General features: G+C 37.5%; 63 protein-coding genes, 2 pseudogenes and 1 riboswitch. Of the genes and pseudogenes, 9 read left to right on the plus strand and 56 right to left on the minus strand.

Annotation, left to right across the window (positions count from 1 at the left end):
• Positions 1 to 74: 74 nt before the first annotated feature.
• The 22 genes from spo0A to spoIIIAA all read right to left on the minus strand — a co-directional run bounded on the left by spo0A (position 75) and on the right by spoIIIAA (position 19,650).
• Complete coding sequence (gene spo0A, locus ABES03_RS04995) at positions 75 to 866, minus strand: sporulation transcription factor Spo0A (protein WP_413308947.1); 792 nt, start codon at positions 864 to 866, stop codon at positions 75 to 77.
• 322 nt (positions 867 to 1,188) lie between these two features.
• The gene (gene spoIVB, locus ABES03_RS05000; RefSeq protein WP_430115685.1) at positions 1,189 to 2,478 is read right to left on the minus strand and encodes a SpoIVB peptidase; all 1,290 of its coding nucleotides are present in this window, start codon (positions 2,476 to 2,478) and stop codon (positions 1,189 to 1,191) included.
• Between the two features lie 124 nt (positions 2,479 to 2,602).
• Positions 2,603 to 4,291 (minus strand): DNA repair protein RecN, encoded by a 1,689-nt coding sequence (gene recN, locus ABES03_RS05005; RefSeq protein ID WP_430115687.1) that lies wholly within the window; start codon positions 4,289 to 4,291, stop codon positions 2,603 to 2,605.
• Positions 4,292 to 4,306: 15 nt separating this feature from the next.
• Positions 4,307 to 4,756 carry a transcriptional regulator AhrC/ArgR gene (ahrC, locus tag ABES03_RS05010; protein ID WP_307286860.1) on the minus strand — a complete coding sequence of 150 codons (450 nt, stop codon included), beginning with the start codon at positions 4,754 to 4,756 and terminating at the stop codon, positions 4,307 to 4,309.
• Positions 4,757 to 4,902: 146 nt separating this feature from the next.
• A complete protein-coding gene (locus ABES03_RS05015) occupies positions 4,903 to 5,742 on the minus strand; it encodes a TlyA family RNA methyltransferase (RefSeq protein ID WP_430115688.1) in 840 nt (279 codons plus the stop codon).
• A 3-nt stretch (positions 5,743 to 5,745) separates the two neighbouring features.
• On the minus strand, positions 5,746 to 7,641 hold the full coding sequence (gene dxs, locus ABES03_RS05020) for a 1-deoxy-D-xylulose-5-phosphate synthase (protein ID WP_430115690.1): 1,896 nt from the start codon (positions 7,639 to 7,641) through the stop codon (positions 5,746 to 5,748).
• 180 nt (positions 7,642 to 7,821) lie between these two features.
• Entirely contained in the window at positions 7,822 to 8,715 is an 894-nt protein-coding gene (locus ABES03_RS05025) for a polyprenyl synthetase family protein (RefSeq protein ID WP_430115691.1), read from the minus strand.
• A gap of 3 nt (positions 8,716 to 8,718) precedes the next feature.
• Positions 8,719 to 8,952: an exodeoxyribonuclease VII small subunit gene (locus ABES03_RS05030; RefSeq protein WP_430115693.1), complete on the minus strand. Its 234-nt coding sequence runs from the start codon at positions 8,950 to 8,952 to the stop codon at positions 8,719 to 8,721.
• The gene (xseA, locus tag ABES03_RS05035) at positions 8,942 to 10,300 is read right to left on the minus strand and encodes an exodeoxyribonuclease VII large subunit (RefSeq protein ID WP_430115695.1); all 1,359 of its coding nucleotides are present in this window, start codon (positions 10,298 to 10,300) and stop codon (positions 8,942 to 8,944) included. The genes ABES03_RS05030 and xseA overlap by 11 nt, the downstream gene beginning before the upstream one ends.
• Before the next feature lie 122 nt (positions 10,301 to 10,422).
• Positions 10,423 to 11,283 carry a bifunctional methylenetetrahydrofolate dehydrogenase/methenyltetrahydrofolate cyclohydrolase FolD gene (folD, locus tag ABES03_RS05040; protein WP_430115696.1) on the minus strand — a complete coding sequence of 287 codons (861 nt, stop codon included), beginning with the start codon at positions 11,281 to 11,283 and terminating at the stop codon, positions 10,423 to 10,425.
• 37 nt (positions 11,284 to 11,320) lie between these two features.
• A complete protein-coding gene (gene nusB, locus ABES03_RS05045; protein WP_430115698.1) occupies positions 11,321 to 11,719 on the minus strand; it encodes a transcription antitermination factor NusB in 399 nt (132 codons plus the stop codon).
• Positions 11,720 to 11,936: 217 nt separating this feature from the next.
• The gene (locus tag ABES03_RS05050; protein WP_430115699.1) at positions 11,937 to 12,344 is read right to left on the minus strand and encodes an Asp23/Gls24 family envelope stress response protein; all 408 of its coding nucleotides are present in this window, start codon (positions 12,342 to 12,344) and stop codon (positions 11,937 to 11,939) included.
• Positions 12,345 to 12,362: 18 nt separating this feature from the next.
• The gene (gene accC, locus ABES03_RS05055) at positions 12,363 to 13,718 is read right to left on the minus strand and encodes an acetyl-CoA carboxylase biotin carboxylase subunit (RefSeq protein WP_430115701.1); all 1,356 of its coding nucleotides are present in this window, start codon (positions 13,716 to 13,718) and stop codon (positions 12,363 to 12,365) included.
• Between the two features lie 14 nt (positions 13,719 to 13,732).
• Complete coding sequence (gene accB, locus ABES03_RS05060; protein ID WP_430115702.1) at positions 13,733 to 14,236, minus strand: acetyl-CoA carboxylase biotin carboxyl carrier protein; 504 nt, start codon at positions 14,234 to 14,236, stop codon at positions 13,733 to 13,735.
• A gap of 259 nt (positions 14,237 to 14,495) precedes the next feature.
• Complete coding sequence (locus ABES03_RS05065; protein ID WP_430115703.1) at positions 14,496 to 15,056, minus strand: SpoIIIAH-like family protein; 561 nt, start codon at positions 15,054 to 15,056, stop codon at positions 14,496 to 14,498.
• Between the two features lie 14 nt (positions 15,057 to 15,070).
• Positions 15,071 to 15,721, minus strand: coding sequence for a stage III sporulation protein AG (spoIIIAG, locus tag ABES03_RS05070; protein ID WP_430115705.1), 651 nt, complete (start codon positions 15,719 to 15,721; stop codon positions 15,071 to 15,073).
• On the minus strand, positions 15,714 to 16,343 hold the full coding sequence (spoIIIAF, locus tag ABES03_RS05075; protein ID WP_430115708.1) for a stage III sporulation protein AF: 630 nt from the start codon (positions 16,341 to 16,343) through the stop codon (positions 15,714 to 15,716). Before spoIIIAF ends, spoIIIAG begins: the two co-directional genes overlap by 8 nt.
• A gap of 17 nt (positions 16,344 to 16,360) precedes the next feature.
• Positions 16,361 to 17,560 (minus strand): stage III sporulation protein AE, encoded by a 1,200-nt coding sequence (gene spoIIIAE, locus ABES03_RS05080; protein ID WP_430115710.1) that lies wholly within the window; start codon positions 17,558 to 17,560, stop codon positions 16,361 to 16,363.
• Between the two features lie 29 nt (positions 17,561 to 17,589).
• Positions 17,590 to 17,979: a stage III sporulation protein AD gene (spoIIIAD, locus tag ABES03_RS05085; RefSeq protein WP_309867770.1), complete on the minus strand. Its 390-nt coding sequence runs from the start codon at positions 17,977 to 17,979 to the stop codon at positions 17,590 to 17,592.
• Between the two features lie 16 nt (positions 17,980 to 17,995).
• A complete protein-coding gene (spoIIIAC, locus tag ABES03_RS05090; protein WP_007084610.1) occupies positions 17,996 to 18,199 on the minus strand; it encodes a stage III sporulation protein AC in 204 nt (67 codons plus the stop codon).
• A gap of 11 nt (positions 18,200 to 18,210) precedes the next feature.
• The gene (spoIIIAB, locus tag ABES03_RS05095) at positions 18,211 to 18,726 is read right to left on the minus strand and encodes a stage III sporulation protein SpoIIIAB (RefSeq protein WP_430115712.1); all 516 of its coding nucleotides are present in this window, start codon (positions 18,724 to 18,726) and stop codon (positions 18,211 to 18,213) included.
• On the minus strand, positions 18,727 to 19,650 hold the full coding sequence (spoIIIAA, locus tag ABES03_RS05100; RefSeq protein ID WP_430115714.1) for a stage III sporulation protein AA: 924 nt from the start codon (positions 19,648 to 19,650) through the stop codon (positions 18,727 to 18,729). It lies immediately after the preceding gene.
• Positions 19,651 to 19,864: 214 nt separating this feature from the next.
• Between spoIIIAA and ABES03_RS05105 the strand changes: the two genes are divergently transcribed.
• The gene (locus tag ABES03_RS05105; RefSeq protein WP_430115716.1) at positions 19,865 to 20,533 is read left to right on the plus strand and encodes an SIMPL domain-containing protein; all 669 of its coding nucleotides are present in this window, start codon (positions 19,865 to 19,867) and stop codon (positions 20,531 to 20,533) included.
• A gap of 42 nt (positions 20,534 to 20,575) precedes the next feature.
• Here the strand turns inward: ABES03_RS05105 and ABES03_RS05110 are convergent, their stop codons facing one another.
• From ABES03_RS05110 to ABES03_RS05160, 11 genes are read right to left on the minus strand one after another with little or no spacing between them, the layout of a single operon-like run.
• Positions 20,576 to 21,085 carry a TlpA family protein disulfide reductase gene (locus ABES03_RS05110; RefSeq protein ID WP_430115717.1) on the minus strand — a complete coding sequence of 170 codons (510 nt, stop codon included), beginning with the start codon at positions 21,083 to 21,085 and terminating at the stop codon, positions 20,576 to 20,578.
• A 24-nt stretch (positions 21,086 to 21,109) separates the two neighbouring features.
• Positions 21,110 to 21,241 (minus strand): CcmD family protein, encoded by a 132-nt coding sequence (locus ABES03_RS05115; RefSeq protein WP_430115718.1) that lies wholly within the window; start codon positions 21,239 to 21,241, stop codon positions 21,110 to 21,112.
• Between the two features lie 12 nt (positions 21,242 to 21,253).
• Positions 21,254 to 22,018, minus strand: coding sequence for a cytochrome c biogenesis protein (locus tag ABES03_RS05120; protein ID WP_430115720.1), 765 nt, complete (start codon positions 22,016 to 22,018; stop codon positions 21,254 to 21,256).
• Positions 22,019 to 22,699: a heme exporter protein CcmB gene (locus tag ABES03_RS05125; RefSeq protein WP_430115722.1), complete on the minus strand. Its 681-nt coding sequence runs from the start codon at positions 22,697 to 22,699 to the stop codon at positions 22,019 to 22,021. It lies immediately after the preceding gene.
• Positions 22,696 to 23,400, minus strand: coding sequence for an ABC transporter ATP-binding protein (locus tag ABES03_RS05130; RefSeq protein WP_430115723.1), 705 nt, complete (start codon positions 23,398 to 23,400; stop codon positions 22,696 to 22,698). Before ABES03_RS05130 ends, ABES03_RS05125 begins: the two co-directional genes overlap by 4 nt.
• Before the next feature lie 24 nt (positions 23,401 to 23,424).
• Positions 23,425 to 24,420 (minus strand): hypothetical protein, encoded by a 996-nt coding sequence (locus ABES03_RS05135; protein ID WP_430115724.1) that lies wholly within the window; start codon positions 24,418 to 24,420, stop codon positions 23,425 to 23,427.
• Positions 24,417 to 24,791 (minus strand): hypothetical protein, encoded by a 375-nt coding sequence (locus ABES03_RS05140; RefSeq protein WP_430115727.1) that lies wholly within the window; start codon positions 24,789 to 24,791, stop codon positions 24,417 to 24,419. Before ABES03_RS05140 ends, ABES03_RS05135 begins: the two co-directional genes overlap by 4 nt.
• A gap of 12 nt (positions 24,792 to 24,803) precedes the next feature.
• A complete protein-coding gene (locus ABES03_RS05145) occupies positions 24,804 to 25,310 on the minus strand; it encodes a cytochrome c-type biogenesis protein (RefSeq protein ID WP_430115729.1) in 507 nt (168 codons plus the stop codon).
• Between the two features lies 1 nt (position 25,311).
• Positions 25,312 to 27,294, minus strand: coding sequence for a heme lyase CcmF/NrfE family subunit (locus ABES03_RS05150; protein WP_430115731.1), 1,983 nt, complete (start codon positions 27,292 to 27,294; stop codon positions 25,312 to 25,314).
• A 25-nt stretch (positions 27,295 to 27,319) separates the two neighbouring features.
• Entirely contained in the window at positions 27,320 to 27,772 is a 453-nt protein-coding gene (locus ABES03_RS05155; RefSeq protein WP_430115733.1) for a cytochrome c maturation protein CcmE, read from the minus strand.
• Positions 27,773 to 27,786: 14 nt separating this feature from the next.
• Positions 27,787 to 28,836, minus strand: coding sequence for a hypothetical protein (locus ABES03_RS05160; protein WP_430115736.1), 1,050 nt, complete (start codon positions 28,834 to 28,836; stop codon positions 27,787 to 27,789).
• 408 nt (positions 28,837 to 29,244) lie between these two features.
• Here ABES03_RS05160 and ABES03_RS05165 point away from each other — a divergent pair, with 408 nt between their 5' ends.
• Positions 29,245 to 29,613 carry a rhodanese-like domain-containing protein gene (locus ABES03_RS05165; RefSeq protein ID WP_430115738.1) on the plus strand — a complete coding sequence of 123 codons (369 nt, stop codon included), beginning with the start codon at positions 29,245 to 29,247 and terminating at the stop codon, positions 29,611 to 29,613.
• Between the two features lie 54 nt (positions 29,614 to 29,667).
• Here ABES03_RS05165 and ABES03_RS05170 read toward each other — a convergent pair whose 3' ends face one another.
• From ABES03_RS05170 to ABES03_RS05195, 6 genes are all read right to left on the minus strand, one after another.
• The gene (locus ABES03_RS05170; RefSeq protein ID WP_430115740.1) at positions 29,668 to 30,321 is read right to left on the minus strand and encodes a c-type cytochrome; all 654 of its coding nucleotides are present in this window, start codon (positions 30,319 to 30,321) and stop codon (positions 29,668 to 29,670) included.
• 10 nt (positions 30,322 to 30,331) lie between these two features.
• Positions 30,332 to 30,778, minus strand: a complete 447-nt coding sequence (locus tag ABES03_RS05175; protein ID WP_430115743.1) for a PCYCGC motif-containing (lipo)protein — start codon at positions 30,776 to 30,778, stop codon at positions 30,332 to 30,334.
• A 164-nt stretch (positions 30,779 to 30,942) separates the two neighbouring features.
• The gene (locus tag ABES03_RS05180; protein WP_430115745.1) at positions 30,943 to 31,440 is read right to left on the minus strand and encodes a DUF6803 family protein; all 498 of its coding nucleotides are present in this window, start codon (positions 31,438 to 31,440) and stop codon (positions 30,943 to 30,945) included.
• Positions 31,441 to 31,620: 180 nt separating this feature from the next.
• Positions 31,621 to 32,178, minus strand: a complete 558-nt coding sequence (gene efp, locus ABES03_RS05185) for an elongation factor P (RefSeq protein WP_309860715.1) — start codon at positions 32,176 to 32,178, stop codon at positions 31,621 to 31,623.
• 21 nt (positions 32,179 to 32,199) lie between these two features.
• Positions 32,200 to 33,261, minus strand: a complete 1,062-nt coding sequence (locus tag ABES03_RS05190; protein WP_430115747.1) for a M24 family metallopeptidase — start codon at positions 33,259 to 33,261, stop codon at positions 32,200 to 32,202.
• Between the two features lie 75 nt (positions 33,262 to 33,336).
• Positions 33,337 to 33,834 (minus strand): YqhR family membrane protein, encoded by a 498-nt coding sequence (locus ABES03_RS05195; RefSeq protein ID WP_430115750.1) that lies wholly within the window; start codon positions 33,832 to 33,834, stop codon positions 33,337 to 33,339.
• A 282-nt stretch (positions 33,835 to 34,116) separates the two neighbouring features.
• Here ABES03_RS05195 and ABES03_RS05200 point away from each other — a divergent pair, with 282 nt between their 5' ends.
• Positions 34,117 to 35,061, plus strand: coding sequence for a DUF1385 domain-containing protein (locus tag ABES03_RS05200; protein WP_430115753.1), 945 nt, complete (start codon positions 34,117 to 34,119; stop codon positions 35,059 to 35,061).
• A gap of 58 nt (positions 35,062 to 35,119) precedes the next feature.
• Entirely contained in the window at positions 35,120 to 35,512 is a 393-nt protein-coding gene (locus ABES03_RS05205; protein WP_430115756.1) for an SA1362 family protein, read from the plus strand.
• Between the two features lie 23 nt (positions 35,513 to 35,535).
• Here ABES03_RS05205 and ABES03_RS05210 read toward each other — a convergent pair whose 3' ends face one another.
• From ABES03_RS05210 to ABES03_RS05235, 6 genes and pseudogenes are all read right to left on the minus strand, one after another.
• Entirely contained in the window at positions 35,536 to 36,420 is an 885-nt protein-coding gene (locus ABES03_RS05210; RefSeq protein ID WP_430115758.1) for a patatin-like phospholipase family protein, read from the minus strand.
• Between the two features lie 88 nt (positions 36,421 to 36,508).
• The gene (gene splB, locus ABES03_RS05215; RefSeq protein ID WP_430115761.1) at positions 36,509 to 37,534 is read right to left on the minus strand and encodes a spore photoproduct lyase; all 1,026 of its coding nucleotides are present in this window, start codon (positions 37,532 to 37,534) and stop codon (positions 36,509 to 36,511) included.
• A 148-nt stretch (positions 37,535 to 37,682) separates the two neighbouring features.
• Positions 37,683 to 38,132: a C40 family peptidase gene (locus tag ABES03_RS05220; protein ID WP_430115764.1), complete on the minus strand. Its 450-nt coding sequence runs from the start codon at positions 38,130 to 38,132 to the stop codon at positions 37,683 to 37,685.
• 166 nt (positions 38,133 to 38,298) lie between these two features.
• Positions 38,299 to 40,038 (minus strand): annotated as a pseudogene (locus ABES03_RS05225) (vitamin B12-dependent ribonucleotide reductase); the annotation flags it as partial.
• Between the two features lie 702 nt (positions 40,039 to 40,740).
• A pseudogene (locus ABES03_RS05230) lies at positions 40,741 to 41,529 on the minus strand (ribonucleotide reductase N-terminal alpha domain-containing protein); the annotation flags it as partial.
• Between the two features lie 344 nt (positions 41,530 to 41,873).
• Positions 41,874 to 42,710 carry a lipoate--protein ligase family protein gene (locus ABES03_RS05235; protein WP_430115766.1) on the minus strand — a complete coding sequence of 279 codons (837 nt, stop codon included), beginning with the start codon at positions 42,708 to 42,710 and terminating at the stop codon, positions 41,874 to 41,876.
• A gap of 191 nt (positions 42,711 to 42,901) precedes the next feature.
• Between ABES03_RS05235 and ABES03_RS05240 the strand changes: the two genes are divergently transcribed.
• On the plus strand, positions 42,902 to 43,285 hold the full coding sequence (locus ABES03_RS05240) for a rhodanese-like domain-containing protein (protein ID WP_309860690.1): 384 nt from the start codon (positions 42,902 to 42,904) through the stop codon (positions 43,283 to 43,285).
• A 96-nt stretch (positions 43,286 to 43,381) separates the two neighbouring features.
• Here the strand turns inward: ABES03_RS05240 and gcvPB are convergent, their stop codons facing one another.
• From gcvPB to gcvT, 3 genes are read right to left on the minus strand one after another with little or no spacing between them, the layout of a single operon-like run.
• Positions 43,382 to 44,842: an aminomethyl-transferring glycine dehydrogenase subunit GcvPB gene (gene gcvPB, locus ABES03_RS05245; protein ID WP_430115768.1), complete on the minus strand. Its 1,461-nt coding sequence runs from the start codon at positions 44,840 to 44,842 to the stop codon at positions 43,382 to 43,384.
• Positions 44,835 to 46,181 carry an aminomethyl-transferring glycine dehydrogenase subunit GcvPA gene (gcvPA, locus tag ABES03_RS05250; protein ID WP_430115771.1) on the minus strand — a complete coding sequence of 449 codons (1,347 nt, stop codon included), beginning with the start codon at positions 46,179 to 46,181 and terminating at the stop codon, positions 44,835 to 44,837. Before gcvPA ends, gcvPB begins: the two co-directional genes overlap by 8 nt.
• A gap of 18 nt (positions 46,182 to 46,199) precedes the next feature.
• Entirely contained in the window at positions 46,200 to 47,303 is a 1,104-nt protein-coding gene (gene gcvT / locus ABES03_RS05255; RefSeq protein WP_430115774.1) for a glycine cleavage system aminomethyltransferase GcvT, read from the minus strand.
• Positions 47,304 to 47,453: 150 nt separating this feature from the next.
• Positions 47,454 to 47,543, minus strand: a riboswitch (glycine riboswitch).
• A gap of 156 nt (positions 47,544 to 47,699) precedes the next feature.
• On the opposite strand from gcvT, the gene ABES03_RS05260 reads away from it, so the two are divergent.
• Together ABES03_RS05260 and ABES03_RS05265 are read left to right on the plus strand one after the other, a co-directional pair.
• Entirely contained in the window at positions 47,700 to 49,388 is a 1,689-nt protein-coding gene (locus ABES03_RS05260; RefSeq protein ID WP_430115777.1) for a DEAD/DEAH box helicase, read from the plus strand.
• Positions 49,366 to 50,157, plus strand: a complete 792-nt coding sequence (locus ABES03_RS05265; protein WP_430115779.1) for a YqhG family protein — start codon at positions 49,366 to 49,368, stop codon at positions 50,155 to 50,157. Before ABES03_RS05260 ends, ABES03_RS05265 begins: the two co-directional genes overlap by 23 nt.
• A 56-nt stretch (positions 50,158 to 50,213) precedes the next feature.
• Here ABES03_RS05265 and ABES03_RS05270 read toward each other — a convergent pair whose 3' ends face one another.
• From ABES03_RS05270 to comGA, 8 genes are all read right to left on the minus strand, one after another.
• Positions 50,214 to 50,399, minus strand: a complete 186-nt coding sequence (locus tag ABES03_RS05270; RefSeq protein WP_430115781.1) for a YqzE family protein — start codon at positions 50,397 to 50,399, stop codon at positions 50,214 to 50,216.
• Positions 50,400 to 50,557: 158 nt separating this feature from the next.
• Entirely contained in the window at positions 50,558 to 50,860 is a 303-nt protein-coding gene (locus tag ABES03_RS05275; protein WP_430115782.1) for a competence type IV pilus minor pilin ComGG, read from the minus strand.
• On the minus strand, positions 50,857 to 51,297 hold the full coding sequence (comGF, locus tag ABES03_RS05280) for a competence type IV pilus minor pilin ComGF (RefSeq protein ID WP_430115784.1): 441 nt from the start codon (positions 51,295 to 51,297) through the stop codon (positions 50,857 to 50,859). The genes ABES03_RS05275 and comGF overlap by 4 nt, the downstream gene beginning before the upstream one ends.
• Positions 51,281 to 51,619, minus strand: a complete 339-nt coding sequence (locus tag ABES03_RS05285; protein ID WP_430115786.1) for a hypothetical protein — start codon at positions 51,617 to 51,619, stop codon at positions 51,281 to 51,283. The genes comGF and ABES03_RS05285 overlap by 17 nt, the downstream gene beginning before the upstream one ends.
• A complete protein-coding gene (comGD, locus tag ABES03_RS05290; RefSeq protein ID WP_430115789.1) occupies positions 51,603 to 52,043 on the minus strand; it encodes a competence type IV pilus minor pilin ComGD in 441 nt (146 codons plus the stop codon). The genes ABES03_RS05285 and comGD overlap by 17 nt, the downstream gene beginning before the upstream one ends.
• Positions 52,043 to 52,351, minus strand: a complete 309-nt coding sequence (gene comGC, locus ABES03_RS05295; RefSeq protein WP_430115790.1) for a competence type IV pilus major pilin ComGC — start codon at positions 52,349 to 52,351, stop codon at positions 52,043 to 52,045. The genes comGD and comGC overlap by 1 nt, the downstream gene beginning before the upstream one ends.
• A 17-nt stretch (positions 52,352 to 52,368) precedes the next feature.
• Positions 52,369 to 53,400 carry a competence type IV pilus assembly protein ComGB gene (comGB, locus tag ABES03_RS05300; RefSeq protein ID WP_430115792.1) on the minus strand — a complete coding sequence of 344 codons (1,032 nt, stop codon included), beginning with the start codon at positions 53,398 to 53,400 and terminating at the stop codon, positions 52,369 to 52,371.
• A complete protein-coding gene (gene comGA / locus ABES03_RS05305; RefSeq protein WP_430115794.1) occupies positions 53,387 to 54,472 on the minus strand; it encodes a competence type IV pilus ATPase ComGA in 1,086 nt (361 codons plus the stop codon). Before comGA ends, comGB begins: the two co-directional genes overlap by 14 nt.
• Before the next feature lie 225 nt (positions 54,473 to 54,697).
• Here comGA and ABES03_RS05310 point away from each other — a divergent pair, with 225 nt between their 5' ends.
• Entirely contained in the window at positions 54,698 to 55,396 is a 699-nt protein-coding gene (locus tag ABES03_RS05310) for a helix-turn-helix transcriptional regulator (protein WP_430115795.1), read from the plus strand.
• Positions 55,397 to 55,479: 83 nt separating this feature from the next.
• Entirely contained in the window at positions 55,480 to 55,722 is a 243-nt protein-coding gene (locus ABES03_RS05315; protein ID WP_413308801.1) for a DUF2626 domain-containing protein, read from the plus strand.
• Positions 55,723 to 55,816 lie beyond the last annotated feature (94 nt).

Raw genomic sequence — 55,816 nt, forward strand, 5'->3', positions numbered from 1 at the left:
CCATAATAAAAGACCAATGAACAATCATTGGTCTTTTATTATGGTTGGGCCTAGGTAAGTTATTCCTCACCCTTTCAAGAAGCCTTATGCTCCAAACGAAGTTTATCTGCCACCATGGCAATAAATTCACTATTGGTCGGCTTTGCCTTTGACATACTGACTGTGTAGCCGAACAATGAAGAAATGGAGTCGATATTACCGCGGCTCCACGCTACTTCAATGGCATGGCGAATGGCACGCTCAACACGGCTTGCTGTTGTGTTATATTTTTTTGCGATGTCTGGATACAATACTTTCGTAATTGACCCTAATAACTCGATATCGTTATATACCATGGAAATTGCTTCCCGCAGATATAAATATCCTTTAATATGAGCTGGTACTCCAATTTCATGAATAATACTAGTAATACTTGCATCTAAATTCTTTGGCTTTTGCTCAGAATGAGAGCGGTAACTTGTTGATGGCATTTTTCGGGTAAATGCACTTGCATTACCACTAACCTGGCGAATATGGCTGCCTAAGTTCTCCATATCAAATGGTTTTAAAATAAAATAGGACGCTCCCAGTTCAACTGCTTTTTTTGTTACATCCTCTTGGCCAAAGGCAGTCAGCATGATTACATTTGGAAGTGCTCCTTTTTTTAGTTCACGCAGGCGCTCAAGCACAGCTAACCCATCAAGATGCGGCATAATTATATCCAAAACAAGAACATCAGGATCCGCAGAAGCTAACATTTCCAGGCATTCTTGTCCATTATGAGCGATCCCTTCAACTTCCATATCATCTTGGGACGAAATGTAGTCCTCTAATAAACCAACTAATTCCCTATTATCATCAACGACACAAACTTTGATTTTCTTCAATTCCAGTTCCTCCCTCAATCTGTTCAATTCTCTATCTCATTTTTCTTAATGTCTGTAGTCTCTTAATTCTATTCTAAATTACAAATTCGACAATGCAACAAAAATTCCTCTCATTTTTTTAATATTTCTTAAAATAGTGATAAAATCTTATCTTTTCTCTGTTTTTCTCACCTTTTCGACTAAATTCGCATCTTTCCCAATAAATTACAGGTTTTTGTCGAAAAATTTCTAAACAAAAGAAGAAGCAAAATAGGATTACCTATTTCGCTCTAGAAGGGACACTAATATATAATCGCGGAAGAACTGCGATTATTTTTCTATTTTAACTTGCTTTATTCTTTGGTGTTTCGTATATATTAATTCCAGCTTCATTTAGCATCCATTCAATATGAACACCATATCCAGAGGTAGGATCATTCACAAAGACATGTGTGACGGCACCAATAAGCTTTCCATCTTGAATAATCGGACTTCCACTCATTCCTTGAACGATTCCTCCGGTTTTTTCAAGAAGCTTAGGGTCTGTAACTTTTATCACCATGCCCTTAGTAGCTGGAAACTTTTGCGGAATTGTACTAACTATCTCTATGTTAAATTCTTCTACTCGGTCATCGTTGACCACTGTTAAGATTTTTGCAGGTCCTTCTTTAACCTGGTGGGATAATGCTATTGGTAGCGGTTTATCCATGATTCCATTTTTTAAATCTTTATTTAGTTCACCAAAAATACCAAAGGGACTGTTTTTTTGGATATTTCCTACAATTTCACGGTCAGAAGAAAAACGTGCAAGTTTTTCACCTGGATCTCCATTACTTCCCTTTTCAATGGAGGTAACAGTAGAACGGACAATTTGTCCATCTTCAACGACAATTGGCTTTTTTGTATCCATGTCTGAGATGACATGCCCTAGGGCACCATATTTTTTAGATTGTGGATGAACAAATGTCATGGTCCCAATTCCTGCTGCTGAATCCCTGATATATAAACCAAGCTTATACGTGTTTTCTCCTTTATCCTTTAAAGGAGTAAGTTTTGTTGTAAATTTTCCACTCTCTCTACTAATTACCATATCAAGAGCTTTTCCATCTTGTCCGGCTGTTTGGACAAATGGTGCGACATCTGTCATTTTTTCAATTTTGTTCCCATTTATTTCTGTGATAATGTCTCCAATTTTAATTCCAGCAATTTCACCAGGTGATTTTTTGCCATTTGCTGTATTTATTAAATGGTGTCCGACCACTAAGACACCTACTGTATTTAGCTTTACACCAATTGATTGACCACCTGGAATGACGCGAAAGTCCTTTAAAACATGTACATCGACCTTTTTTATTGGGATACCAGCAAATTCTAGAAGCATTTCGTTTTTCCCTTTTTCCGTTGCCTTTACCGATACTGCATGTTTTTCCTGATCAAGTGTGATAGTTGAGTTGTGAGATTGTATAGCGGCTGATACCGGGGCAGCCTTTTTAAATGTGTAATCTTGGCCTTCAAAAACTGTAATGGTTTTTGGTATTGCAAGGTATTGCTGTATAGGCTGAAAAAAGATAAGGCTAATTAATGAAACAAGGAGAATTCCACCAATAATCTTTCTAATTATGTCTAACTTCAAATTTTTCACTCTCCTCGCTTCTTTTCACTACTTTGAAGAAATGGCTACATCTTTAATTTTGCCTCCTTGACAAGCATTTATAACTCGGTTCAACATAAAAAAGCTACCCTTATTGGATAGCTTTTCAAGTTTTTTTATTTTCACCTGCTAAGAATAATAATTCTTCTGCGTGTTTCTTCGTAAGATCGGTAATTTCTGCTCCAGAAATCATTCTTCCTATTTCTTTAATCTTCTCTTCAACATCCAACGGTGTTACATAAGTTTTTGTTCTTCCCCCAGTAATAACCTTTGAAATAAACAAATGGGTATCTGCCATGGCAGCTACTTGAGGTAAATGGGAAATACATAAAACCTGTGAACCAGATGCTACCTTATAAATCTTTTCTGCAATGGACTGGGCTACTCTTCCGCTGACACCAGTATCTACCTCATCAAAGATAATAGAAGTAACTCCTTGGTGTTGAGAAAAAATGCTCTTGAGAGCCAACATAATCCTTGATAATTCTCCCCCTGAAGCAACCTTTGACAAAGGCTTCAGTGGCTCACCAGGATTAGTCGAAATATAAAATTCCACATGGTCAACACCCGTTTTAGAGAAATGCTCTAAATCCGTTTCAAACCGCATTTCAAATATAGTCTTAGCCATGTATAATTCTTTCAATTCCTTATGAATGAGCTTGGTAAGTTTTTCTGCCCACTTATGACGGATTTGAGATAACTGCTTAGCCTCTAGAATCAGGTCTTTTTTGATGGAAGCTAATTCTTTTTCTAATTCTGATATATGAGTTTCTTTGTTCTGTAAGGTTTCAATTTCTTCTTCAATCTTTGCTGCATATTCAACAATATCACTAATCGTTTTACCATATTTACGTTTTAGCTGGTTAATTTCATTTAGTCGGTCCTCAATTTCATTTAACCTTTGGGGATCATATTCTAATCCATCCAGTTCATTTCGTAAAGTTCTCGCTGCATCTTCCAGCTGGTAAAAGCTATTCGAAACAGCTTCAAATATATCTTTATACGTTGAGTCAAGCGCCGCAGCATCTTCTAGAGATCCCATGACCATACTGAGCCAGTCTAGCCCTCTTTGCTCACCGTGCAAGGCGGTATAACTCGATTGAATGGCCTCAAACGTCCTTTCAAAGTTCCCTAACTTTCTTCTTTCTTCTGAAAGCTCTTCATCTTCATGAAGCTTTAGATTGGCTTTTTGTATTTCGTCTAATTGAAATTGAATCAAATCCAAACGATGTGCTGTTTTTTGATCATTTTCACTTAATGACTTTAGCTTTTGTAGTGTGTGCTCGTACCTACGAAAGACATCCAGATATTCTACATGTGATTCTGCGATTTCCTGAGAACCAAATTGATCGAGCAGTGATAAATGTCTTGTTTCATCCATTAACTCTTGATGTTCATGTTGCCCATGAATATCAACAAGAGTAGAACCTATTTCGCGTAGGGTTGATATTGTAACAAGCTTTCCATTGATTCGACAAACACTTTTTCCGGTTCGTGATATGTCACGCCGTAAAACTACCATGCCTTCTTCAATATCTATACCAAATTCTAACGATTTCATAATAATTGGATGATTTGGATCATCCAGTTGAAAAAGCCCTTCAATTTCAGCCTTCTCCTCACCATGACGCACAAATTCTGCAGACCCTCTGCCGCCAACCAGTAAATGGATGGCATCAATAATTATAGATTTTCCTGCGCCTGTCTCTCCTGTTAATACAGTTAATCCCTTTTCAAAGGAAATCGAAAGGGACTCGATTATCGCAAAATTTTTTATTGATAGTTCTGCTAACAACGAACTCTCCCCCAATTAAAGCATGTCAAGGAACCGATTAGTAATTACTTCTGTATCTTCTGGTGTTCGACAAATAATTAACATTGTATCGTCACCACATATCGTTCCTAATATTTCTTCCCAATCCAGATTGTCAATAAGGGCACCAATTGCCATCGCATTACCTGGCAAACATTTCATAACGAGTAAATGCCCCGCAGAATCGATCCTTACAAAAGCATCAATTAAAGATCTTTTTAATTTTTGCAATGGATTAAAACGCTGATCCGCTGGAAGGCTGTATTTATAACGCCCATCAATCAATGGAACTTTTACTAAATGAAGTTCTTTAATATCACGTGAAACGGTGGCTTGTGTCACATTGTATCCAGCATTTTTAAGCTCATCAACCAAATCATCCTGAGTCTCAATATCATTGCTGGCAATAATTTCCCTAATTTTAATATGACGTTGACCTTTATTCATTCTTTCACCCCATAGTCTTTAAAAACATTAGAGTATTTTGTACAAAAATGTTGTATATATTTCATATGTTAGCCCATTTTCCTAAAGTTGTACATGAAAATTCTTTATAAAAATGCATTCATATACATAAAAGGATAAGCAAGTGCCTATCCTTCTGACGTCTGTTTTGTTTTAAATTCTAGATGAGCTTGTTTTACTATTTCCATTGGGCCGAATGGGAGATTGCTATCACCAAGTTCCCGCTCACCTTCCCATTTTAAATGTAGTAAGAATTCAATATTCCCATCGCCGCCTGTAATTGGGGAATAGGAGAGATTAGCTACCATATACCCCTGGCCAACGGAAAATTGAATAATCTTTTCAATGACTTGTAAATGAACCTTCTCGTCACGAACAATTCCTTTTTTACCAACCTGGTCACGGCCTGCTTCAAATTGAGGTTTAATAAGCGCAATAATATCACTACCAGGGATCAGTAGTGTTTTTAATACTGGCAAAATTAGAGTTAACGAAATAAAAGACACATCAATGGAAGCAAAATTCGGCATTTCCCCAGCGAGATCTGAGGGTGTTACATAACGAAAGTTTGTCCGTTCCATAACCACAACACGTTCATCCTGTCTAAGCTTCCAAGCAAGCTGGTTGTAGCCCACGTCAAGTGCATATGACATTTTTGCCCCATTTTGTAAAGCACAATCTGTAAAACCGCCAGTAGAAGCACCGATATCAAGCAGAACCTTTCCTGTTACACTTACATCGAATACTTTTAATGCCTTTTCAAGTTTCAACCCGCCTCGACTGACATAGGGAAGCATATTTCCTTTAATATTTAGCGGAATGTCAACCTTCACTTTTTCACCAGGTTTATCCAATCGCTCTTCATTTGTGTATACAAGCCCTGCCATAATCGCTCTTTTTGCTTTTTCTCGCGTCTCAATCAAACCTCGCTCTACGAGTAACACATCTAATCGTTCTTTATTTTTCATTTTTTATGCCCTTTGCTGTTTTTTCCTTGCCATTGTGGACACTTTTTTGACCACTTCTTCAGTCGTTAATCCTATTTCTTCTAATAGTGACCCTACATCCCCATGTTCAATAAATTGGTCTGGAATACCGATTCGGTCTATTAATGCCTGAGCATAGCCATGGTCATGCGCAAATTCAAGAACAGAGCTTCCAAATCCGCCTTGTAATACCGCTTCTTCCACAGTAAGGAGAGGGATATTTTTTTCTAACAAACCTAATAGCATCTTATCATCTAGAGGTTTAATGAACCGAGCATTTATGACCTTTACAAAGATCCCTCGTTTTTCAAGAATCATAGCCGCTTCCATCGCCATTGGAATCGTTGTTCCAAAGGTTAGAATAGCTGCATCTTCCCCTTCTTTTAAAACCTCCCAAGTGCCTATTGGAATCTTTTTAAATTCCTCATCCATCGGTACTCCTACACCATTTCCACGTGGAAATCTCATTGCAATAGGGCCATCATCATAATTTAACGCTGTATATACCATATGTTGACCTTCGTTTTCGTCCTTTGGCATCATTAAAACGATATTAGGAACATGCCTTAAAAAGGCGATATCAAATACACCTTGGTGTGTTTCACCATCTGCGCCTACTAAACCTGCCCGGTCTATTCCAATAAATACGTTCAAGTTTTGACGGCATATATCATGTACGACCTGGTCGTACGCACGCTGTAAGAAAGTAGAATAAATAGCTAGAAAAGGCTTCATATTTTGCGTAGCCAATCCTGCAGCAACCGTGGCAGCATGTTGCTCAGCAATCCCTACATCAAACATTCGATCAGGAAACTCACTAGCAAAACCTTCTAGCTTTGATCCAACAGGCATTGCGGGGGTAATGGCAACTATTCTATCGTCCACTCGAGCGAGTTTACGAACGGTCTCACTAACCAAACTGCTCCATGCTGGTGGCTGTGCTTTCGCCGGCTTTACAAAATCACCTGTATCCATTTTATATGGGCCCGTGCCATGCCATGTACCCGTCTTATCGCTTTCTGCAGGCTTATATCCCTTTCCCTTCTTCGTAATCACATGAAGAAGTACGGGACCTTCTGTTTTTTTCGCATAGGCAAGGTTTTCAAATAAGTCATCAAAGTTATGACCATCAATTGGTCCTAAATAAGTAAAACCCAGTTCTTCAAAAAACATGCCAGAAACAAATAAATATTTAAGACTATCTTTTACACGTTCAGCAGTTGCTGCAAGAACTCCACCAACAGCAGGAACTTTTTTCAATATCACTTCTAGTTCGTCTTTCACCCATTGATATTTTCCTGCTGTTCTCAATTGACCTAGGATATTATGTAATGCTCCAACATTAGGCGCAATAGACATTTCGTTATCATTCAATATGACGATCATATCCTTTTTCTCATGGCCGATGTGGTTTAGTGCTTCTAGTGCCATTCCACCTGTTAAGGCACCATCCCCAATCACAGGAATAACAAAAGACTTTTCCTTTTTTATATCCCTGGCAATCGCCATCCCCATAGCTGCAGATAGAGAGGTTGAGCTATGCCCTGTCTCCCAAACGTCATGTTCACTTTCAATACGTTTTGGAAAGCCACAAAGGCCTTTATATTGCCGTAAAGTATCAAATTCACATGCTCTACCGGTTAAGATTTTATGAACATAGGACTGATGTCCTACATCCCAGATTATCTTATCCCTAGGACTGTCAAAACATTTATGTAAAGCAATTGTTAGTTCAACTACTCCTAAATTCGGTCCAATATGGCCTCCAGTCACAGACAGCTTTTCGACCAAGAATTGACGAATATCCTGACTTAAAGCCTCCAACTCTTTATTTGTCAATCCCTTTAAAAAGGATGGGTCTTTAATTGATAACAGATCCATTTTTGGACCACTCACTTTCATACTTTTTCTATCTATACATCAGTGTTAATTTCTTACTATTTATCATAACACTTTTCCTGAAAAAATAGCCGCTAACACTTAGTGATAACGGCAATGTCAACGTTTTCTACATTGAAAATAATTATAACACACATAGTTCAATGCCTCAAATAGCCTTTGTTAGTGATCCCTAGATGCTACTAAATCAGTGATTTCAATTAGAAGTTGGGTATTTAAGCCTGTTCTCTCCAGATTTTCCTTCGCTGAGGTGATTTGGTCTTTCAGAGCTGTTCGCGCACCTTCTAAGGTTAACAATTGAGGATATGTACTTTTTAGATTGGTGGTATCACTTCCTACAGGTTTACCAATTATTTCTTGATTCCCAACTAAATCGAGGATATCGTCTTGAATTTGAAATGCAAGTCCCAGATGATGGGCAAACCCTGATAGGTTATGAAGCTGTTCTTGATTAGCACCTGCCATAATCCCTCCAGCCAAGACACTAAAACCAAGCAGCTTACCTGTTTTATGAATATGTATATACTCCAGCTCTTGAAGGGTAAGTGATTTTGCTTCCCCTTCCATGTCTGCCACTTGTCCACCAACCATCCCTTCCGTTCCAGCTGCTTTTGCCAATTCAATAACTAATTTAAGCTTTGTGTCAGCTGAGAAAACGTCGGTAGGAAGCTGACTTATTACTTCAAAACTATAAGTTAATAAGGCATCTCCAGCTAAAATCGCGATGGCGTCGCCAAAAACTTTATGATTGGTCGGTTTTCCTCTTCTTAAATCATCATTATCCATACTTGGTAGATCATCGTGGATTAGGGAATAGGTATGAATCATTTCAATTGCAGCAGCAGCTAACAGCCCTTTTTTAGGATCCATTCTAAACGCATCTAAAGTAGCAAACACTAATAATGGGCGAATTCTTTTGCCTCCTGCTTCAAGAGAATAAATCATTGATTCTTTAATAATAGGAGGAGCCTTAAGCTTTTCAACCAGCCTTCGAAGCTCATCTTCAAGCAGTTGTTTATACTCTTGCGCAAATGTTTCTAAAGCCCTAGTTTCCAAGTCTTATTCCTCCTCTTCAATAGAAAAATTCTCTTTACGTCCATCCTCCGTAATGATTTGAGTAAGCTGCTCTTCCACACTTTTCAATTTATCATGACAAAGCTTAGATAATTCCATCCCCTCTTTATAAAAAAGAATCGCCTCTTCCAAAGGTACATCGCCTTCTTCAAGTTTATCTACGATTTGTTCTAACTTTGTCATTGCATCTTCAAAGGTTAACTTTTTTTCATTCGTCACTTTTTTCGCTCCCCTTTATATTCTCCACTTTACAAAAAAGACTACCATCAGTTAATTGAATTTGTACCTGTTCATTCACGCTTACCTGTTCTACACTTTTCACCAATCGGTTATCCTCCGAATAAGCCAAACTATACCCACGTTCCATGATTTTTAATGGACTTAATGCTTGTAAGGTCGATAGCACCCGATTAAAATCATTTTGTTTCCTTGTTAATATTTGCGTCATTGATCGGTTCATTTCTTTTTGAGAACGCTCAAGACGGCTTGTTGATTCAAGGAGTATTTCTCTTGGATGGTTCCGTTGTAACCGTTTATATAGGACATCATGCTGCCCTTTTTTTATTAAAGATAATCTCGAGGTTCCACGCACAAGCATCTCTGTTAATTTGTCAACCTGTTCCAATTTTTGTTCATATAAACGCTGTGGGTAACGAAAAGCATAGGATTTTTTCGCACGATTTAATCGTTCACTCTCAAATTGAAATTTCCCCTTCATGGCACGAAGCAGACGGGTTTGCCGTTGAAGTACTCTGTCCATTAATTCTTCAATATGTGGAACCGCAAGTTCTGCAGCACCTGTAGGAGTAGGAGCTCTTAAATCCGCCACAAAATCGGCAATTGTGAAGTCCGTTTCATGACCAACAGCAGATATAATTGGGATTTTAGATAAAAAAATCGCACGAGCTGTTAATTCTTCATTGAAGGCCCATAACTCCTCTATGGAGCCTCCGCCACGTCCAACAATTAATACATCAATTTCGTTCATGGTATTTGCCCTTTCAATTGCCTTTGCAATGGAAGGAGCTGCATTTTCACCTTGCACAAGTGCTGGGAAAACGAGAATATTTGCAATGGGATAGCGTCGTTTTATAGTTGTAATGACATCTCTAATAGCAGCACCTGTTGGTGAAGTAATTACACCAACTGTTCTTGGATACGCAGGTATAGGCATTTTGGTTTCAGTTGCGAATAACCCTTCTGCTTCAAGACGCTGTTTTAACTGCTCATAGGCTAAAAACAATTCCCCAATACCTTCTGGCCGCATTTCCTTAATATAAATTTGATATTGTCCGCTTGGTTCGTATACAGAGATATCACCCTTTACAACTACCTTCATCCCGTTTTCAGGAGAAAATTTCATAAGACGTGATTGACTGGAGAACATCACAGCAAGAATCCGAGCTTTCTCATCCTTTAAGGTAAAATACATATGTCCACTCGAATGCTGTTTAAAATTTGAAATCTCCCCTCTTACATGAATATCTCGCAAATGGGGATCCACATCAAATTTTCTTTTTATGTATTTGGTTAAAGCATTCACAGATAAATATCTTTGTTCCTGCATTTCTAATCCTCTTTTCGGCTGATTAGCTGAAATTGTCCTTATCCATTATACATTTCGCTCTTTTTTTTGTCAGAAAGATTGACTTAAAAAGAACAAAAAGAATAAAAGATAAGGACAAGCACCTACTTATTACGGTTTAGACTTTCAGCGGCTGACTTTAAGGTATTGTACATGAGCATGGTAATCGTCATGGGACCTACTCCCTTTGGAACTGGAGTAATATATCCTGCTTTTTTACTTACTTCTTCAAAAGCAACATCCCCACAAAGCTTACCTGCCTCATTCCTGTTAATTCCTACATCGATAACAACCGCACCTTCTTTGACATGTTCAGCCTTTATGAAGTTTGGAATGCCAACTGCAGCAACAAGGATGTCCGCTTGATTGGTATGTAACTTTAAGTCCCTGGTTTTTGAATGACAGTATGTGACTGTTGCATGCTGATTTAAGAATAATTGGCCTACTGGTTTCCCGACGATATTACTTCGCCCTACCACCACAACATGCTTACCTGAAATGGATATGCCCGACTCTTCAAGTAAAACCATAATCCCATATGGTGTACAAGGAAGAAAAGCATTCTGTCCTGTCATCATCCTGCCAATATTTATAGGATGAAACCCATCCACATCTTTTAACGGGGAAATGGATTCAATCACCTTTTTTTCATCGATATGTTTAGGAAGAGGCAATTGAACTAAAATTCCATGTACTTCAGGATCTTCATTTAACTCATTAATCTTTTGAAGTAGTTCTTCTTCTGGAACCTCCTCATGCATTTCAATTAATAGTGAATTCATCCCTAGTTGTTTACAAGCCTTTTCTTTATTTGTTACATATGTTCGAGAAGCATGGTCACTACCGACAAGGATAACCGCTAACCCTGGTGTGACCCCTTGCCCTTTTATCCTTTTAACCTCTTCAGCAATTTCTACTCTTTTTTTCTCGGCGATCTCTTTTCCATTAATAATTGTGGCTGTCATTTTCAACTCTCCCTATGCTAGGAGTGAAACCAATCAATTAATTGGCAAGAAGCGTTTGTTTCACCTTTGAAAGAACTCCATTAATAAATTTGCTTGATTGGTCATCCCCGTAAATTTTAGCTATCTCAATGGCTTCATCTAAAATAACATTTTCAGGAATTTCATTTCGATAAAACTTTAATTCATATGCAGCAATTCTCAATAAGTTTCGGTCCACTGTTGCCAAACGATCCAAAGACCACTTTTCAAGGTTTTCGATTATTAGCTTGTCAATTTCTTCTTTGTGTTCTACTACTCCTATAACTAGGTTTGATAAATATTCGTCTCCCGCTTCCCCCTCTAATACATGTTCAATAGCTAATGATGGATCAGTATTGCTTACATCGATTTGAAACAGAGCCTGTAGCGCTTTTTCCCTTGCTGTTCTTCTTTTCATTATAACGTTAACTCCTTTAGATATATTAAATAATTTTTGTCTATTTTTCATACATAGTACAGAAATTCAACTTTAAGATAGTTTTCACATAAAAAGATAATAGCATAACTAAATTGGATTCGCACTGTAAGGTTCATTTTTTTCGAATTTCCACATTTTATTAGAATAGTTAGATAAATAGAAAAACCAAAGGAATCTCTCCTTTGGTTTTCGCAGGTTATACTTCTTGATCTACTTCTGACTCATGCTTTTGATTTTCAAATTGAATGCCAACTACATGAATGTTCACTTCTTCAGCGTCTAAAGCAGTCATATTTAGTAATGCTTGACGAATATTGTCTTGGACTTTTCCAGCAACAGAAGGGATGGATACACCAAACTTCATCATACAGTAGACATCCACCTTAATCCCTGTTTCAGTCAGTTCGACCTTAACGCCTTTACCATGATTTTTCTTGCCTAATCGTTCTACAACGCCTGTTGCAAAATTGCCTCTCATGCCCGCAACACCTTCTACTTCAGAAGCAGCAATGCCGGCAATCACTTCAATCACTTCAGGAGCAATTTCAATTTTACCATGACCGTTATTTCCTTGGTCCATTTCTAACACACTAAATTCGCTCATTCGAAACACCTCCAGATATTAGATAGTCTTCATCACATCATACAATTCTAGGAATTTCGTATTGAATTGTCCGTCAACGAATGTTTCATGATCAAGTAACTTTAAGTGGAATGGAATCGTTGTATGGATTCCCTCTACAACAAACTCACTCAATGCACGTTTCATTCTGGAAATTGCCTCTTCCCTAGTGCTGCCATATGTGATAACTTTCGCAATCATGGAATCATAATAAGGCGGAATAGTATACCCTGGATATGCCGCTGAATCAATACGCACACCTAATCCGCCAGGCGGTAGGTACATATTAATTTTACCAGCAGAAGGCATAAAGTTCTTTTCCGGATTTTCTGCATTAATCCGACACTCAATTGCCCAGCCAGTAAATGTAACATCCTGTTGATTTACTGTTAGCTTCTCGCCTTGTGCCACACGAATTTGTTCTTTAATGAGGTCTATTCCAGTGACCATTTCTGTTACGGGATGCTCAACCTGAATCCTCGTGTTCATTTCCATAAAATAAAACTTACGATTGCGGTAGTCATATATAAATTCTACCGTGCCAGCACCCGAATAATCAACTGCTTTCGCAGCTTTTACTGCTGCATTACCCATTTCTTCACGAATTTCACCATCAAGTGCTGGTGAAGGTGATTCTTCAAGAAGTTTTTGCAGTCTGCGCTGGATTGTGCAGTCGCGTTCACCTAAATGGATCGTGTTGCCGTAGGTATCAGCTAGGACTTGAATTTCTACATGTCGGAAATCCTCAATATATTTTTCAATATAAACACCCGGATTACCGAAAGCTGTCATCGCTTCCTGTTGGGTAATCGAAATGCCTTTAATTAACTCTTGTTCGTTTTTGGCGACGCGGATTCCTTTACCGCCACCACCTGCAGTTGCTTTAATAATAACTGGATATTGAATTCTCTCGACAAGTTCCAGAGCTTCCTCGATTTCATTAATTATTCCAGTTGAACCTGGAACGATTGGTACTCCAGCCTCTCGCATAGTTTCTCTTGCAATATCCTTCGTTCCCATTTTGGTAATTGCCTCTGGACTTGGCCCGACAAAAATGATATTACATTCTCTGCAAAGCTCTGCAAAATCGGCATTTTCCGCCAAGAATCCATACCCTGGGTGGATAGCATCGCAGGCAGTCAGTTTTGCTACACTGATAAGATTTGTTACGTTCAAATAACTATCTTTTGATGTTTTAGGTCCAATACAGTAGGCTTCATCTGCCAATTGAACATGTAATGCTTCACGGTCTGCTTCTGAGAAAACAGCAACTGATTCAATACCCATTTCTCTGCAGGCCCGAATGATTCTTACTGCAATTTCTCCTCTGTTTGCAATTAACAGTTTTTTTATCATCCTGTTATCGCTCCTTATTCAGGCTTTACTAAAAATAAAGGCTGTCCGTATTCTACTAATTGACCATTTTTAACTAGTATTTCAACAATTTCGCCATTTACTTCAGCTTCAATTTCATTAAATAATTTCATCGCTTCAACAATACATACGATAGAATCTTTTGATACCTTATCTCCTGCTTTTACATAAACATCTGCATCAGGTGTTGGCGAAGCATAAAAAGTACCAACCATTGGTGATGTAATTTTATGTAGATTAGATGTATCAGCTTGGTTTGTCGCTTCCACTTTAGGTGTTTCTTGTTTTGTTTCTGCTACGGCAGCAGGTGCAACAACTGGAGCTGATGCTGTTTGAACAGGTGCAGGCGCAGCTTGTAGAACCGGTTGAACTGTCGTTACCACCGCTGCAGCATTTTTCTTCATTTGAATTTTGGAGCCTTCATTTTCATATACAAATTCATCAATGCTAGACTGGTCTACCAATTTAATTAATTCACGAATTTCTTGTACTTTTAACATTTGAGTAACACCCCTTGTAACACTTTAATTAGGACTAGCTACTAATACTATACGATAATACTTAGTAAAAGTTCAATAAGTTAAATTGTTTCCTCGAAACATTTCACTCATTCCCTTTCATCTTTTATCTTAAACTTTTTATATGAAAAAGGGAATTTTAACAATTTGATTATACTCAAATGAATAGTTTTCCCTAATAAATAATAAATAAACTATAAAAAAGGAAAGTCATAGACTCTCCTTTTGTTATGTTCCCCTTTTATTTTGATGGCTGGAATTCCACCGCTACGTAATTAGTCTCTCCAATTTCTTTCTTTACCTGTTGAATAATTTTATTTGCTTCAGATGCTGAAGGCTTTTTCTTGGATTTTACTGTTACTCTTACTTGCTCTCCATCAGCTCTAACTAATGCATCTTCATAACCCATTGTTCTGATTAATGTTTCAAGAATTTCTTCTTTTTGAGCAGTTTGGTTTAATCGATCCATTTGATCTTTTACCTTACTACGCTCATCCGCGGGAAGATCAGTAGAAGCTAATTGAGTAGTTAAATCTTCCTGCATTTGGCTTCTTAGGTCGTCAAGCTTCATGCGAAGTTCCTCAAATGCATCATCACCAGCTACAGTAGAAACAATTGTTTTTCCATCCTTAGCCTCAGTTTTTGATTTAGCCTGCTTTTGATCCATTTGATCTTTTGCATTTTGCTGCACAGCCGCAAGATCATTAGACTTTTGCTCTGGTGAAGTAATGTAGTACACTGAAAGGACAACCACTAAGCTTAACATTGTTAATAACCAAACTGTTTGTTTCTTTAATAACATATAAAATCCCCCTCTTATTTTTTAGGCATAACGGCGACACGGTGGCTTGGCACTCCTAACGCCCTTGTGACTGCTTCTACAATCCATTTTTTCACTTGAATATTGTCTGCACCTTTTGCAACAACAAGTACACCACGAATTTCAGGTTTTTTCGTTTCTACTACAATCGGTCCCTCATTTTCCCCATCACGAATAATAACAAGTTGTTCATCCGTTGAGGATTCCTGTACTTTCCGTTGTCCACCTTCACGATCCGTTTCATCCGTTGTTTGCGATTTTGAGACTCTATTTTTCTCTAAAACCTTTTTATCTGTTGAATCAATATTCACAACTACAGTAACATCATTCACACCTAACATTTCCTGAAGCGCCTTCTTTAGTTGATCCTCATACTTTTCTTCATATTCAGCTATGGCCTTATTTCCTGAGCTCTTTTTCAAGCCAAATGCAGGGACATCTTCCGCCTCCGCCTTTGTATTTGTTGATGCTGGAATATCTGTAGGACTTGTATCGGTTTTGAATACTATGTTCCCCACAAGCATAAATGCTGCACCAATACATAGAACGAGAAGCATATATTGGTATTTACTTGGTTTTTTTTCTGCTTTTTCATCTAATTTAAGTATTTTTTTGAGCCATGAAAATGGTCCTTGTTTGTTATCCATTCTTCTTTTTAATCCCCCCTTCGATCGAAACTTCTACTGTTTCTTCAGTTACATTCCACTTCTGCGAAAGGAATGAGGCAATTTTTTCTGTTTCTTCTGTTGACCCTTTAGAAGGAAGAGGTTTTTCTGTGTTTATTTCGATTTGTTTAATCGCTTCGACTGTCTTTACGCCATTTTCCGGTTGTCTCAGAAGAACCATAACCTTTTGGAGGTTTTCAGGGAATGCTTGGTCGCTTTCTTCATTTATGGCTATATCAACTTTTGCAATCTCCAATCCGTATTGTTCCATCAACTCCTCCTTAACGTCCTTTTTTAGCTGGACAGCCATTTCTTCTAAAATATATGCATGTTGGGAAGCTTGTATTTCTTTTTTCTTTAAATCTATCGAATTTTTCATATTTTTTTCACCAGGTACTTGATATGAAGGGATTGATGCAAGTGTTGTTTCAAAGTCTTTGGAGATTAATTTAAAGATGGGGGTGAGAATAATAGCAATTAAGAGTAGTCCTGTAACCATCTTCGTATACTTTTGCAGACCGGAATTTGGTAGCAGCATATCAATTACCGTTGCTAACAGGATAAATAAAATAATATTCGTTACCCACTCTGTTAAAAACTCCATTATTAATCCCCCCTGTCCTATCTCATCATCATTGTCAGATTTCCAGCCGCGACAATTACTGTAATACTTAAAAAGAACATCAGTGAAACAATCCCTAATGCAGCAAATACATAAATGACACTTTTACTGATTATATCCAAGCATTTAATGATTGGACCACCGCCTAATGGTTGAAGAATGGCAGCTGCGAATTTATAAATGAAGGCAATCATTAATATTTTTATCGCTGGGAAAGCAACGATAATTAGCAAAATAGCTACTCCTGCAATCCCAACAGTATTTTTTAATAGAACAGAAGCACTTACAACCGTATCTGTTGCATCCGTAAACATCCTGCCAATTACAGGAATAAAGTTACCGGTAACAAATTTTGCCGTCCTTATCGTTACTCCATCCGTTACTGCTGCGGATGCACCTTGAACCGAGATTACACCCAAAAACACGGTTAAGAACAGACCCATTAATCCGATACTCCAGTTTCTCAGTAACTGAGCTAACTGCGAAACTTTGTATTGCTCGGACATGGTACTTACGATACTTAACAATGTTGCTAAGAATAGGAGTGGAAGAATAATATATTGCATGAATAAACCACTCATATTCATTAGAAATAAAATCACAGGATGGAAGAACGCCGCCGATACAAGTCCTCCAGAAGCAGCAATTAATGCTAGCAAAAGAGGAACAAGTGCCAGGATAAAGGACGTCATGGTTCCTATCGCTTCATTTGTGTAGCTGATAGCAATATGAAAACTATTCAGCGCAAGGATGACAAGGACCATATAAACAATGGAGTAGGCAACCTTACTAATCGCACTTTTCTCAAACGCGTTCTGCATGGATTGTAGGAACATACTAAATATGGTTAACATAATTAAGGAACCAAGTAATTTCCCATTCGCCACAAATTCATGAAAAGCGAATTTCAAGATCCCCTGACCCCATTGTTTAAAGGAAAATTTCTTATCTCCTTTTATGAAGTCATATAAGCTTCCCTTCTGACTTTCTGGAAGAAACCCGCCATACTTATCAGTAATGTCCTCCCAAAATTGTTTTAACTCCTCTAAATCTAAGGTTTCCAGTTGAGCATCAACCAGCTCCTGTGGAGAAAGAGAGGAAGTGTTAGCTTTCGGCTCTTCAGCAGCTTGGACACTTGGAATGAGAGAAAAAAAGAATACAAGAATGATAATAGGAATAATCTGCAGCCTCTGCTTCATTTTATAAACACCTCATTAAAGGACTGTGATTAGCTTGGAATTAATTTAATAATGGTTTCAATTAAAACAGTTAATATTGGAATAGCCATCGCAAGGATAATTACTTTTCCTGCTAATTCAATCTTAGAGGCAATTGCACCTTGACCCGCATCCTTCGTTATTTGAGTTGCAAATTCAGCAATATAAGCAATACCGATGATTTTCAAGATAGTTTCAACATAAACGAGATTGACCCGTGCATTCACTGCTAATTTCTCAAGCATATGAATAATTTCATAGATCTTATCAACTAAAAAAAGAAAGATGACACAGCCGACAAACACAATTAAAAGGAAAGCAAAGTTTGGCTTTTGCTCCTTAATGATTAGAGCAAGAAAGGTCGCAATGAGAGCTACACCGACTATTTTAATGATTTCAATAGCAAAGCCCCCCTCTCTATTGAAACAAAAAAACCGATTTTATTTTCTGGAACAGGTCATCCACAATAGATGCAACCTGAAATAAAATATAAATAAAACCAAATAAGGTAACCCATTGTGCATACTCTTTTTTCCCCACCTGATCAAGGACAGTATGCAAGAAGGCAACTACGATTCCCACACCTGCTATTTTAAAAATAATATCCACTTCTAAACCCATTACTTTTCCCCCTAAAATAATAAAATAATTAGTAACAATCCCGACAAAAATCCTAGGCTCTTTACCATTTTTTCATATTTTGCTTGCCGGTCGATGGCATCCGCTTCTTCTCTTTCAAGATGGGAAAGAGTTAGCATAATATGTTTTTGTTGGGAAAAGCGATCATGACGACCTAGGGTTTCCCCAAACTGCTTCATAATTTCAAATTCTCCTTGTTTTAAGGCTGTCGCCTTCCAAACCTCTTTTAAACTTGATTCCCAAGCTTCTTTAACAGTTGTTTCTGTGTCTGTAAGTTTTTTTGCAAATGAGTCAAAAAAGGTGGCAAGTGGATTAGCAAGTTGCTCAGCTAGTCTTCTTGATGCTTCATGCAATGGTGTGTGTCCATACATGATCTCTGCTTCAAGTGACTGCAGCGCTGACCTTAGTGCTCGAAGCTGCCTCGGACGCTCACTTAAATGCTTTGCAGCCTCGAATCCTGTCCAAGTAGTGGCAACAATTATGATAATAGCCCCTAATAGCTTAATCATTTATGTCACTCTCACTTTTTGCGTTAATTCTTTACCACTAGAATCTAAGATATGGGTTATCGTACCTGGGCCCGATGCTCTACTAAGGACAATAAATCGTTGAAAAATGTCCTGATCAATAATCTCCTTTAACGAGGGACGTTTTCTAATCTCCTCAATGCTCGTCCCGTGTGTGGTCATAATCAGTCTAATACCGGCATGCACTGCCTCCTGGATCGCTTCAGCATCTTCTTTTCGGCCAATTTCGTCTACGATTAATACATCTGGACTCATTGAACGAATGAGCATCATCATTCCTTCAGCCTTTGGACAGGCATCCAGAACATCAAGCCGGTGACCAAAGGTTAATTGCGGAACTCCATTTACACATCCAGCAATCTCACTACGTTCATCAACAATTCCAACCTTGCAAGCCTCTATTCCCTTTGACCAATCACCTGACGATATAATTCTTGCTATATCACGCAGCAGTGTCGTTTTCCCTGTTTGCGGCGGTCCTATAATCATGGTATGCATCCAACTGTTTTTAAAAAGATAAGGTACAATTGGTTCAGCAATACCTACCTTTTCTCTTGCAATTCTAATGTTAAAAGAGGAGATATCCCTAATCGCCTTTACTTTTCCCTCCTCAAGAATGACCTTTCCAGCCAACCCTATACGATGTCCCCCAGAAACAGTTATATATCCCCGTTTAAGCTCTTCCTCAAGTATATAAATTGAAAAATGGCTTATTTTATTCATCAGATGAAATGCATCCTCAGGTTGTATAATGTAGGTTAAAAATTTTGGTGCTCCCTTTAGGGTCATTTCAATTGGTCGATTTATACGAATGCGAATTTCTTCAAGTTCTTCTTTTTGCTCAGGAGGGATTTGGTTAATTAGATTTGCAATATTTTTGGGTAAAAAATTTAGGATTCCTTCCATGACTGGTTCCTCCTTGATTTGCCTTTCTCATTATTTAAAATGTATGCCTGCTTGGACACATTATGACTTTCAAATCTGTCATTTCTTTCTATTTTTTTATGAGTTTACTAGAGAAGAGTTCATCGGATTACAAGAATTACTCTTCCAAACCTGGAACATTTTATAAGAAGGTGGAGTAATTTATAGGAAATTACACCTCTAGGGAGGAAATCATATGTATCATTATCAGCTTCAAAACAGGAATGGTGGTCATCAAAAGGGACATTTAATAAAAGTGACTGGAGAAGGTGAGATTGCTGTTCAGCCAGATTTAGCTTCAGTAAATTTAGGAATTATAACGGAAGGAAAGGAATTAATACCCGCGCAACAGCAAAATGCCATTCAAAATACAAAGGTCATTCAATCTTTAGTGGAACTTGGAATTCCCCAATCACATATACAAACATTTGATTACCGAATAGAATCTGATTACGACTATGAACAAGGGAAACAAATTTTTAAAGGATATAAAGTAACTCACATTTTACAGGTAAAAATAGAAGATTTAACCATGATAGGAAAGGTGGTAGACAACGCTGTACAAAATGGGGTCAATTATGTCTCAAACATTCAATTTACATTAAACAATAAGGAGCCTTATTACCAACGCGCCTTAGTTATGGCAGTAAACAATGCTATTGGAAAAGCAAAGACAATTGCCGACTCAATTAACGTCACTTTAATACCCACTCCTAGTTTAATCGTGGAAGGCAGTATTCCGATTCAACCATATTCTTATCAGCCGGAAACAATGGTGAAGGCTATGAGCACCACTCCTTTAGAACCTGGACAATTAAAAATAAAAGCAAACATATCAGCAGAGTTTCACTATAGATTAATATAAAAAAAGAGGATGACACCATCATATGATGGGTCAATCCTCTCTTTACTTATTATATTTCTTTGCCCAATTATACAATTGCATTTCTGTAACGGGGCCATTAAAGTGCTCTCTTATAACTCCCTGTTTATCAATAACAAACGTCTCAGGCTGCCCAGTTACATTATATAATTTTGACACTTTAGCATTATAATCAAATAGGTAATTCATTCCTGCTTTATTGTTTTCTGTTACTTTTTTAATTTTATCCTGTGTCTCTCCACGATTAATCATAAGAAGATTATATTGATCACCATAATCTTTTTGGAAAGCTTCTAACTCTGGAAATTCATCTTTACAAGGAGCACACCAGCTGGCAAAATAATTTAAAATAACTACTTCACCCTTAAAATCAGCTAGCTTGGTATTGCTGCCATCTAGGTTTGGAAGTTCAAAATTATAAGCCTTATCGCCTACATCGGTATGTTTTCCTTTTGTTACCAGACTATAAGCAAAGAAAGCAAACATCCCGATAATTAGAATCATGACGAGCAATTTGATGACTCGTTTATTCATCTTATTTCCTCCTGCTCCCCTTGCTTATTTTTCTAGTTGTTTTAAGAATTCTATTTCCTTCTTCAGCTTCGTATGTCTTTTACCCACAATAAGCATATACGAAAAAATTACAACCCATGCTACGGAATAGGCACCCAACATATATTCATAGTTCACTTTAAATTCCTCCTAGTTTTCTAATTGTTCTCTTAATTTTTCTTTATAACGTTCTACTTTAATTTTCATATTTTCAAATGAAACACCTTTATGAAGAAGGTAGGCATAAAAAATAGTGAAGGCAGTAATTGTGATAAGTAATGCCACAAGCATACTATCCTCAATTCCACCACCTTTTTGGGAAGGTCCCTCACCAAAAACAATAGGGTGAAATTTCGTTTGCCACCAGCGAATAGCAAAGAATACGATTGGAACATCTGCGAACCCTATAATTCCAAATACAGATGCTAGTCGCGCTTTTTTATCCCACACTCCATCCATTTGTCGAATCATAATGTAGGCAATATAGATAAAAAATAGGATCAAGGTCGTGATTAATCTTGGTTCCCACACCCACCAAGTGTTCCAGGCTGATCTTGCCCAAATAGGTCCTGTTGTCAATACAATAATGGTGAAAACAACACCAATCTCTGCAGAAACATAGGCATAAGTATCAAAAATTCTTTTTCGCTTGATTAAAAACAAAATACTGAACACGAATGTCACAAAAAACGCCATAAAGGCTAGCCACGCTGAACTTACATGAAAATAAAAGATTTTTTGCGCTGCATGCATAGTTGTTTCTTCTGCTGCAAAAATAAAGATAAAATATAGGGAAACTAACATGGAGATAACTGTGCCGACAAACAAAATACGGGATACATTAAGTTTTTTAGTATCTGCCAAATGAGCCCCAGGAAGTACCGCTTTCTCTCGTTCGAGATTCATACTCATCATTTAAACCTCCAGAACATAATCGATTAATAAAATACAAATCACAAAGAATATCACATCATACGCGGTAACCAATTGGATCCACGCTAAAGCACTTGAAAACTTCTCCATATTCGTTAAGATAATTCGAGATGCTTGAACCACACCAATTAATATCGGAGTAGTAATCGGGAATAAAAGTAACGGCAGGAGCATTTCACTGCTTTTTGAATTTGCAGAAAGCGCGGCCAAGAATGTGCCGATTGCTATAAACCCGAAGCTTCCTAGGAAAACTACTAAAATGAAATATGGTATACTTCCAAAGAATTTAAAATCAAATAATAAAAATAGAAACGGTATCGAAACTAGTTCAACCACAAGGATCATGATGAAATTGGCAATGAACTTTCCTAAATAAATACTTGCAGCCTCCATCGGTGCAACAAATAATCCTTGAATCGTATCATTTCGCTGCTCCGAGATAAAGGACCGGTTAAGGCCTAAAATTCCTGCAAATACGATAATGACCCAAACCACACCAGGGATGACAGCCTTTGTTGTGTTATTAGCAGGATCAAAAGCAAAGCTGAAAACGACAATCACAAGTCCCGCAAATATTATTTGTGTTACTAGAATTTGCTTTGTTTTTAATTCGGAATACAAATCTTTTTTTGCTAGTAAGAGGGCTGTACGAAATAAGTTCATGAGACTCCCTCCACTTGAAGCTCGTATTTTTCGGAAACGTACCCAAGATTATGTCTCTCCATTTTAAAGTCATCGACGATTTTCCCATTTTTCACAATGATAATCCGATCGCAAATCTCCGCAGCCTGTTTAAAATCATGCGTAACCATTAATGTGGTAGCACCTCTATCCTTCATTGAAAGGATCACATTATTAAGAATGGTAATTGCCCCTTGATCCAGCCCTGTGTGTGGCTCATCAAGTAAAAGAACCTCTGGTTCATGAATGATCGCACGTGCAATTGCAATTCGCTGAATCATGCCGCGGGAGAAGTTTTTTACTGGCTCATTTAAAAAGAAGGATAATCCTACATCTTTAACAAGCTTTGTTGCTCTCTCTTCAACATTCTTAACTCCGTATATATTCCCAAAGAAAACTAGATTTTCAAGTGGAGAATAATGATCATAAAGCAGACTGGAATGGGGTAAATAACCTAACCCCTTTTTTATTTCAATATGGTCTTTTTTTAAATTTAATCCATTGATTTTAACTATTCCTGATGTTGGTTTGATTAAGGTAGCCAACACCTTCAAAAGTGTGCTTTTACCTGCACCATTTGGTCCTAGAATAGCAACCGTTTCTCCTTTTTTTATCGAGAGGTCTATCCCACGTAAGATCAGCTTATTGTCAGCTTGCTTAGATAGCTTCTTTATTTCAATCAATTGCGGTCCCTCCCATTCCAGCTGTTACTCAACATAGCTTCGTAAATTTAATTTTACTTGGATAAGGTGCTGCTTATACGCAGCAAGCTTAGCGTGATAATCTTCCTCTGATAGATTTCCATCACCAAAGGTCTCTTCTAACTCAATAATCTTATCTAGAATGGCCTTTTGTTTTGCCATTAGCTGCTTAAATGCTTTTTCTTCTTTATCGGCTCCGAGTCTTTCCTCTTCTAACCTTGCTTTTCTTCTAAAGTAAGCATAATAAGAAATACCTGCAATAAGAATGGCACCGATAATAATTAGAAAGACGTGCGGATTAAAACGATGTAAGGGGGACTGAGCCCACATCCTTAAATGACCTGGATTATGAAAAGCAGGTGCCGTGTGCGTGACTGAACTATTGTTTGCGTTTTCACTTGCATTTTGACTTTTAGCCCTCGAATCTGATGGAGGCTGGACATCTTTGTTATAGACTAGAGTAAAAGTCTGATTGGCTTTTAAATCTTCAATGCTATATCCAAAGTAATTTTTGTCATCGAATGGAAAAAGTCCTTGACTAGTTGACTCTACACCCTTCACCTCTATGCTTCCCATGCCCTCTGGCACAAGTATCTGCATCGTTTGGACGGGATAATCTAACGTTATATTGATTTCCTCTCCTTTTGGCATTCTATAGCTATACGGAAGGACCATTGTTTGATTTGCTGGAACCGGAGTGGTTGTAATAAAGCCGTTATCAACCTCTTTAAAAGCAATTTTATTATCTAAGAAATTAAGATCTTTTGCCCCTTTAGGGATGGCAACACTCAATACTGCCTCGCCTTCCCCGTTTCCTTTAAATTCCTCACCGGATTTATTAAAATAGTTAACCATATTCATCATATTGGTAGAGCCATCTTCAGCCGGACTTACTACAATATAATGCATATCGACAGAAATCTTTGAATCAGTGGCTGCTAAGCCGTGGAACGGGATTAGCAGCATTAGTCCAAGGAAGAAGACTGTGATTTTCTTGATCACTTTCCTTCCCCCTTTTTATTTTTATAGCTTTGCATTTGTGCCTCTATTTCTTTTTCCACTTCTGCCATTAAATCTTCATCAATATTTTTATCAATCATTTGTTCTTCTTCCTTCATGATGCTAGCTACTTCAGTTTCATACTGTTTCTTAAGAACCTTATAATCTGCGTGAGATATTTTATCCATTTTGTATTCAAATTCTATCTCATTTAGTGTGGTCAAAAGAGCTTCTTTAGTACTCGCTAAATCCTGAGTATTTACATTAGCATTTAAATACGTATCCCATTTAAATAATGGTGATAATATCAAAAACAAACAAGTTAGCGCCATTGCGGCTGTAAAAACCATTGAAATGATTGAGATATCCTGCATTTTGTTCACATCCTAAAGATACTTTTTGCGTTCTTCATCGATCATGGAAGAAAGGATTTCTCCTTCAACTTCATCCTGTGTCTCCTCGTATTCAGAGACAGCTTCTTCAGTTCCTCTTTTTTTCACCCATTTACGAATGATCATAAATACTGCGATAGCTGCTGCTCCTAACACAACAAAGGGTAGTACCCAAGCTGTTAAACTAAATCCACTTTTTTCCGGCGACGTCAAAATCTCTTCACCGTAAATATTGACGTAATATTCACGAATTTTATCCTTATCCCAGCCCTTATTCATCATCTCTACTAAGTCTTTTTTAAACTCAGTAGTGAGACTGCAAGTATTGGGATCACACTCATAATGGTCCTGTCCACAGCCGCATGTACAGGCAAATTGCTGGGCAACTGCTTTAAATTCTGCAGATTTATAGTCAATTTGTTTTGCCGCTTCCACTCGGATGAATGAACCTTGAAAGATAAACGCAAGGATGAGGAGCCCTATATAAAGTTTGTTTCTCATATTAAGACACCTCTCTTCGTACTCCTGTGTATCTTGGAGTGACATTTTGATATTTCCCATTCCAAATGGCGAATAGTGCGCCTATGACAATCATGAATGACCCAAACCATAACCAGTTCATCATTGGGTTAACTTTTACAACAAAGGTAGCCTTTCCATCATCCTCCCAGGCACTCAATACGATGTATAGATCTTCTTTAACTGAGGAGATTATTGCTACCTCAGAGGATGGCTGTTCCCAGTTACCATAAAACACCTTTTCCGGTTGGTAGGTGCCTAGCTTTTTACCATTTCTAAATACAGTTACATCTGCATAGACAATATCATTAATACCTTCTTTTTTCTGATCTAGACGATTATAGTTAATTCGATAATCTTTTAGTTCAATAGACTGCCCCAATGCTACTGTTTTCATTGTCTCTAAGTCATAGTTTTGCGAACCGATAATCCCCATCGTAATAAATGCAATGCCCAAGTGAACAATATATCCCCCGTATCGACGGCGATTTCGTATCATCAAACGGTAAAGAGCAACCAGAGGTGATTCTTTCGTCATCTTCCGTCTAGCTTTCACACCTCTATAAAACTCTAAGTAATGAGTAACTAGCAATAGAATAATAACCCCATATCCAATGACAGCCCAGGCCTTTTGAATCCCTAAAACAACCATTAAGATCATACCAACAACAGCTAGTATGGATGGAATTAGGAAGTTTTTCCTAAGGTTTTTTACAGTAGAACGCTGCCAAGCAAGCATTGGGCAAACTGCCATTACAAACATCATGGATAATAGGATCGGTGCCTCAACCTTATTAAAAAATGGAAGACCGACTGTAACTTTTGTTCCTCGAACCGCTTCTGATACTAGTGGGAAAATGGTTCCCCAGAAAACGGCAAATGCTGCACCAACAAGTAATAGATTGTTAACTAGGAAACTACTTTCTTTTGAAACAAAAGAATTAAATTCCCCTGCACTACGTTTTAACAGGTTGTAACGACTCATTAACACATAAAGGGCTAGAATAACGGCGATACCCATGAAGATTAAAAAATATAATCCTAGATTTGAATTGGCAAATGCATGAACTGATGTTAGAACACCGCTTCTGACTAGGAATGTTCCAAATAGAGTAAGCGCATAGGAAACAATGATTAAGCTGATATTCCATATTTTCAGCATGTTCTTCCGTTCTTGAATCATCACGGAATGAAGGAAGGCAGTTGCCGTTAACCATGGCATAAAGGAGGCATTTTCTACTGGATCCCATGCCCAGTAACCACCCCATCCAAGTTCCACATACGCCCATTGGCCACCAAAAATATTTCCAAGACTTAAGAATAACCAGGCAATGATCGTCCAACGTCTTGTCATTTTAATCCAGAAATCATCCACATTCTTTAAAATTAGTGCTGCCATGGCAAATGCGAATGGAATTGCTAGACCTACATACCCCAGATAAAGTGTTACTGGGTGTATAATCATTCCAGGGTTCTGAAGCATAGGATTTAATCCCTTACCTTCAATTGGAATTTCATTTAATACGACGAATGGTTTTGCTACAAATCCAAGGATAAAGAAGAAGAATACCGCATTGGCCATTAGAATAGCTGAAATATAAGGAACCATTGGGTTCCCTTTCATTTTTCTTGAAAAGACAATCATTACTGTGTAGAGTGTTAAGAAAAATGTCCAAAGTAACAACGAACCTGCGTTACCTGCCCATAAGGCCGTTAGCTTGTAAATAATTGGAAGTTCGCTACTTGTATAATCGTGAACATATTCGTACTGAAACTGTGAAGTTGCTAAAAGGTAGAACAGGGACAACATTGCTAGTGATGAACAAACAAGTAATGCAATTAGTCCACCTTTCCCACTATTTACGAACTTTTGATTCTTTGTACTAATCCCCAATGTGAGAATGAGTAGTGTATAGATTGCAATGGCTAAACCTATATAAATTGTTGCGTTAGCGAATAAATACATTTCGTCACCTTCTTAATTCAGCCTGTTATTTTTCTTTCGGTGGTTGATTTAACTTTTCTTTATGTGATTCAGGATCATAATCCTTCATATCTTTTCCTTCGTATTTAGAAGGACATCTCGTTTTTACCGTTTCTGCTTCAAAAGTATCCTTTTTTGTTGGCGCTCCCTGAAGAATGGTTATCACACCTTCAGAAAAGTTATCAGGTTTAGGACCGTTATGAATAACATGCATTATATTGCCGTCATTGTCCTTGACATCAAACTTAAGTTCGATTTTGTCTGCGTTCCACTTAATGGTGTCTTCCATTAACAGGCCTTCAACCGTAACAAAATCATCTTTATGTTGATTCTGGGTAGCCAAAAGCTCCTTCATCGTTAGTTCAACACCACTTGACCCTGGGGTTGCAGCCATAAGCAAGAAAACGATGGCAGCAGCGATTACAAAGCCTCCCAGCATCACAATCGTATTTTTCTTCATTCCCTCTCACCTCATTAGATAAGTTTTTTCATTTCTTCTTCGTACATTTCCTGGTCTATTTTTCCAGTTAAAAGTTTTTTTCGCAGTTCTTTCTTTTCTTCAGCATTTGTTGACTTATCTTCCTTTTTAACAGATGTTTTCTTTGGTTGTTGTTTCGTATGTTTTGAACCCTTAGCTGCTGCTTTGGAGGACTGTGTATTTCCCTTTAAGCCTAAGAAAACGAAGAGACCAGCAATAATAAGTGCGATTCCAATGATCGATGCTCCTCCAACACCGATAATTGGCCGTGTTGTGGTATTAGTTCCTCCATTTTTCACCTGGTCGGTGGCTGTCACACCACTGTGGTTTTCATCCTTTGGCGGTTCCGCTTTGTTGATTGCCTCCATGGTTGATTCCGTACCGTCTTTCTTATAAGAGAAAGAATATTTTAAACTATTTCCTGCTTTTACATTTTTATATTGGTAGTAATAGAGTTCCTCTCCGTACTCACTTTTTGAATTATTATCAGCTTTTGGCTCAAGTTGGATTTCTTTTGCATTCATGGGAGCATAAAAGATGACATCTAGTAGCTCTATATCAGCATTGTGAATCAACTCATATGTAAAACTTTTTTTATCTTTAACCACTACCGATTTTGTATAGTATTCGATAACAAATTTATACGTTTCGTTATTTTTAATGGCTTTTGCTGGTTTCCATGAAATGATTCCTTTTTCCTTATCCACATCATAGGGCCGCTGTACTTCCGGCTTATTTTCTTCTGGAAATTCTGCTACTAAATAGGCCTCAAATCCCTTTTCCATTGCTGGTACTGGAATTTCTATTTTTCCGTCATAATCTTGGCCACTATTATTTGTAATTGTTCCGTACTGGCCTACTAATAAGGAAGGAATATCTCTTGACCATCCCTCAGGGTAATCAAACTCAGGCATTACTTGAATTTGCATTTCTTTAAATGGGAACTTCTCCGCTTGAAATGCCATTTCTGCACTTGCCTTTGGGATCATGTAACTAGATACAAATAATACAATAACGAAAAATGCCAATAATTTTTTCTTAAGCATATTTATCCTCCTTGAGTGGAATTCTTATCACGATGTAGCACTATTTTCCACTATAGTCCTCTTTGAAATAAATATAATCGTTATCAGCCCCTCGTTGTTGAACCACTTTTGTACATTTTGTTAAAGGGTTGAAAACGTTGCGATTTCGTCAAAAAACCACCACAAAATGTTCACATTTATTAAATTCTTAAAAATTTAGATTGGTAGACTTAAGAATCTAGTCCCAATTTCACAGGTAGACTCTCTATTGAGTACTATAAACCTAATCCTTTTTTACTATCCGGTTGGAAAATGAACATTTTGTTAAAACTTGTTATATTAGACGATTTATCGGGGTAAATCCCCTTTCAACCTATTACTATTTCGTTTCAAATCTATTATTATTCTCATATACTAACTTGATTTGAGGTGTTAACATTGAAAAAGTTTTTCTTTTTACTCGTAGCGGTATTTCTCACAGGGTGCAGCGGGGGCAATTATAAAAACATCTCGGCAAACGAGGCTAAGGGTATGATCGATGAGGGCAAGGTAATTGTTTTAGATGTACGAACACCAGAAGAGTACAATAGCGGACATATTCCAGACGCTGAATTAGTTCCACTTCAAGTACTTGATGGGATGAGTAGTGAATTAAAAAAGGACAAAAGTTATTTGATTGTCTGCCGAAGCGGAAACCGTTCCCAGCAAGCTTCAGAAATCCTTGCAGAAAAGGGCTTTAAAGACATTTACAACATGAGTGGTGGCATGAATAGTTGGACATATAATTTAGAACAATAGGTTCATAGAAAAAGTAAAACCCTGGATCCAGTCGGATTCAGGGTTTTACTTTTCTTATTTCTTTTCTAGGGACCTAATATATGTCACGATATCCGTAATGTCCTCTTTTTTTAGCTGCCGAGCACCTTCAAGTCCCTTTAATGATGGACCCATACGAGTTTCTTCCCGACCAAAAGCTGTGCCAATCCAAATTTGTTTATCACTTGTATACTTTAAATATTGGGGATTTGCTAATGCCGTTCCCATTTTTATTTTTCCGGCACCCGCTTCACCATGGCAATTAAGACAATATAAATTATATTGTATTTTTCCACGTTCTAGGTCACCAGAAATGGTTTTAGGAACATTAAAATTAATTTCTTTTGTTTGCCAATTTCTCATAAAGGCAACAAGATTATTTAACTCTTTTTCTGACAATCTAGGACCGTAAGCTGGCATGCCAGTACCTTCTCGGCCATATTTAACGTAATTAAACAGGTCTTTATCGGAAACGGAGCTTAAAAAATTCTGACTGTTAATGGCTGTTCCTGCGTTTGCCCCTTCACCTTTACCGGTTTCCCCATGACAAACAAGACAGTTATTTTTATACAGTTTTTCACCCGCAGCAACCGCTTTGGAGCTATTACCGTCAAACAAATGACTATTATTTATACAAACAATAATTCCAATAATAATCAAAATATAACTTCCGATTAATATCTTTTTCATGGGTTACTCCTTATTTTGGCTCAGGTGTTGGAGTTGGTTCCCCAAAATCTTTATATTTTTCTGTTATTAACTGATATATCTTCTTAGGACTTTTACCGTCAAGATGCATTTCGATCGCCTCCCGGGCGATATCTATACAGACGTCTCACGATATACTCATGGAGTCCCATTCTTTAACAGCGTTATCTGGACCTAATTCATCTATGTAACAATCCAGATTACTTTTATGACCATCTTGTGCGAAACATCCGCAATAGCAAGGTACCTGAGATATTACTTCCGGATAAGTAGCAGCCAAAACATATGTCTCTTGAATTTTTTCTGAAGAATTCAATACATAATCAGGTAGTGGTTTATGCTTTTTATCAAGTGTAACATCTTCCATTTTTGAACTACAACCCGCTGCAACGATCGCAATTAAAATGAAGAGGAACAAAAAAGATGTAATTCGTTTCATATTAAGTTCACCCCTTCCGTAAATATATTTACTAGTTTATTTTAGCAAAAAGTAATTCATTGAATGGTTGTAAATTCTTACTATTTAGTGAAGTTTTTATGATAGTAAAAGTAAAAATAATATATTCTTCTTAACGCAGAGGATTCCTCTGGAACTTTGAATTACTACATATTCATCATGTCATGACCGGAATGGCTGCTTGACCCAATAGAGGGATCAACCATCCCAAAAATCATCGCTATGTGTGCAACTACAAGGAACATGCCCACAAAAAATGAATGGATTTTCAGTTTTTGTTCATCCGTTTTATTTTTGTAAATAACACCCATATCCAGGAGTGCCATACCTAGCAATGGAACGATTCCTAAAAGGTAAAAGGTAACCGCAACTACATCAATCCAGCCCTTCCATTCACCATTTATTGTTAATGGAATATAGGCTGTCTTCATTAAGTAAAAGAAAATTCCAGTGAAATATAAACCTGCAAAAATACTAACTACCTTATTTACTTTTCTTAAGGTACCACCTAAATTTCTTGTAAATAGTATACCGAGTTCTGTGATGGCTATAGTCTCAGCACATATAACTGGAATGGCCATAAAAATAATTAAATTCCACGGCTGATTGTCTGCTAGTAACCCCATATAATGCGTCATGTTCATATTCATCTTCTCCTTTATGTTGTTTACACCATTAATGTAAAAAATAAATGTGCAGAAACTTAGCAGAAACTATGGAGAAATTGTTAAAGATTTTATGTAAAAGTTGTCTGTTGATTTCTGATCTGAATAAAAAAAGCCTTAATCCGATATTCGGATTAAGGCTTACGAGTTTTACGTTTATTATGCTCTTGAAACATAAGATGCTTCAGTTGTATTGATAATTAGTTTATCCCCTTGGTTAATAAAGAATGGAACTTGAACACTTAGTCCTGTTTCAAGGATAGCAGGCTTCGTTCCACCTGAAGCTGTGTCACCTTTAATTCCTGGTTCTGTTTCAGTAACTTCTAAAACAACAGTGTTTGGCAATTCCACGCCAAGTGTTTCATGACCAAACATCATGATGTGAACTTCCATGTTTTCTTTTAAGAACTTCAATTCATACTCAATGTTGCTAGCAGGTAGTTCCACTTGTTCGTAGGATTCCATATCCATAAATACGTGTTGATCACCGCTGGCATAAAGGTATTGCATTTTGCGATTATCGATTTGTGCTTTTTCTACTTTCTCACCAGCACGGAATGTTTTTTCTTGAATAGCTCCATTACGAAGGTTACGTAGCTTAGAACGGACAAAAGCTGCACCTTTCCCTGGCTTTACGTGTTGGAAATCAATAACTCTCCATAGACCGTTATCCACTTCAATTGTTAATCCTGTTTTAAAATCGTTAACAGAAATCATGTAAGTTCCTCCTAAAATTCATTACAATATGATTAGTTCTTTTGTAGAATGAGTAAGAGCCTCATTGTGGGTAGCAGTAATCAATGTATCATCCTCAATGCGAACACCGCCAAGACCTGGGATATAAATACCAGGTTCACAGGTTACAACCATTCCTGTTTCTAAAACGAGATCTGACTTCATTGAAAGACCAGGACCTTCGTGCACCTCAAGACCAATACCGTGCCCAGTTGAATGCCCAAAATATTCCCCATAACCTTTTTCTGTTATGTAGTCTCTAGTTAGTGCATCTGCTTGCTTACCAGTCATGCCAGGCTTAATTCCAGCCATACCTCGGCCCTGTGCTTCAAAAACAATTTCATAAATTTCTTTTAGCTTTGCATCAGGTTCTCCAACAGCAATGGTCCTAGTTATATCAGAAACATATCCATTGTAATACGCACCATAGTCTAGTGTAACAAAATCTCCCGCCTCAATCACTTTGTTGCTAGCAACACCGTGTGGAAGCGCAGAACGATGCCCGGAAGCAACAATCGTATCAAAAGATGATGAAGTTGCACCAGCTCTTCTCATAAAGAACTCTAGTTCATTCGATACCTCTAATTCTGTCTTCCCAGGACGAATGAAGTCTAAAATATGTTTAAAAGCCGCATCAGCAATATCTGCTGCTACCTTTAATATCTTAATCTCTGCATCAGTCTTAATCAAGCGTAACTTTTCAATTACACCAGAAATCGGAACAAGTTCAGCTTCGATTTCTTTATCATATAATTTAAAGGAAGAGTAAGATAGAAAATCCTCTTCAAATCCAAGCTTTTGAATACCTAAATTCTTTGCTTGCTGTGCTACTTCCTCTGGAATGGAACCAGAAAATTTAATAATCTCGAAACCTTCGCATTGCTTAGATGCTTGCTCGGTATAGCGGAAATCTGTAATAAACAAAGCTTTTTCCGCACTAATTAAAACCACACCAGCTGAACCTGTAAAATTTGATATGTAGCGGCGATTAAATGGGCTAGTTATTAATATCCCATCAATACCATGTGTTGAAAAATCAGATCTTAGTTTTTCTATTTTTTCCATTACTCTCCACTCTCCTTTTATCAATGAGGACAAAAATAATTTTATCACAACCTACCAAAACAGACTAATCGAAACTTAAGTTGTGGCCTCTTTCTCTTGTACTTTACTAAGTTCATACTCATAATTGATGGAATATCCAATAAAAATCCCATATAAGCTGTATAAACATACTGAAGTAATAATCGTGTCCCTGCTTAAATCAAAAAGTGGTTTGATACTTGGAATTAATGGATTAAGAACAAAAAATACCAATAAGAATAAAACAATCCCGTAACCCCATCCAAACCATATACCTTTAACTTTTCTCAGGGTAAAATAATAAACATATGCAACAATGACTGATAACACACCCATGAGAATTATGGAAATAACAGTCCCTAGCCACCCTTTTTTCCAATCTCCCAATGCCCAAGGTTCCAGTATGGCGTTAGGGGCTACATCTGTAAAATTAAAAAAGTAGCTAATATAACCAATTGTGCCCCAAAAAATTCCTCCAAATAAACCCGTCCAAAAAACCAGTGCAATAAAAGACATGGGTTTTGGATAATCTGACTTCTTTATTTCTTTAACCATTGTGTCATAACCCCCGTACATTTTTTGTTGATTGGAACTTTATTCTCATCAAATTACTCGCTTCTTCATATTCCTTTATAACTAGTAAGCTGAAATTCCTTCATTATTATGTCCTTTAGAATTCCAATCCTTGCATGAAAATAATTTTTTACGGATTTTAAATGTAAAAATTATGTCATTCCTAGAGGTTTTTTCATTTTTCTAGTAGAATACATTTAAGTACAAACAGATTTATCTTTTTCTGCTATTGTGCAACTTTGTTATAGGTTGGTGTTAATAACCATGTCTAAATCTCAAAAACCGGTTTATGGCGGCCAAGCGGTCGTTGAAGGCGTAATGTTTGGCGGTAAACATCATTATGTTACCGCAGTTCGCAGGAAAGATCATTCTGTGGAATATTTTCATTTACCTCGTAAGGAAAACCCTTACCTAACCAGCTTAAAAAAGATTCCGTTTATTCGTGGGATTATCGCGATTATTGAAGCAAGTGCAAATGGATCAAAGCACTTAAACTTTTCCACAGAGAGATTTGATGTCGATCCAAAGGATGACGAGACCATAAAGGAAAAAGAGGTCTCAAAGTTATCTATGTATCTTGGGGTAGCAGTAATTGGGGTCCTCTCATTCTTATTTGGAAAATTTGCTTTTACATTAATACCTGTATTTTTAGCTGTACTAACCAAGCCAATTTTTCCATCCGATTTTGCCCAAGTCCTTGTAGAAGGGTTCTTTAAGTTATTGCTGTTACTTTGTTATATATATTTCGTATCACTTACACCTCTTATCAAGAGGGTGTTTCAATATCATGGTGCAGAGCATAAAGTAATTAATACCTTCGAAGCAGGTGTAGAGTTAACGGTTGAAAATGTTCAGGCACATTCCCGCCTTCATTACCGCTGCGGCAGTAGTTTCATCTTATTTACAGTCATTGTTGGTGTTTTTGTCTACATGCTTGTACCCACAACACCACTTTGGTTAAGGGTTGTGGATCGTCTTCTTTTAATCCCTGTTGTATTAGGTATTGCTTTTGAAGTCTTACAAATTACAAACAAACTAAGAGATATTCCTGTTTTAAAATACTTAGGTCTTCCAGGTCTTTGGCTACAACTATTAACGACTAAAGAACCAAACAATGACCAAGTGGAAGTTGCGATTCTTTCCTTTAAAGAATTATTAAAACGGGAAAAAGAATCTGAATATGATATGAAAAGTGAGGAAATTGTCTAAATCTTTTATTCTACAGTGTTTAAAAGAGGAAAAAAATGCTTAAGATGCTCTTAGGGAGGTGGCTTTCTTGAAAAATCGGACATCATATTATGTTATTGGTGGACTTATCATTTTAGCACTGCTCGGCCTTTACGGTTCATTTACAGCTAACCCTGCCGGTTTCATTCAGAGAATTGCTATCATCGCAGTGATCGGTTTAGTTATTTATTTTCTTGTTCGTAAATTTTCAATTTCGAGCCCTCAGAAAAAAGAGCAGCGGGCATTTCTTAAAGCAGCAAAAAAATCAAAAAAACGATTACAGCAAAAGAGCGGAGACTCTACTATGAAAAGCTCTTCTCTTGGGACTTTAACAACATTAAAGAAAAGCAACAAGACAAAAAAGAAATCTCCTGCTCATTTAACCGTTATCGACGGCAAAAAGGGTAAAAAGAAAAATCGAGCGTCTTTTTAGACACTCGATTTTTTTCTGGTCTATTAATAACACCACTTATCCAAAAATTTCTTAGCATGATCCCTACCAACATCAATTAATTTCCGCTTTTTTTCTTCAGTAAGATGAAATTCAGTTAAAAAAACACCTTCAGCAGGAATAAAGATAATGTTCTTCACATGTTTTTTGGAAATGTATCTTGAATCATGTGCATCCTTCATCGTCTCAAATAATGCACCAAATAATTGAATTCCGTTTTTAATTTTATGTTTCTCGTGCTCATAGTCACTCACACTTAATTTAATACCAAGCACTGGCCTCATCTTCTGAACATTTTCCTGATCGAAAAGCCACATGGGAAAATTACTTAATACACCTCCATCTACTAATATGTTCACTCCGTCCATTGAGCGCAATCGAACAGGCTCAAAAAAATAAGGAACACTGCAGCTCATTCTAATTGCTTTTGCAATGGAAAAAGAACCAGGAGATATCCCGAATTTCGGTAAATCATTTGGAAGGACAACCATTTGTCCATTTGAGAGGTCTGATGCTATCACTCTAAGTGCATCCGGTGGTAGGTCTGAAAAGGTTCTTAAGCCTTTGGCTTCGAGCTTCTCTTTCAACCATTTCTCAAGTTCATTTCCTTTATAAAGTCCTAGCTTCCAATAGACTAACAACCATTTAGCAAATGGAAAAGGAATGACCAATTTTCGTGGATCGAGTAATTGTGTTAAATCAAGTTCATCCATTAATTGATATAACTCTTTACTCGTGTAGCCAGCAGCGATTAAGGCAGCAACAATGGAACCTGCACTTGTACCCGCTACTCTTACAAACTGCAGCCCTCTACTCTCAATTTCTTCATATGCTCCTATTAGTGCAAACCCCTTAATGCCCCCTCCAGAAAAAACGCCGTCTATTTTCATTGGCAGCCACTCCTAAAGATGAACTCATTGTTACATCTTTAAGCGCGAACATATAGAAATAGTACGGCGGACAAGAATAAAATTTTTCTTAAGTAAAATATTGTACTTCTGCCTTAGGGAAGAATTCTGCTACATATTGACGGATGGTGCTTTCCAAATCTTTAGCTGCTTCATCAGGATAAACATATTTTCCTATCCCATACCGACCCCATTTGTATTTTCTCTTCCCTTCGTCCATTTCGAGTTTAGTTTTGGGATATCGTTTGGCTATTACGTTTTTGGCCGGTTTAGTATATCTGTGCTGAATGAGCTCAAATGTAAGATTGGGAATTTCTAGTCCTGCTAACTCATCACTTAATCTTTCGAATAACTCACGATATCCTTCTTTCCAATCCTCATGCATGTAGATGGGCGCTACAATAAACCCTAAGGGATAACCAGCGTTAGCAACTTTTCTAGCTGCTTTCAATCGATCTTCAAAAGAGGATGTTCCAGGTTCAAAGTTTCTTATGACATAGCGGGAATTAACACTGAAGCGAAAACGAGTCCTTCCATTGTGTTTAGCGTCAAGAAGGTGATCAACATGATGAAACTTGGTCACAAAGCGAAGCTCGCCGAATTCTGTTTGTCCGATAAATTCAATGGTTTTCTTAAGAGAATGTGTTAAGTGATCTAAGCCAACAATATCCGATGTACAGGCTGCTTCAAATCGGGTAATTTCAGGTTTTCTCTCTTCCATATACTTCTCTGCCTGTGCAAAAATTTCATCTAAATTAACATAGGTTCGAATATATGGTTTACTACCAAGTGTTGTTTGTAAGTAACAGTAGTGGCAATGTCCCATACAGCCTGTAGCCAATGGAATGGCATACTCTGCAGAAGGTTTCGATGTATCAAATTTTAATGTTCTTCTGATTCCAACCACCAGTGTAGATTTTGCATTTCGATATTGCTGTAATTCATTGTCTCCAGGTATTCCTCTTACCTGGTTATGTGAAGTGGTTTCTCGTATCTCAAGTCCCATTTTTGTAAATTTTTCTTTTAGTTCCCTGCCTAGCGGGTATTCTAATGCTTTCGGTTCAATGTAGACTAATTGTGGCATAAACGGATCCATGGTCTCCCTCTTTTCTATGGAGTTTTTTTAGTAGTATTAGCTATAGAAGAGAAGTTAAAGAAAAGTGAGCCGGAACAATTATTTCCAATCTTCATAAATGAAAAAAAGAGTACCGACTTATGCCGATACTCTAGGGAAGTTATTATATTTAAATACGTTTTGCACCGATATATTTTGGCTTCCAGTAGGTATTACTAGTATAGGTAACAATGACACCCTTAGATGATGAAGCCATAATCATTTTCCCTGAACCAATATACATCGCAACATGTGTTGGTCTGCTTGCTTTTGTTGGCGCATAGAACAATAAATCTCCCGGCTGTAAGTAGCTTACACGATATCCTTTTGTGTAAAACATATCCGCTGCCGTTCTTGGCAGTACTTTACCAGCCTTTGAGTAAGAATACTTCACTAAACCGGAACAGTCGAAACCGCCCGGAGTGATTCCACCCCATCTATATGGAACACCAAGGTTTGCCTTGGCAACTGAAATTGCTTTTGTATGATAGTATGCCGCTTCTGCTTTATCACCCGTAGTAGCAAACACTGAGCTAAGTCCAATTGTAATCGCAAGAACAGAGATTAGTTTTTTTAGCATAATGTTGTCCTCCTTGGAGTGATGTATTTGATAATCACACTATACAAGGAAATGATAACAACGACTTAACAGCAATATTACGATTTGGTTACAAAAATTATTCTAATATAATTTATTGCGTTGAAAAAGGATGGGAATTTTACTTCCATCCTCTTGAAATACTATTTTATAATCCACATTTTAATTGAGCATTACAGTTTGTACATGTATTACAGCCGCCGATTTCTTTTACTTTTCCTTTTCGGCAGACTGGGCAAGTGTTGCCAACCTCAGAACCAATTGTTACGTCAGTTGATCGCAGGTCACTGATGGTGTCAACTAGAACAACATGCTGCTTTGGCTTTTCATCAAACATCGATAACTGCTCATTTGTATTTTCTTCTGCTTTAAGTGTTAGTACTTGAGAATCGCGGGAACCATCTACATAAACAGTTCCACCTTTTGCACCGCCGCTATATAATCGTTCATATACTTTTTCCACTTGTTCTACACTATAGCCTTTAGGCGCATTAACGGTTTTACTGATGGAGCTGTCGATCCAGCGTTGGATGACGCATTGGACATCAGCATGTGCCTCTGGTGCTAATTCCATTGCAGTGATGAACCATTTCGGAAGGTTGTTGGCGTCTGCTTCTGGGTGCTTTTCCAAATATTCTTGAACGATATCCGCATTTACTTCGATAAATTTACCAAGACGTCCACTGCGGAAATAAGAGAAAGAGAAATAAGGCTCAAGTCCTGTACTCACCCCAACCATGGTCCCAGTTGATCCCGTAGGAGCAACGGTTAGCAAATGGGAATTTCTTATTCCTTTTTCTAAAATAGCTTGGCGAACGTCTTCAGGCATTTTTTTCATGAATCCTGTATTAATAAATGCCTGTCTCAATCGATTGGTTTCTTCTGTTGTTTCACCCTTTAGGAATGGGAAGCTTCCCTTCTCTGTTGCTAATTCAACAGATGTTCTATAAGCAGTTGTAGCGATGGTTTCAAATACTTTATCTACTAATACATTACCTTCTGGTGAGCCATACTCGGTTTCACAATAGATTAATAAATCGTGTAAGCCCATTACTCCTAAACCGACACGGCGCTCACCAAGAGCCTGTTTTTTGTTTTCTTCAAGGAAGTAAGGAGTTGCATTAATAACGTTATCTTGCATCCGTACTCCAACCGATACAGTTTTCTTTAACTTTTCAAAATCAACTGTTTTGGTATCCTTATCTGCCATCTCAGCAAGATTTACTGCAGCAAGGTTACACACAGAAAATGGTGCAAGTGGTTGTTCTCCACATGGATTTGTTGCAACAACTTGTTGACCATATGCTTTGGCATTTGTCATGTCGTTTGCATTATCGATGAAGAAAATTCCAGGTTCAGCAGAGTACGTTGCACAAATGTTAATAAGGTTCCAAAGTTCTTTTGCTTTAAATTTTTTGTACACACGAACTTTGTGGCCCATTCTTTCCCACTCGCGTACATCACCGACATTATGCCATTCTTCATTGTAAATCTTCATTTCTTCTTGATCGTAGTGTTCAACATATGGGAAACGAAGTTCATATTCACTATCATTTTCAACAGCTTTCATAAATTCTTTTGTTAAGCATACAGAAATATTCGCACCAGTCAAAAACTCTGAGTTATGGACAGTGTAATTACCGCCGGTAACTAATTTTTCTTCTGCGTCAGCAATGATTTTCTCATCAAAGCCACCATAACCTTGGATGTTTTTATAATTTACAATACCTTGATACATAGCTGTTTCCTGCAGTGTGAGCGGTGTGAACTTCAGCTTATCTCTAGCATGTTTCTTGATTGTTTCATCATTTGTATTTTCAATTAAGAATCGTAGAATTCTAGGATTCTGCATCTTAGAAATAATAAATTCAATAATGTCTGGATGCCACGTACATACCGTCCTTTTCAGGATATTTATTCTGCTTAAAGCAGACGGCCTAGACTATATCATCACCCTCAGCATTACGCTGTTAGGGGCCGGGCGCTTATGAGAGATTATTGTTGGGACTCACTCTCTAGTCGTTGAACCTTCGCCATAACCTTTGCCCTATGGCGCTTGGCTGCAGATTGTCCAATACTTGTAATTTTTAAGCATTCACGCTCACCATTACTAGTCACGTTGTAGCTTACAAGTCTCTAAGGAGTTCCCCGCAATTCACCCGATTTTCTAATCATTCATTTTCTGAATGACGCGGACTAGTGCATCTCAATTAATCCGCCAACATTATCATTTGAGCTCCACGCTTTTTTGTTACACTCAAATTATTTTGAGTGGCTAGGTCATTTCTGCCTAGCTCTCATGCTTTCACATGAGATCAGACTATATCATCAAAGATTAAAATCTTTGTCTCGCGCCCTACTACTCCCTTATAGGAATAACAGTTTACTTTTTCCTTAGTAGTAACCTTAGGAAATTTCAATAGTCGTTGAACGTTCATCTCCGTTTCCAAAGATGCTTCGCTGCTGATTGCCCAATCCTTATCATTTTCACACCATCACGCCCACCGTTGCCAGTCACGTTGTGGTTGATAAAGCTCTAAGGGTGTTCCAGCAATTCACGAGATTTTAATCCCGCCGTTGGAGTAAGTTAACGGGATCCGCCTTGTTCTACCAAGTGCGTCAATTTTGCAATATCATCTAACCATGATACCGAACCAGATGATTTCCCGTTTACGCCTCTTGCAAGTGTATTCCGCGGTCTTAAAGTCGACCCATTTGTTCCTACACCGCCGCCGCGGCTCATGATCTCCATTACCTGTTTACGGTGGTCAGAGATCCCTTCACGTGAGTCCGGGACAAACGGCATAACATAGCAATTAAAAAATGTCACATCTGTATTTGCTCCAGCTCCATACAGCACACGACCTGCAGGAATAAAATTCATTGAAACAAGCTCTTGATAGAACTTTTCATACCATTCTTGTCGCTTTTCTTCCGTTTCTTCAACCAAGGCTAGTCCAGTAGCATTTCGTTTCGCAATTTGCTCGTAAAATAGCTCCAGCGGCTTTTCAATCACGTCTAAGGAACGGACAATTACCCCTGTACTAGCTTCTTGTGAATCATCTAACACTCCTCTAAATTCCTCTTCCACTAAAACTTTTGCTTTTTTATTTTCCCAATCTATCTCCTGGATGTATCCCAATCCTCGTGCTGGAAATTTTGGATCCTCTTTTATGGTGAGAACAACAAAGTCGCCGTTTGTGAGAGTAATTTTTTCTGTATCTTTAAAGGTGTAGCGGTCCAACATTACCAAACGCGAAACACCCTTGTGAGTTATTTTCATATCTGGGGTTACTGGGTGAACCTGGGGGAATAGGTGGATATCCTCATTTAACCTTTCAAAATCAATATTCATTTTTTGTCTAAAAACTACAGACATGAGAACAACTCCTTCAAAATAAGATCTATCTATTGTGTTTAATCTAGATTGATTGTGCTATATCTAGTTGTCTTATATAAATAAGGTATCATAGCTCATCCGAAATAATCAACTAAAAAATCTATATATAGTACCGAAAATATTTTCGGTGCTACTATATATTGTACAAGAGGCAAAAAACAATTATTTTGTCAAACTTAAAAATAACTAGATTTGAGAGATAATAATAGCTTTTCTACGATTTTCGTCTTAAAACAGGAAATTTTAACAAATTTCGCGGCTTGCTACTTTTAAAAAAGCGATTTATTACAAAATAAAAAAGCGACAATCGTCGCTTTCTCAAGTTATCGTTTAAAATTCCACTCATCATTTTCATATCGTTCGCTTGCAATTTTTTGGACGTAGGCAAGCTCTTCGTCTGTTAATTGATAGGATTCAAGCTCAATATTTAACCCTTCAGCAAACCCTTTATAAAACGCTTCCTTAGCTTCTTCAAGCGTAATTCTTCGTGGACTAATCGCATTAATTGCCACCGCTTTATCCTTAAAGGCCTTCTTCATCCGTTCCTTAACTCGTTCATTTGAGTATTTAAATAGACTAAACAGTTTGTCTTCATCAAGATCTAGCAGAATGGAACCGTGTTGGAGAATAACTCCCTTTTGTCTTGTTTGCGCACTACCTGCTACCTTTCTTCCCTCCACAACAAGCTCATACCAGCTTGGTGCATCAAAGCATACTGCAGAGCGTGGATTCTTCAACGCATCACGTTCTTCAGATGTCTTTGGAACAGCAAAATAAGCTTCTAGCCCTAAATGATGAAACCCTTTCAAAATACCTTCTGAAATAACCCGGTACGCCTCGGTAACTGAACTTGGCATTTCTGGATGGTCTTCTGAAACGATCACACTGTATGTAAGCTCATGTTCATGCAGCACACCACGGCCACCTGTTGGTCTTCTGACAAAACCAAGATTATGAGCTTTTACTGCCTCCATATCAATTTCCTTTTCTACCTTCTGAAAATAACCTACGGATAACGTCGGAGGATTCCATCCATAAAACCGAATCACCGGGGGAAATTTGCCTTCACTGTGCCAATCAAGCAGGGCTTCATCCAAAGCCATATTAAATGATGGAGAACTATTACCTGTATCTATAAAACGCCATACTTCTTTTTCCATATAAAAACCTCATTTTGTAAAATTATTTCGTTCTTTAGTCTACCAAAATCTGATATGAATTCAAAATAAGATGTTTCTGGTATAATTGTATGAGAAAAAGTAAAGATTTTTTCCCATGCATCTTTATCTTTCGTGGAATGACTTATATAATAAAAACTAGTGCAGGAAAGCTTGAAAGGAGCAAAAAGAAGTTGAATTCACTTTATACCTTATTAATTATTATTGCAGCAGTTATTATCTACTCCGTTTTTACTTTTTTCTATCAGAAAAGAATTGTTAAAACGGTAACAGAAGAGGATTTCCGTGCGGGCTATAGGAAGGCACAGCTAATAGATGTTCGTGAGCCAAACGAATTCGAAGGCGGACATATCTTAGGTGCACGTAATATTCCAATGTCACAAATGAAAATGCGAATGCAAGAGATTCGTCAGGATATGCCTGTTTACTTATATTGCCAAAGCGGAATGCGCAGTGCACGTGCTGCTCAATTCTTACATCGTAAAGGCTATAGAGACCTTACCCAGCTGCAAGGTGGATTTAAAAAATGGTCTGGTAAAGTAAAAGCAAAAAAATAATATAAAACTTATGGTTCCGGAGCAATTCCGGAACTTTTAACTTTTTACAAAAAGAAAGGTCAGATCCCATATTAAGGAATCTGACCTTTCTTTTTATTAACCTCTTTGGTATTTTAAAACTGGTTTACGCGCAGCTGTTGTTTCATCCATACGGCCTACAACAGTTGTGTGTGGAGCCTCTTGAACGATCTCTGGGTTAACCTCAGCCTCTTTCGCAATTTGGATCATAATATCGATAAATGAATCGAGAGTCTCTTTTGATTCTGTTTCAGTTGGCTCAATCATGATACACTCTTCCACATTTAACGGGAAGTAAATAGTTGGTGGATGGTAGCCGAAATCCAGCAGACGTTTCGCGATATCGAGTGTACGGACACCTAATTTTTTCTGGCGTCTTCCACTAAGAACAAACTCGTGCTTACAATGTCTATCAAATGGCAGATCATAGTATTCAGCAAGCCTTCTCATCATATAGTTCGCGTTTAATACCGCATACTCCGTTACTGCCTTTAAGCCGTCAGGACCCATTGAGCGGATATAAGTGTATGCACGAACATTGATACCAAAATTACCGTAGTAAGGCTTAACACGTCCAATGGATTGTGGGCGATCATAATCTAGTACATACTCTTCACCGCGCTTTGCGATAATTGGTTTTGGAAGATACGGAATTAAATCTGCTTTAACACCAACCGGACCTGATCCAGGACCACCGCCGCCATGCGGGCCAGTAAAGGTTTTATGAAGATTTAAGTGAACCACGTCAAATCCCATATCCCCTGGTCTAGCTTTTGATAAAACCGCATTTAAGTTAGCTCCATCATAATACAGCTTTCCACCTACTCCATGGACAATCTCAGCCATTTCAAGAATATTTTCCTCAAAAAGTCCAAGGGTGTTTGGATTTGTTAACATCAATGCAGCCGTGTCTTCGCCAACTACTCTTCTTAGATCCTCTAAATCAACAAGACCATTTTCATTTGATTTAACTGTAATTGTCTCCAATCCAGCAATGGTAGCGGATGCTGGGTTTGTACCGTGAGCAGAATCTGGTACGATGACCTTTGTACGCTTCATATCACCGTTTGCCTCATGGTAAGCACGAATGAGCATTAATCCAGTCCATTCTCCGTGAGCACCAGCGGCTGGTTGAAGTGTCACTTCATCCATTCCTGTAATCTCAATTAAATGTTGCTGCAGGTCGTATAATAGCTCAAGTGCTCCTTGAACAGAACTTTCATCTTGTAATGGGTGCACATGTGCAAAACCATTAAATCGAGCTACATTTTCATTAATTTTTGGATTATATTTCATGGTACAAGAACCTAATGGATAAAAACCTGAATCCACACCATGATTTCTTCTAGAAAGCGCGGTATAATGGCGCATAATATCAAGCTCAGATACTTCTGGAAGTTCAGGTTCTTCCTCACGAAGGTAACCTGCAGGAAGAAGACTGCTAAGGTCTAATTCAGGTACATCCACTTCCGGCAAGCTGTATCCGATTCGACCCGGTGTACTAAGTTCAAAAATGAGTGCCTGGTCTTGATTATGCATGCAAATCCCCCAATTCTTTCACTAGAGTATCAATTTCTTCCTTAGATCTTTGTTCTGTGACGGCAATCAACATATGATTAACAAGATCAGTATAGTCACGACCTAAATCATAACCACCAATGATTCCTTTTTGTAACAACTTTTGGTTTAATTCTTTAACTGGTTGATTGAATTTTACGATAAACTCATTAAATGAATGGCCATCATAAACAATCTCAAATCCAGCCTCTTTAAATGCAGTTTTTGCATAATGAGTCTTTTGTAAATTTGCTGCTGCCATTTCACGTACACCTTTTTTACCAATTGCAGTCATTGCAACCGAAGCAGCTAATGCATTTAATGCTTGGTTAGAGCAAATATTCGATGTCGCTTTATCACGACGAATATGCTGTTCACGAGCTTGAAGAGTTAAAACAAAACCGCGGCGTCCTTGATCATCTGTTGTTTGTCCAACAAGACGTCCTGGAACCTTACGCATTAATTTAGTTGTAACTGCAAAGTATCCGCAGTGTGGGCCGCCGAATGCTGTTGGAATACCAAATGGCTGTGCATCACCAATAACAATATCCGCACCAAATTTTCCTGGAGGTGTTAACACACCTAGGGATAATGGGTTGCTGGAAACGACAAACATCGATTTATTCTCATGGATCACTTCTTCAAGCTCTTTTAACGGTTCAATTCTGCCAAAAAAGTTAGGATACTGAACAATCACAGCTGCAACATCAGCATTTACAAGGCCTGTTAAAGCGTCAACATCTGTTACACCATCTTTTACAGGTACTTCAACGACATCAAGATATTGACCTTTTGCATATGTTTTAAGAACTTCACGGGACTCTGGATGAACGGCACTTGACACTAAAATAGTCTTTCGTTTTGTATGACCTGCACTTAGCATTGCAGCCTCAGCCAGTGCTGTACCACCATCATACATAGAAGAGTTGGCTACATCCATGCCTGTTAATTCACAAATCATTGTTTGGAATTCAAAAATGGCTTGTAATTCACCTTGAGAGATTTCTGGCTGGTATGGTGTATAGGCAGTATAAAATTCGGAACGAGAAATCACATGATCTACAATGACAGGCATGTAATGATCATATACCCCCGCACCTAGAAAAGAGACATTTCTTTTTAAGTCAGCATTACGGCTGGCCATTTGAAATAGTTCTTTCATTAATGCTGTTTCAGACTTTGCCGGTTTAATATTATATTCACCCTTGAATTTTACTTTCTCAGGTATATCGCTAAACAATTCATCAATTGAAGAAACACCAATGGTGTCGAGCATAGCCTTCTTATCTTGTTCAGTCATAGGTAAATAGCGATGTTTCATAAACCTAGCTCCCTTCTGTTATTTCTTTTCTTTTTTATAAAAAGGTGTTGGAACGACTGTAGCTTTTAAGCGTTTACCACGAATTTCTACTTCAACCTCAGTGTCTAGCCCAGTAAATTCAGTAGAAATAAGGGCAAGACCGATATTTCTCTTTAATGTAGGTGATTGCGTACCAGTTGTAACTTCACCAATTAGCACATCCCCTTTATAAACAGGGTAGCCATGACGTGGAATCCCACGGTCAATCATTTCAATCCCCACTATTTTTCTAGAGAGGCCATTCTCTTTCTGCTGTTTTAAGGCTTCCTTACCAATAAAATCAGCTTCCTTGTTAACTTTAACTGCAAAGCCAATTCCAGCTTCAAGTGGAGAGATTTCCGGTGATAGTTCCTGCCCATAAAGAGCTAGAACGGACTCAAAACGAAGAGTATCACGTGCGCCTAACCCACATGGAAGAACGTCCTCTTCTTTTCCAGCTTGTAAGATGTCTTTCCAAAGCTGTTCAGCATCAGCGGCATCACAGTACACTTCGAAGCCATCTTCACCCGTGTATCCAGTTCTTGATACGAGAGCTTTTTTACCATCTAAGCTAACTTCCTGCTGGAATTTAAAGAAGCCAATTCCACTTAAATCTGTTTCAGTAAGCTTTTGTAAAACTTGTTCAGCAAGAGGTCCCTGTAGTGCAAGCTGAGCTGTTTTTTCAGACAGATTTTCAATGCTTACATCCCCTGATAAATGATCCTCAAGCCATTTGAAATCCTTATCAATATTTGATGCATTTACTACTAGCAGGTAATGATTGTCCTCTATTTTATAAACAAGCAAGTCATCAACAGTTCCACCATTTTCGTAGCACATGGCTGTATACTGGGCACCGCCGTCTTTAATTTTTGAAATATCATTTGTCATCATTTTTTGTAAATAGTTTAGGCTGTCAGAACCCTTTACTTCGATTTCTCCCATGTGAGAAACATCAAACAATCCGGCACGATTGCGGACTGCCTCATGTTCTTCTTTAATGCTAGAGAATTGAACCGGTAGTTCCCAACCACCAAAATCGATGGTTTTCCCTCCAAATTCTTTATACACATCAAAAAGCGGAGTACGTTTTAAATCAGTCATTTTTAATCCCCCTTCAATTTAAAAACATAAAAAAGGACAGAAACCTCCCTTAATACATAAGAAGGTCTCTGTCCTTGCACCTGAAAGTTTACCGAAAAAAGGCTTTCCCCTTTGGTGGCTACACTAGTTAGGTAGCACTCTCCAGAGTTGCGTCAAACAAGAGTTCTTTTGCCTGAGAGATTCACAGTTTTCTGCTTGCTCCTTCGGCGCTACAAAGGTAGTCTCTCCCCTTGTTGTCATTCGCAATTATAATATTTTCCAATTTGGTCATACTAATTATACTACTAAAATAAATTACCTTATTAAAATATTTAAAACATTCAAAGCTATTTTCATCCTACCATTAAACCAATACATTGGGCAATAGTCTTTTTTACATGAAAAGGAGCTGAAAAGATGTCTGTCAAAATTGAATTTGATTCCTCTTGGCAGGATGATTTTTTACATAGAATTGATAACGATGGGCCTTGGGGAAATTGGGAGCTTTTTAAACTAGCGATTGGGGTTGAAAAACACCTTGTCATACCTGAATTTGAAGGCTTGCAAGCTCCAAAGCATCTTCCCAATTTAACACCACTTCCTCATCAACTTGAAACAGCTAAGCAAGTGATTGAGAACATGAATGGAAAAGCTATCCTTGCAGATGAAGTGGGACTAGGAAAGACGATTGAAGCAGGCTTGATTTTAAAAGAATACATGATTCGTGGATTAGTGAAAAAGGTACTTATTCTAGTACCCGCTTCTTTAGTTACACAATGGGCGATTGAATTGAACAGCAAGTTCTTCATCCCTGCTATTGCACAAAGGAAAAGCTATGTATGGGAACAATGTGATGTGGTTGTCTCATCTATAGATACAGCCAAGAGAAATCCGCATCGAGATATTATTTCTAAGCTGGATTATGATCTAATCATTATTGATGAAGCACATAAACTTAAAAATAATAAAACAAAAAACTACGAGTTTGTTCAAAATCTAAAAAAGAAATTTTGTTTATTATTAACTGCAACTCCAATTCAAAACAGAATTGAAGAAATCTTTAACCTAGTTTCACTTTTAAAACCGGGACATTTAGGCAGTGAAACCACATTCTACGAAAGATACAAACGGGATGCACGTTCATTAAATGATGATGAGCATTTAAAAGAATTAGTAAACAAGGTAATGATTCGTAATCGCCGTGCCGATACAGGTATTGAATGGACAAAGAGGCACGTAGAAACCCTTCCCATTGAATTTTCTCCGCAAGAAAAGGATTTATATGATTCCATTACGAATCTAAAAAGTGAAAGTGATTGGCTTCAAACGAGCGCCTTCTCTGTCATGACTCTGCAGCGGGAAGCATGTAGCAGCAGGGAAGCTGTTTTTTACACCTTAAAAAACATGTTGCAAAAAAAGGAGGATCCAACTCCTGCCTTCGAAGAACAAATAAACTTTTTAATTAGTAAAGTGGAAGCGGTACAAAAAAATTCAAAAGCTGAAAAAGCACTTGAGTTAATTCAGAAAGTTAATGATAAAGTCATTATCTTTACGGAATATCGTGCGACTCAGATGTATCTGCAATGGTATTTAAAGCAGCATGGCATCTCGTCGGTCCCATTTAGAGGTGGATTTAAACGAGGGAAAAAGGATTGGATGCGCGAGCTGTTTCAAAAGCATGCCCAAGTCTTAATTGCAACGGAAGCTGGCGGTGAAGGGATTAATTTGCAATTTTGTAATCATATTATTAACTTTGATTTGCCATGGAACCCTATGAGGCTGGAGCAACGGATTGGACGAATCCATCGATTAGGCCAAGAAAAGGACGTCATGATTTATAACTTCGCCATCAAAAATACAGTCGAAGAGCATATATTAAAGCTTCTTTATGAAAAAATTAATCTGTTTGAAAAGGTCATTGGTGAACTGGACGATATATTAACGAAATTGGAATTTGGCAATATTGAGGATCATATAATTGATATATTTGGACAATCCGCTTCAGAAGGTGAAATGAGAATTAAGATGGAAAATTTATCATCTATGATTGAATTTGCACAAACTATTAAGGAAGGTGAGTCACATGCAGCAGCAGGAAATTCATAACTTTCTTATCAGTTACTTTGTGGCAAATGAATGCCCAATTATCGAAAATAAACCGGGATACTTAACCGTACAATTAACGATTGAACTGGATAAAGAATTAATGAACCGCCCTTTTTACTGGCACTATTTGGAAAAAACAGGTGGAATTCCTAATCCGATGCAGCTCACCTTCATTACAAACAAAGAAATAGCTCCAGAGCATATAAAGGGTGAGATCATCCATTTTGGATCACCTAGGCTGCACCAAATTTTTCAATCCACCAAAAATTTGGCAAGTTATATCCGCCTTTACGAAAAACATAATCAGATTCATAACCAAACACCCCTACTACCTTGGCTGTGTATGAATGTTAAGATTTCTTATCAATGTGATCGTAAGCGTGATATTTATAAATCAATCGGTTTACAGCTTATAAATGGACAAATGGTTGAGAATTTCCATGATCGCCTAGAACAAATACCCTTAACACCCAAAATCCCAGATTACTCTTTTACTTTATCACCATTGGTAAAACCAAAAAGCGGAATGCTAAGGATAGAAAACTATTTAACATCGCTGATAAATGAGGATGATCATTCTTGGGCCGAGGAAGCCCGAAAGCGGTGGAACCAAGATTTAAGATTGTTGGAGCATTTTTATGAAGAAATAGAAGAAGAAAATGAAAATTACGAGACAGAAAAAAAAGCACTACAAGAGCAATACGAACCGAAGATAAATATCTCTTTTATTAATGGCGGTCTGTTTTATCTCACTGATCAGGCTATATAAGAACTAAAGGCTGACTCTTTTATTATTGAGTCAGCCTTTTAAATTCAATTGTTTTCCTAAAGTTTTCTTCTCTTTTTCATTTGGATATAGAGGATATACGGTAGGATTCCAAACCAACGATACCAAAAAGATGCTCTTCCTTGCTTCCGCTCAAAACGGAGCCTTTTTCTTTCATCCCTTGGTTGATCGGCATATTTTACAATTGTTTGGGTCATATATTTGACATAGTCATTTGTTTTCATGGACGTCCCTGCCTTTCTCTAGACGGACACTTCCGTTCTCAGTTACAAGTATGTCCAGGATTACTTTTTTCAAACGATTTATTTTATTTCAGTCCATTTAGTTAATTTTTTAGTAACGACATCAAAAGAACCTCGGCCGCTAACTGCTATTCCGGTATTTAATAGCAAATTAAAGGTAACCTTTTGGACCCACTTGTAGGTGCTTCGGCTTGATACTCCATCGTTCCATTACTATACGTCCAGCCCCCCCTTACTGGAAGGGTTTCTACTGTTTGATATAAGACTTCCACTTTTTTTATCGAAGAGAGAAAATAGTATTCCTCCTGCTGAATATCAGCTGTTTCATGTGCTAATTTCCTTTCGATTAGCAATTGGTCAACATGCATAGCGAGAAATAGTAAAAAAAACAGGAGCAAACAAAGTGTCAGTGGGTACGTAAACCCTTTCTCCTTATTCTTCATGATCCCTTGTTCCAATCTACCAATGAAAAAATGGTTACTGTGTGTACTTTCCCTGAAAGGTCAACAACCGTAATTTTAACAGCGTTATTTAGCATTATCAGGGAAAACTGTGACACGTTTTGAAGTATAATTTCGTTCCCTGTAGAATTCACTCGTCTCCTTAGGTTCGTACCGTATTTTTCAAATTGGACTGTTTCTGTATCTTTGGTTAGGATTAAGCGGCCAGATAACACTTGGGCGCTACTAGAGAAGCGCATCTCTTTCTTTATTTGACTACAAAAGACCTCCCACTCCATAGCCCGCAATCGCACTTGTGTATCTTTATTATTGAGGGTTATTTGAAAAATAGGCATCATAAAAAAAATAATGATACTAAAGATCGAAAAAGCGATTAGTACTTCAATAAGAGTAAATGCCTTTTCATTCGAATTTTCCACATGTTTCAGTTCCATGTATAAAGGGATTACTTTCAACTTTAACACACACCACCTTTCCATTATCTTCAAGGGAGTCTTTCCAGATAATTTGATATTCAATTCCATCTTGAACAAGCGAGTAATTGTTGAAATTTTTGTGATCCATCATTCTTGCCTGCAATTCTTCATACATATACTTTCTTGAAATATTCTCTATTTCAACTTGATGTGATTGATCTCTTACTTGTATGAAAATGGGAAGTAAAAATGTACTTACCACTAACAACGCAGACAATGATAGGAGTAGTTCGAGTAAAAAAAATCCTTTACTGTTCTGAAACATAAAACCGTCCCTCTCCAATTAAAAAGGTCAAACGATAGATTTTATTTCGATAGTACAAAATCAAGCTGCCAAATTTATTTATATTACCATCTGGTAGAAACTTAAAAGTAAAGGGCATCGTACCTTCGGTGAAATTCACATTATGTGAGTAATCTCTTTCAATTATTGGTTTTTCCTCTGCACGGTAAATCATATAATACTTGTATTCCTTAGGCACAATTTGAACTAATATTTCATGTTGGTGCGATATGGCATACTGCTGCGCATAATACAAGTCTGCTTTTAGTTGGGTGAAAAAGGATTCTCTTTCAATAAAAGAGTGCTGAGGACTTAGGGTGAAGACTGTGACTGAGGAAATTATCATAAAAATGGAAAGGACTAGAAGTGATTCGATTAACGTGAATCCTTTTTGATTCCAGTTCATTACGGTGCTACTACAGCTGTGACGTTCCCATTTGAATCTATACTTACTGTTTTTCCGTTCGGACACCCATTTGCATCAGCCTTTATATACTCTTCTGTTTCAAGGTCTTGGAGTGTTGGCACCTTGTTTTTATCCATTTCATAGGCTTGAACTTGGGCTTGAACCATTTTTACATATGCCTCGCACCCCTTGTTATTAATATTAGTATTATGTTTTGCTACGTTTGGAATTGTAATAATCAGCAAGATTGAAATAACCAGCATAACGATCATCATTTCGATAAGTGTAAACCCTTTTTCATTATTCATTATATAAACCTCCAATTTTAGATGCCATCTAATAGGTGAAACATAGGTAAAAGAATGGCCAAATACATTGAAACAACTAGAAATCCAATAAATAAATATAATATTGGCTGAATCGTCTTTAAGCTTTTTTCCATTATTTCTTCCATATTGGTGAGACAATGTTTACTAAAAAAGAGTAATTCCTGCTCTAATTTCCCATTTTCTTGTCCATGTTTAACAATCATGGAGAATTCCATTTCAAAAAATGAAAAGGACGTTAAGATGGTCTCCAATTTTTCTCCTGTTATGAGGTTTTCTTTAATCTTCCCCGCGATTTGACTGTAAAAAGGCTGTCTTAGGTTTTTCTCAAATAGTAACAAGGCTTCCGATACAGATAATCCTCCCGATAATAGAAAGCTCAACTGGATGGAAAAATAATGGGTATACATTAATTTGAGGAGTTTGCCAACAATTGGAATCCGAACAAGCATCGACCTTTGCTTCAAGATGGAGAATTTGCGGAAAATGAGAAAATAATAAACACATGTTAGGAGTATTGTCAAAAGCAGACTACCAATAAAAATGGGGAAATATTGATCAAACATGAAGATAACCTTTGTAAAAAAGTTTTCTTCAAGTCCAAGGGATGAAAAAAGAGTGGTAAATCTAGGGAGTAGAGTGTTTTCCACGAAAATAAAAAGGAAACCTGTAATAAAGAGTAAAACCAGCGGATATTGAAGTAATTTTAATAGCTTATGTAGATCTTTACCCTTCATTAAAGCAAGACTACTGCCTTCTAAAAGCGCATTAGAAAAACTGCCATGCTGCTCAGCATAATAAACATATCCAATTAAATCCTTGTGAAATCCAAGAGTGTCTAATGATTCATGAAATGGTAATCCTTTTTTTAACTCTACTAAACAATCATATAATTCCTCCTTTCGTTTTGCAGGTAATTGCAATGCTATAGATTCAATTGCTTCTGCAATTGGGTATCCCCTTGCTAGTAATTCCCCCGTCCTCTTTAAAAAGCTCGCTTGTTCAGTGACTGACCATTTACGAGGTTTCATCTTCATACACCAGTCGATCATATTCAGATTCTTGAATATACCCTAATGCAATTCCTTTATTAATGACATCCTTAATTGTTCGGTACCTAGGATTTATTGCCTCTCCCCTTGCCGCTTTCATAACAGAATGTAAGTTCCTTCCTGACAAGAGTTCAAATACACTGGCTCGTTTCCATCTTCCATACGAATAACAATTGGGAGAACACTCTCCTTCGCAAAATGGACAAGTAAGTTCAACAAGTCTTTGGGCAGTAACAGCAATTAGTGTCTGTTCTACTTCCAACCAATTCACACCAAATTCTCGAAGACGGTAAACAGCCCCTTTTGCATCTCGTGTATGCATGGTTGAAAGCACTAAGTGACCTGTCAAAGCAGCCCGAACAGCTATCTTGGCAGTTTCTGCATCCCGAATCTCACCAACCATAATAATGTCTGGGTCGTGGCGTAAAATAGCCTTTAATCCTGCAGCATATGTAACTCCTGCTTTTTCATTGACCTGAACCTGGAGGACAGAATCATAATTTTTTTCAATAGGATCTTCAAGTGTAATCACATTTCGATGGAATAAATGGGCCGTTTCATTTAATAAAGAGTAGAGGGTTGTCGTTTTTCCAGATCCCGTGGGACCTGTGAAAATAATTAAACCATGAGCGTGTTTGAGAAGGGCTAACAGCTTTCTAGTCATAGAAGGAAATAAAGAGAGTTGATGAAAGGGAATCTGTTCTTGTTGGGGTAAAAGCCGGATGACAAGGCTCTCTCTGTTATTAGATGGTAGAGTGGAGAGCCTGAGGCCCATTAATTGTCCGTCTACCTCACAAAAAATAGCTCCGCTCTGCGGACGCCTTCTTTCTCCGATATCCATATTGGCTGTAAATTTAAAATAGGAAATTAATCTGTCGCATTCTTCTTTTGGAAGGGATAGTCGAGGAATGAGTTTGTTGGTCAAACGAATTTGGACGAGTGTGTCTTTTTTTCTTGGAATAATGTGAATATCTGTTGCCTGATTCCTAGCAGCATCTGAGATGATTCGATTAGCTAATAGTTCAATTGAACTAGCAATGAGTACCACCACCTTTTTATTTTCTCGTAGCTAATATTCGACAAGTTTCTAGCTCTTCCTTCTTTATTTTTAAATTTTTTTTTTAAAACTACAAAAATATTCTAATATTGTTACAATATAAAGTCGGTAATTGTGAACATTTTCTAAACATATAGTGTTAACATTGTTAACCTCATTCCCATGTAATAATAGCTGTATTATAATGGAATAAATTATGGGGGTCCGAGGTGAATAGAGATGGAACAAACATTAAAGATAACAAACGTTTTGTCAGATCCAACACGATATTACATTTATCAATACATTACCAAACGTCACCAAGAAGTAACAGTACAAGAGGTAGCTGAAAATTTTAATATTCATCCAAATGTAGCAAGACTGCATCTTTCTAAATTAGAAGATGTAAACATGTTAGCATCTGAAACAAAAAAAACAGGTAAGGGTGGTAGGCCAAGCCGGTTATATCGTCTATCAGATGATGTAATTCAACTGCACTTCCCTTATCGCGATTATATGCTATTATCTAAAGTGGCTATTCAAACAATGATTTCATTAGGGGAAGCTGGTAAACAAGCACTCTTTTTGACAGGAAAGCGATTTGGTACGGAAATTATTGAACAGGAATTGGCAAAAAAATCGCTTGGTGAGGAATTAGAATTCGATCAAAAGCTAAATATATTAAAAAGTGCCGCTACACTTGCAGGTTTTTATCCTGAATTTGAAGCAAATGGTGAAAAGACCAAGATTTATTTTCAAATTTTCAACTGTCCTTTTAAGGAAGTAGCTGAAGAACATACAGAAACTGTGTGCAGTATGCACCATGAATTCCTAAAAGGAATGTTCGGTGCATTGTTTAATTCGGTTGAATTAGTTGAAAAAGAAAATATGATTTCTGGCTGTGAAACATGTTCTTATCAGGCACTTGTTACAAACTAATTCGAAACCATTATTTACATTACACCGCCTTTTACTTTATAATATTGTAATGATGGTATCGTAGGGTAAAAGGAGGGTTACATATGGATCGAATGTTCAGAGTTTGTGGTTTCTGGACTGGTATTTTTACCGTTATGTTTTATCTAGGTGATTTGGATAAGACGGCAATGCTATTCTTAGCTCAAACAGGATTCTTCGTTCTGCTTAGCTATCTAAAACTATCCGAGCGTATGTATATGTATGTGTTCGGAGCATATTTAACAGTTTTCTTCGTCGGCTTTACATATTGGACAACGTTCATGATGCCGCTTGGCGGAGGACATTAAGAAGAGAAAACGCCGGAAACCCCGGCGTTTTTTCTTTATCCTTTGGCTATATTAAAGAAGAGTGTTGATTTTTATCCCTGTTGATTGGAGCGGA

The sequence above is a fragment of the Neobacillus rhizosphaerae genome, from assembly GCF_050477885.1.
GTDB lineage: Bacteria > Bacillota > Bacilli > Bacillales > Cytobacillaceae > Neobacillus > Neobacillus rhizosphaerae_A.

What these genes read in the sequence shown, in the direction of transcription:
- ahrC (WP_307286860.1), bottom strand. Translation starts at nt 4,756, where the DNA reads ATGAATAAAGGTCAACGTCATATTAAAATTAGGGAAATTATTGCCAGC.
- ABES03_RS05015 (WP_430115688.1), bottom strand. Translation starts at nt 5,742, where the DNA reads ATGAAAAATAAAGAACGATTAGATGTGTTACTCGTAGAGCGAGGTTTG.
- dxs (WP_430115690.1), bottom strand. Translation starts at nt 7,641, where the DNA reads ATGGATCTGTTATCAATTAAAGACCCATCCTTTTTAAAGGGATTGACA.
- xseA (WP_430115695.1), bottom strand. Translation starts at nt 10,300, where the DNA reads ATGCAGGAACAAAGATATTTATCTGTGAATGCTTTAACCAAATACATA.
- folD (WP_430115696.1), bottom strand. Translation starts at nt 11,283, where the DNA reads ATGACAGCCACAATTATTAATGGAAAAGAGATCGCCGAGAAAAAAAGA.
- nusB (WP_430115698.1), bottom strand. Translation starts at nt 11,719, where the DNA reads ATGAAAAGAAGAACAGCAAGGGAAAAAGCGCTACAGGCTCTGTTTCAA.
- ABES03_RS05050 (WP_430115699.1), bottom strand. Translation starts at nt 12,344, where the DNA reads ATGAGCGAATTTAGTGTGTTAGAAATGGACCAAGGAAATAACGGTCAT.
- accC (WP_430115701.1), bottom strand. Translation starts at nt 13,718, where the DNA reads ATGATAAAAAAACTGTTAATTGCAAACAGAGGAGAAATTGCAGTAAGA.
- accB (WP_430115702.1), bottom strand. Translation starts at nt 14,236, where the DNA reads ATGTTAAAAGTACAAGAAATTCGTGAATTAATTAAATTGGTAGACCAG.
- ABES03_RS05065 (WP_430115703.1), bottom strand. Translation starts at nt 15,056, where the DNA reads ATGTTATTAAAGAAACAAACAGTTTGGTTATTAACAATGTTAAGCTTA.
- spoIIIAG (WP_430115705.1), bottom strand. Translation starts at nt 15,721, where the DNA reads ATGGATAACAAACAAGGACCATTTTCATGGCTCAAAAAAATACTTAAA.
- spoIIIAF (WP_430115708.1), bottom strand. Translation starts at nt 16,343, where the DNA reads ATGGAGTTTTTAACAGAGTGGGTAACGAATATTATTTTATTTATCCTG.
- spoIIIAE (WP_430115710.1), bottom strand. Translation starts at nt 17,560, where the DNA reads ATGAAGCAGAGGCTGCAGATTATTCCTATTATCATTCTTGTATTCTTT.
- spoIIIAC (WP_007084610.1), bottom strand. Translation starts at nt 18,199, where the DNA reads ATGGGTTTAGAAGTGGATATTATTTTTAAAATAGCAGGTGTGGGAATC.
- spoIIIAB (WP_430115712.1), bottom strand. Translation starts at nt 18,726, where the DNA reads ATGATTAAGCTATTAGGGGCTATTATCATAATTGTTGCCACTACTTGG.
- spoIIIAA (WP_430115714.1), bottom strand. Translation starts at nt 19,650, where the DNA reads ATGGAAGGAATCCTAAATTTTTTACCCAAAAATATTGCAAATCTAATT.
- ABES03_RS05105 (WP_430115716.1), top strand. Translation starts at nt 19,865, where the DNA reads ATGTATCATTATCAGCTTCAAAACAGGAATGGTGGTCATCAAAAGGGA.
- ABES03_RS05110 (WP_430115717.1), bottom strand. Translation starts at nt 21,085, where the DNA reads ATGAATAAACGAGTCATCAAATTGCTCGTCATGATTCTAATTATCGGG.
- ABES03_RS05120 (WP_430115720.1), bottom strand. Translation starts at nt 22,018, where the DNA reads ATGATGAGTATGAATCTCGAACGAGAGAAAGCGGTACTTCCTGGGGCT.
- ABES03_RS05125 (WP_430115722.1), bottom strand. Translation starts at nt 22,699, where the DNA reads ATGAACTTATTTCGTACAGCCCTCTTACTAGCAAAAAAAGATTTGTAT.
- ABES03_RS05140 (WP_430115727.1), bottom strand. Translation starts at nt 24,791, where the DNA reads ATGCAGGATATCTCAATCATTTCAATGGTTTTTACAGCCGCAATGGCG.
- ABES03_RS05145 (WP_430115729.1), bottom strand. Translation starts at nt 25,310, where the DNA reads ATGAGAAACAAACTTTATATAGGGCTCCTCATCCTTGCGTTTATCTTT.
- ABES03_RS05150 (WP_430115731.1), bottom strand. Translation starts at nt 27,294, where the DNA reads ATGTATTTATTCGCTAACGCAACAATTTATATAGGTTTAGCCATTGCA.
- ABES03_RS05155 (WP_430115733.1), bottom strand. Translation starts at nt 27,772, where the DNA reads ATGAAGAAAAATACGATTGTGATGCTGGGAGGCTTTGTAATCGCTGCT.
- ABES03_RS05160 (WP_430115736.1), bottom strand. Translation starts at nt 28,836, where the DNA reads ATGCTTAAGAAAAAATTATTGGCATTTTTCGTTATTGTATTATTTGTA.
- ABES03_RS05170 (WP_430115740.1), bottom strand. Translation starts at nt 30,321, where the DNA reads ATGAAAAAGATATTAATCGGAAGTTATATTTTGATTATTATTGGAATT.
- ABES03_RS05180 (WP_430115745.1), bottom strand. Translation starts at nt 31,440, where the DNA reads ATGAACATGACGCATTATATGGGGTTACTAGCAGACAATCAGCCGTGG.
- efp (WP_309860715.1), bottom strand. Translation starts at nt 32,178, where the DNA reads ATGATTTCTGTTAACGATTTTAAAACAGGATTAACAATTGAAGTGGAT.
- ABES03_RS05190 (WP_430115747.1), bottom strand. Translation starts at nt 33,261, where the DNA reads ATGGAAAAAATAGAAAAACTAAGATCTGATTTTTCAACACATGGTATT.
- ABES03_RS05195 (WP_430115750.1), bottom strand. Translation starts at nt 33,834, where the DNA reads ATGGTTAAAGAAATAAAGAAGTCAGATTATCCAAAACCCATGTCTTTT.
- ABES03_RS05200 (WP_430115753.1), top strand. Translation starts at nt 34,117, where the DNA reads ATGTCTAAATCTCAAAAACCGGTTTATGGCGGCCAAGCGGTCGTTGAA.
- ABES03_RS05210 (WP_430115758.1), bottom strand. Translation starts at nt 36,420, where the DNA reads ATGAAAATAGACGGCGTTTTTTCTGGAGGGGGCATTAAGGGGTTTGCA.
- splB (WP_430115761.1), bottom strand. Translation starts at nt 37,534, where the DNA reads ATGGATCCGTTTATGCCACAATTAGTCTACATTGAACCGAAAGCATTA.
- ABES03_RS05220 (WP_430115764.1), bottom strand. Translation starts at nt 38,132, where the DNA reads ATGCTAAAAAAACTAATCTCTGTTCTTGCGATTACAATTGGACTTAGC.
- ABES03_RS05235 (WP_430115766.1), bottom strand. Translation starts at nt 42,710, where the DNA reads ATGGAAAAAGAAGTATGGCGTTTTATAGATACAGGTAATAGTTCTCCA.
- gcvPB (WP_430115768.1), bottom strand. Translation starts at nt 44,842, where the DNA reads ATGCATAATCAAGACCAGGCACTCATTTTTGAACTTAGTACACCGGGT.
- gcvPA (WP_430115771.1), bottom strand. Translation starts at nt 46,181, where the DNA reads ATGAAACATCGCTATTTACCTATGACTGAACAAGATAAGAAGGCTATG.
- gcvT (WP_430115774.1), bottom strand. Translation starts at nt 47,303, where the DNA reads ATGACTGATTTAAAACGTACTCCGCTTTTTGATGTGTATAAAGAATTT.
- ABES03_RS05260 (WP_430115777.1), top strand. Translation starts at nt 47,700, where the DNA reads ATGTCTGTCAAAATTGAATTTGATTCCTCTTGGCAGGATGATTTTTTA.
- ABES03_RS05265 (WP_430115779.1), top strand. Translation starts at nt 49,366, where the DNA reads ATGCAGCAGCAGGAAATTCATAACTTTCTTATCAGTTACTTTGTGGCA.
- ABES03_RS05270 (WP_430115781.1), bottom strand. Translation starts at nt 50,399, where the DNA reads ATGAAAACAAATGACTATGTCAAATATATGACCCAAACAATTGTAAAA.
- ABES03_RS05275 (WP_430115782.1), bottom strand. Translation starts at nt 50,860, where the DNA reads ATGAAGAATAAGGAGAAAGGGTTTACGTACCCACTGACACTTTGTTTG.
- ABES03_RS05285 (WP_430115786.1), bottom strand. Translation starts at nt 51,619, where the DNA reads ATGTTTCAGAACAGTAAAGGATTTTTTTTACTCGAACTACTCCTATCA.
- comGD (WP_430115789.1), bottom strand. Translation starts at nt 52,043, where the DNA reads ATGAACTGGAATCAAAAAGGATTCACGTTAATCGAATCACTTCTAGTC.
- comGC (WP_430115790.1), bottom strand. Translation starts at nt 52,351, where the DNA reads ATGAATAATGAAAAAGGGTTTACACTTATCGAAATGATGATCGTTATG.
- comGB (WP_430115792.1), bottom strand. Translation starts at nt 53,400, where the DNA reads ATGAAACCTCGTAAATGGTCAGTCACTGAACAAGCGAGCTTTTTAAAG.
- ABES03_RS05310 (WP_430115795.1), top strand. Translation starts at nt 54,698, where the DNA reads ATGGAACAAACATTAAAGATAACAAACGTTTTGTCAGATCCAACACGA.
- ABES03_RS05315 (WP_413308801.1), top strand. Translation starts at nt 55,480, where the DNA reads ATGGATCGAATGTTCAGAGTTTGTGGTTTCTGGACTGGTATTTTTACC.